Raw genomic sequence first — 57,069 nt, 5'->3', positions numbered from 1 at the left:
CCGAGAAGTGCAGTGCCCGCACCGTGACGGGCAGGTCCTCGTAGAGCACGCCCTCGGGGAAGCGCAAGCCGTGCTCGAGGAGGAAGGACCGCCGGTAGACCTTGTTCCACGCGGTCGTGTCGAAGATGAGGGACGGGTCGTCGACCAGCACCACGTGGTCGCCGACGTCCTGCAGGGCCCGGGCGTGCAGGCTGCTCGGCCAGTCGCGCTCGCCGTCGGTGCGGTTGACGGCACCGGTCGCGACGTGGACCCCGTCGACGACGGCACGACGGACCAGGTCGGCATAGGCCGGCAGCAGCACGTCGTCGCCGTCCACGAAGCCGACGTACTCCCCCGTCGCGAGGTCGATGCCGACGTTGCGGGCGGCGCCGAGCCCGGCGTTCGCCTGGTGCACGACCCGCCAGCTGGGTCGTCCGGCGGCGATCTCGTCGCAGATGGCGGGGCTGGAGTCGGTGGACCCGTCGTCGATGACGATGACCTCGGTGTCGCGCGGGACGACCTGCGCCACCGACTCGAGGCACTCACGGACCCAGCGCTCGACGTCGTAGACGGCCAAGACGACGCTGAGGAGGGGCGTCCGGCCCGGGAGCGCGGTCACCGAACGCGGTAGAGGGTCAGGTTGCGTGCGTCGGACTCGAAGACGGGTTCCCAGGTGGACGGCGGCCCCGAGGGGTTCCGGATCGTCCACGGGTACAGCGCGGTGAGGCAGAAGCCGCAGGTGCGCGAGCCGGGCTGGAACAGCAGGACGTAGTCACCGCTGACCGGCTTGGCCCCCTTGCCGGTGATCGACTCGGGCTTGCCCTGCCAGACCTTGTCTCCGCCGAAGAAGTCCCGCTGGTAGGCCGGCAGGATGCGCGCGGTCTCCCAGTCGGTCCAGACCTTCGGGGTGCTGAAGTCCTCCGCGTCGAGGTGGTCGCGCAGCTCCTCGAGGGCGTCGCCGCCCTTGACCGCGAAGGCCGTGCTGGCCACGCCCGTCGTGGCGTAGCGCGCCCCCTGGAAGACCGGGACGGCCACGACGAGGACGGCCACGAGCGCGGGCAGGGCCGCGGCGACCACGGGCCGCGCCCCGGCCGACGAGAGCCGCCGGACGACCCAGGCGGTCGCGAGGGCGGCCATCCCGGCCACCACCAGGGACTCTGCGGGAGCGAACGGGATCCAGTAGCGGGCGATGTCGAGCCGGCCACGCGGGTGGGCCGGGTCGAGCCCACCGGCAGCCAGCACGGTGAGCAGGTAGACGCCCAGGAACCACCAGGCCATCAGCCGGATGCCGCCGTTGCGCACGAACACCCCGAGCGCGGCGACCACCCCGATGATCACCATGGCGGGACCACCCGCCATCGCCCAGGCCATCTTGGGGATGAAGGTGAAGTAGGTGAGGCGGGGCTGGTTGACGAGGTTGCCGTTGGCCAGCTCGCCGGTCGCCGTCTTGGTCGCGCTGATGTCGGTGCCGCTGAGGACGTGCAGCTTGAGCAGCGGGTCGCCGTACGCCACGGCGCTGATGCCGATGTCGACCGCGGCCCAGAAGGCCAGCGGGAGCAGCAGGAAGAGCGCCGTGCGGACCAAACGCCCACGCCGCCAGAGGATCACGGCGATCAGCGGCCAGGCCAGCATCGAGGTCTCGCGGGTCTCGAACCCCCAGCCGAGCAGGAAGCCCACGACGAGGACCAGGCCGACGGTCCACCGGTCCCAGGACGCCCGGTCGCGGGCGACGAGGGCGACCACGATGGCGAGGGTGAAGATGGCCATCGACATGATGTCGGGGTAGCCCCGCGAGAGGTTGTAGAAGACGACCGTGTTGGAGACGAAGAGCAGCACCGCGACCAGTCCGGCCAGCCGCCCCCACCACCGGCGACCCAGCAGGAAGATCGCGCCCGAGAGCACCCCGGCCGACAGCAGCGGCCAGAAGTAGTAGGTCACCTGGGCGTTGCCGAACACGTAGGCCGGGGCCATCGACGCCAGGATGATGCCGTAACGCGTGTAGCCGAGCGGGACCCAGTCGTCCGACGGGAACTCGAGGGCGGACCGGACGTAGTGCCACGGGTCGGTGGGCACGACGATCGACCGGAACACGTAGGCCAGCACCATCACGGCCACCCCGACGAGCACCGCGATGAGGAGGTCGACGCGCGACCACGGCGTCCCGGCGAGCCAGTCGCGCCGCCGCTCCGTCGTCTCCTTGGTGCCGGTCGGCCCGGTCGGCTCCGTCCGCTCGGGGTCGTCGACCACGTCTCGGGACGCCAGGGCGCGCTCGCGCCCCGGGTTCTCGATGTGGGTCAAGGGTTCCTCCGGAAGGTCGCGCGGGGTGGGGGCAAGGGTATCGGCTGGGTCTGCCTGGTCGGTCACGCCACTCAGCCGAGCACCCGTTCGATGAACCGCGCCGCGGCCCGGCCGTCCTCCAGCCCGGTGAACCGCTCGCGGAACGCCTCGTACCGCGCGGCATACTCCGTCGTCACGTCGTCGAGGCGCCCGAGGGCGTCGATGACGGCCGAGGACTCGGTGAGCAGTGGTCCCGGCGCGTCCTGCTCGAAGTCGAAGTAGAACCCGCGCAGGTTGTCGCGGTAGTCGGCGAGGTCCCAGGTGAAGAAGAGGATCGGCCGACCGGTGTTGACGAAGTCGAACATCACCGACGAGTAGTCGGTGATGAGGACGTCCGACACCAGGTACAGGTCGCGGATGTCGGGGTAGCTCGACACGTTGCGGACGAAGCCCCCGAACATGGCGGCGTCGATCTCCGACGACACCAGCTGGTGGCCGCGGATCAGCAGGACGCTGTCGTGACCGTAGGCGCGGTAGAGCGCCTCGAGGTCGAGCTTCATCGTGAACTGGTAGCGACCGCTGGCGTTGTAGTCGTTGTCGCGCCACGTGGGGGCGTAGAGGATGACGCGCTTGCCCTCGGGGAGGTCGAGCCGTCGTCGGGTGGCCTCGGTCTGCTCCTGCGCGAGCTCCGGCCGGTGGAAGATGTCGTTGCGCGGGTAGCCGATCTCGAGGACCTCCCCCGGGTACTGGAAGGCCTTGCTCAGGATGGCGGTCGAGAACTCGTTGGGTGAGACCAGCGCGTCCCACTTCGCCACGTCGCGGGCGAACTGGGTGAGGTAGTTCTTGTTGGACATCTGGATCGACTCGATGTCGAACCCGATCCGCTTGAGCGGGGTGCCGTGCCAGGTCTGGGCGTACGTGCTGCCCTCGCGCTTGACGTAGTGCACCGGCATCGAGTCGTTGCTCACGACCCAGCGGGCAGTGCCGAGGCGGCGGTAGTAGTCCCGGCTGCCGGTGATCACCCGGGTGACGCCGTCGGGCACCTCGACCGCGTGGTCCTGCACGGCCCACACGCAGGAGCGCGGGTCGCCCTGGCGCTGCAGCTCCTCGAAGATGGCCCGCGGGTTGTCGGAGTACTGCCGGCCCTTCCAGGCCTCGAAGAAGATGGTGTCCTCGAGCGGCCGGCGGCGCTGCAGCCGGTAGTAGTACTTGCGGTTGCGCATGCGGTGCAGCGCGCCGCGGTCCTTGTAGTCGCCGGAGGCGTCGACCATGAGGGACAGCTCGTGGGCGGAGTCCGAGCGCAGCTGGTAGGTCAGGCCGTCGACCACCCCGGTGCTGCCGAGCAGTGCCTCTGCAGTGCTGGCCGTCCGCACACTGCGTTCGCGCTGGCCGTCGTCCTCGGTCGTCAGGTTGACGAACCAGCGACCGTCCTCGAGCCACCGCAGCACCGCGGAGCCGGGTTCGCCGCGGGCCGGGATGGTGGCCCGCCAGCGGGTGCCTTCGGCAGTCACCGGGATCTGGTGGCTGGCGCCGCTGCCGGTGGTCAGGGAGAGCGCGTCGACCCGTGACCCACTCGCGTCGCCCTCGAGGTGCAGCCCCTCGTCGTCCCAGGAGAACGACGTCAGGACCGGGCCGGGGCGCGCGTCCCAGAGGCGCGCGCCGCCGTCGGCGCCCTCGCGCACGACGACCGAGCGGCTGCGGACGGTGACGAAGGCGTCCTCCATCTCCGGCGCCAGGTGCAGGAGGGTGCGCGGCGGCGCGTCGAGCGGCTGGTCCGGGTCGGCGAGGCCGAGGACCCACTCGCGCGCGGCGAAGGACGCCGCCCGCACCTCGAGCTGGTCGGCACTGACCACGGCGGTGGCGGTGCGGCCCTCGACGGTCAGGGGGATGCTGAGCCCCCGGAGGGCATCGGTGCGGCGCAGGTAGAGCGCCGCGTCGTCCCAGTCGCCGACGGTCCGGCGCAGGGTGAAGCGGAGGTTGTCCCCCTCGGCGGACACCGACTCCAGGAGGGCCTCGGTCCGGTAGACCGTGACGGTCAGCTTGCGCGCGTCGTAGCCCGGCACCGCGAGCTGGTCGGGGGCGATCAGCCGGCGTCGGGGGTGGCGGCCCGCCCCGAGCTCGGGGTTGCCCACGCTGGAGCCGCGGCGCGCGGCGGGGGTGGCGAGCTGCACCAGCAGCTCGTAGCTGGCCTCCTGCTGGCCGGGGGCCAGGTGGAGCCGGCTGCTCGGGATGCGGGCGCTGAAGCCACCCGCGTCGTAGGACACCGCCGTGCCGGTGGTGTTGGCGGTCAGGTCGGGACGGCGCACCCGGCGGGCGCGGACGGACGTGCGCTCGCCGGCTGGGGCGCCCACGCGGCGCAGCTGGAAGCGGCGCACCGAGGAGACCGAGGTGGCCTCCGGGACCCGGTGGATGAAGGCGTGGCCCTCGACGACGAGGGAGTCGCCGTCCCACTGCACGTCGCGGACACCGGTGCGCAGCGGCTGGGAGCGGGTCGTCTCGTAGACCGAGGCCGGGATCCCCTTGCTGGAGTCGGTGCGGAAGGGCAGGTCGGCGTAGAGCCGCACGCCCGACCGGACGAAGTTGCCGCGGTTCGCGGGCACGCGGTAGTAGTCCTGCACCTCGAGCAGCTCGGGCAGCATGCCCTTCGAGATCAGGTGGTACTGCAGGCGCCGGATCGGCGGGAGCTTCGCGACGGCGGAGGCCGGGATGCGCTCGAGGTAGCTGCCGACCAGCTCCACGACCCGCTGGCGGAACTCGTCGTTGCCCTCGTGGAGGACGTCGATGAACAGCGGGATGTCGATCGACAGCACCTTGGCGTCGTGGATCGCCTTGCCCTGCTTGTCATCTCGCGCGACGAGGAAGTCGTCGACGGCGGCCACGGCCGCGAGGCGGTCCACGAGGTTCTTGGTCTCGGCCCGACGCTGGGTGATCGACTGCACGGCGGTCTGCCGCTCGCGCCACAGGTAGACGGGGTCGACCAGCACGTCGACCGACCGGGCCAGGAAGTGCGCCGGGAGGGTGAGCGGGATGTCCTCGTAGTAGACGCCCTCGGGGAACCGCAGGTCGTGCTCCGCGAGGAAGGCCCGCCGGTAGACCTTGTTCCAGGCTGTGGTGTCGAAGATCAGCGACGGCGTCTCACGGATGTGGGTGCGCATCTGGTTGCGCTTGATCGCCCTGCGGTGCAGCGGGGAGTTGAAGGTCTTGGCGCCGTCGAAGCGCAGCACGCCACCGCAGACGATGTCGGAGCCGCTCTCGGAGACGGCGTGCAGCATCAGCTCGTAGGCGTCGCGCGGGATGAGGTCGTCGGAGTCGACGAAGGCGACGAACTCGGAGCTCGAGTGGTCCATGCCGATGTTGCGGGCCCGGCCGAGGCCGCCGTTCTCGACGTGGAGGACCTGCCAGTGCGGGCGGTCCTTGGCGAAGGCGTCGGCCAGCTCGCCGGAGCCGTCCGTCGAGCCGTCGTCCACGAGGATGACCTCGAGGTCCTCCAGCGTCTGGGCCACCAGGGAGTCCAGGCACGCCACGAGGTAGTCGCTCACGTTGTAGATGGGCACGACGACGCTCAGCGAAGGCATGGAGAAGTGGGTCTCTCTCTGTGGGGTCGGTCCGCAGGCGGTCTGCAGGGTCTGTCGGTCGGGGTCAGGCCATGCTAAACGCAGGTGGCACTCCCCACCCCAATCGGCGGCGGGCCGTACAGGGCGGCCTCAGGTGACGCCGCGGACGGGTCAGGCCTGCTCGATGCGCACGCGGCTGGTGAGGAACCCCCAGCCCCACGCCAGGTGCATCGTGGGCAAGATCACGGGCAGCCAGGTCCGGTCGCGCGGCTCCAGCCGCGGGTCGCGGACGCTGAGTCCGCCCGCAGTGGTGAGCACGAGGTATGCCGCGGGCACCAGCCACAGGGGCCACCACAGCACGCCGCCGACGAGGCCGGCGACCACGCCCACCAGCGCGACCGGCGGGGCGAGGTAGCGCGCGTTGATGGTGCCCGAGTGGGTGCGGGCCACGACCCGGCGCCAGCGCCCGTAGTCGCGGTACTGCCGCGCCAGCGCGGCCAGGGTCGGCCGGGGGCGGTAGGCGACGCGGAGCCGGGGTGAGAACCAGACCAGCCCACCGGCCTCGCGGATCCGGTGGTTGAGCTCCCAGTCCTGCGCCCGGACGAACCGCGGGTCGTAGCCCCCCAGCCGGGTGAGCCACTCCCGCCGGAAGACCCCGAGGTACACGGTGTCGGCGGGTCCGGCCTCACCACCGGTGTGGAAGCGCGAGGCCCCGACGCCCAGCCGTGAGGTCATCGCCGCCGCGACCGCACGCTCGAAGGAGGTGACCCCCTCGGCGTCCATCAGGCCGCCGACGTTGGCCGCCCCGGTCTCGTCGAGCAGCTCCACCGCCGTGCGCACGTAATCGGGGTCCAGCACCCCGTGCCCGTCGACGCGGACGACCACGTCGGTGTCCCCCAGGGCGGCGATGGCGGCGTTGAGCGCCTCCGGGGTACGCCCCGACGGGTTGGTGACGCTGCGGACGGCAGGGTGCTCGGCGCAGAGCTGCGCGGCGATCTGGTCGGTGCCGTCGGAGCTGGGCCCGAGGGCGAGCACGAGGTGCAGGTCGCCCGCGTAGTCCTGGCCGAGCACGGCGTCGACCGCCTCGCGCAGGTGCCGCTCCTCGTTGAGGATCGGCATGACCACGCCGACGGCCGGCGGCGTGCTGCGGTCCGCGGCAGAGGGCGCCGTCTCGGCTGGCTGAGGGGTTTCGTCGTGGTGCTGGGTCGTCATGAGGCTGCTGAGCATACGGAGGAGAGGTCGTTCTCCGCCGCGTTGCCTGCTGCCTTGTTCGGGTCCTGCACCGCCGTGCCGGGCTGGGCGGCCGGCTTCTTCTTCCTGACCTTGGGCTTGGCGCTGGCGGTCTTGCTGGCGCTCGAGGTCTTGCCCTTGGCCGCCGCAGCCTGCTCGGACGCCTTGATGGTGTTCTGGACCGTCGACGTGACCAGGGTGGCGTCGTAGTCCCAGGGCTTCATCAGGGGCGGGACGAAGTTGACGCCACGGATGGGGTGCTGTCGCGTCTTCATGGCCAGGTCCGCGAACCGGCCGAGCTCCGACTGCGGCAGGTCGGTCTGGATCAGCCCGGAGCTGGCGCCGGCGATCTTCTGGAACCGGACCAACACGGTCTGCGGGTCGAGCTGGTCGGCCATCGCGGTCATCACACAGCGCTGTCGCGCCATCCGCTCGTAGTTGGTGGACCCCTGTCGGGACCGGGCGTACCAGAGCGCGTGGAAGCCGTCGAGGTGCTGCTCCCCCGGCTCGATCCAGCCGACGATGGGCGAGGTCCCGCCACCGATCGGCGTGCGGTACTTGACGTTGATGTCCAGCCCGCCGACCGCGTCGACCATCTTCTTGAAGCCGCGCAGGTCGATCATCACGTAGTACTGGATGTCGAGGCCGCTGAGCGCCTCGACCGCCTCGCGGGTGGCGAGCACCCCCGGGTTGGCGGTGCCGGGCGGGAACTTGGCGGCGTTGTCCTGGGCCCAGGTGTAGAGGCCGTTGAGCAGGCACTCGTCGCCGCAGTTCCAGCCCTCGGGCATCAGCCGCGCCATCGTGGAGCCCGGCCGGAAGTTGATGTTCTCGGTGTCGCGGGAGAAGCCGAAGGTCACGGCGCTGCCCGTGTCGGCGTCGATGCTGACCAGCTGGATGCTGTCGGGTCGGGTGCCGACCCGGTCCCGACCGGAGTCCGCCCCGAGCATCAGGATGTTGTAGCGGCCCTTGACCGCCCCCACTGCCTCGTTGCCCTGGAAGAGCGCGTTCATCGCGTCGCGTCCGGCACCCACCGAGCTCGCGGCATACACGAGGCCACCGGAGGTCACGACGAGCAGCGCCGCGGTCACGCCGGTGAGCCAGCGCCGGGTCGTGAGCAGGAGGGTCCCCGGGCGACCCAGTCGCCACGCGTCGACGAACAGGACCGCCCACAGGACGGCGAAGCCGGCCAGCAGCCACTGCAGCACGGTGAGCACCCACCCGCGCCCGAGCATGCCGATCGCCAGTGACTGGCTGAGCATGAACACGACCGCGACCAGCACGGCGAGCGTCGCCAGCGAGGCCCAGACGCGCAGGGCGAACCGGCCGAGCCCGCGGCGACCGGCCACGAGCTGGGCGCTGCCGGGGACGAGGAGGGTCAGGAGGACCAGCGTGAAGGCGCGCCGACGGCGCATCCGTGGCGTCAGCGAGTCGGCGTCGCCGAGCCCACCGCCCGACCGCCGGGACAGGTAGACCCCGGCGTCAGCGCTCGCGGGCGCGGCATGGGAGGGCCTCATGGTGGACCAGTATCAGGCAGCACCAGTGTGATTCCTGTGACGCGTGGGATTTCCCGAGTGTCGCCCCATCCGTGCGCCGGGGGCTGGTTGGTCCCGTTCTGCGTGCTTTGCGTGGCTCGCGCGCCATCCCGCCGAGTCCGTGCGGCGTTTTGCCAGTCCACAGCAGTGCACTGGACACTGGACGACATGACTGGACGCCGCAGCGGCCCCGACGACGCCCGAGCCATCCCCCAGAGAGGGTCCGGCGACGACGCGTCGCGCCCGGGCGATGGCCCCGGCGGCGACTCGGACGGCGAGGGCGTCTACACCGTCGACGTCCGGGGCCGGCGTCGGCCGCGCTCCGGTGACGGCTCGGGAGCGACGCGGGCGATGCCCGTCACCGCGGCCCCTCCCGCCGCCTCCGACCGCCCGCGTCGCGCCACCCCGCCGCCGGTCGACCACGGCGGCTACGGCGACGGCTACGGCGACGAGCCCCGCCGCCGGCGCCGGTTCCCCGTGGTGCGCATCGTGCTGCTGGTCGTGGTCGCGTGGGTGGCCTTCATGGTCTTCACGCCGCTGCACGCCTGGAACTCGGTGACCAAGGTCGACACCACTCCGGCCGGCACCCGCCCGGCGGACTCCAAGGGCTACAACTACCTGCTGGTCGGCTCCGACAGCCGGGCGGGGCTCACCAAGGAGCAGCGCAAGAAGTACGCCACCGGGAACGCAGCCGGCCGGCGCACCGACTCGATCATCCTGGTCCACGTCCCGGCCAGCGGTGGCAAGCCCGCGCTCATCTCCCTGCCCCGCGACTCCTACGTGCCGATCCCGGGGCACGGCAGCAACAAGATCAACGCGGCATTCGCCTTCGGTGGCCCCAACCTCCTCGTGCAGACGGTCGAGCAGGTGACCGACCTGCACATCGACGGCTACGTCGAGATCGGGTTCGCCGGCTTCGCCTCGGTCGTCGACAGCGTCGGTGGCGTCACCATCTGCGTCCCGTTCACGATGAACGACAAGAAGGCCGGGATCAACCTCAAGAAGGGCTGCCAGGTCCTCGACGGGGCGAACGCCTTGGGCTACGTCCGCGCCCGGTACTCCGACCCGCGCGGCGACATCGGTCGCGCCGAGCGCCAGCGCCAGTTCCTCGCCGCGATCATGAAGAAGGCCCTGACCCCCTCGACGGTGCTGATCCCCACGCGCTACTGGTCGTTCAGCCACGCGGCGGCCCAGGGCCTCATCGTCGGTGAGGACACCTCGATGCGCGACGCCAGCCGCGTGCTGCTCGCCATGCGGGCCGTGTCCAACGACGAGGGCCTCAGCCTGGTCGTGCCGCTGTCGAGCCTCAACTACCAGACCAGCGCCGGCAGCTCGGTCAAGTGGGACACCGCCCGCGCCAAGGCGCTGTTCACCTTGCTGCGCAAAGACACCCCGCTCGAGGCGCCCCCCGAGGGCACCGACGGCAAGCCCTCCGGCAACTGACCCCTCTCGCGCGGCCTCCCTTCCCCGCCCCCAGACCCCGGCCCCAGCTTTATCGGGTCTGGCAACAACATTGACCTTCGCACCGGTTCACAACCCGTGCGAAGGTCAACGTTCCCCCTTGACCCGATAAAGCTGGGGAGGGGGTATGCCGCGTGGCTGGCTACCGGCCGGCCAGCAGGTGGCGGCCCATCACCATGCGCTGAATCTGGTTGGTGCCTTCGTAGATCTGGGTGATCTTGGCGTCGCGCATCATCCGCTCGACCGGGAAGTCGCGCACGTAGCCCGCACCACCGAGCAGCTGCACGGCGTCGGTCGTGACCTGCATCGCCACGTCCGAGGCGTAGCACTTGGCCGCCGCGCCGAAGAACGGCAGATCCTTGTCGCCGCGCTCGGACTTGGCCGCCGCGACGTAGACCATCTGCCGCGCCGCCTCGACCGCCATCGCCATGTCCGCGAGCATGAACTGCACGCCCTGGAACTCCGCCACAGCCTTGCCGAACTGCTTGCGCTCCTTGACGTACGACACCGCGAAGTCCAGCGCACCCTGGGCGATCCCGACGGCCTGGGCGCCGATCGTCACCCGGGTGTGGTCGAGGGTGCGCAGCGCGATCTTCAGGCCGTCACCGACCTCGCCGACGACCCGGTCGCCGGGGATCCGCACGTTGTCGAAGTGCAGCTCGCGGGTCGGTGACCCCTTGATGCCGAGCTTGCGCTCCTTCTCCCCGAACGTGAAGCCCGCGTCGGACTTCTCGAGCACGAACGCGGTGACGTTGCTGCCCCGCTTGCCGTCCGGGTCGGTCACCGCCAGGACGGTGTAGTACTCCGAGACGCCGGCGTTGGTGATCCACGACTTCTGGCCGTTCACGACCCAGTCGTCCCCGTCGCGCCGGGCCCGCGTCCTCATGGCCGCGGTGTCCGACCCGGCCTCACGCTCGGACAGCCCGTAGGAGAACGTCGTCCGCCCCTCCGCCAGCGGCGTGAGGTAGCGCTTCTTCACGTCCTCGTTCGCAGCGAGGATCAGCGGCATCGTGCCGAGCTTGTTGACCGCCGGGATCAGCGACGCGGAGGCGTCGACCCGCGCCACCTCCTCGATGACGATGCACGTCGCGAGCGCGTCCGCGCCCACCCCGCCGTACTCCTCGGCGATGTGCGGGGCAAAGAAGTCCGAGGCGACCAGGGCGTCGTGCGCCTCCTGGGGGTAGCGCGCCTCCTCGTCCACGGCCGCGGCATACGGGGCGATCTTGTCCTCGGCGACGGCTCGGACGGCCTCGCGCAGGGCCTCGTGGTCCTCGGAGATCTTGAACAGGTCGAAGGCGGGGTTACCAGTGCTCACAGTCCCTCAGGTTACCCGCTGGTATGCCGCGTGCGAACGGCTCCGCGTGTGGGTTTGCCGACACTGCGGGTCACCGACAAATCGGACACGGTTCACAGCGTTGCTCCCCCATGGTCGCCGCGAACTGGTATGAAACTCCCGACCCATGCTCCTGGCCTCGTCAGCCACTTCCTCGGGGGGACCCCACCCATGACCAGCCCTGCCCGCCTCCGCGCGGGACTCACCCTTGCCCTGACCACGGCCCTGGCCGTCAGCGCCGTGCCGGCGACCCAGGCCGCCGGCCCGTCGACCACGCACGACGGCGAGGCCTTCAAGGTCCGCGCCGTCAACGCGATGGTCCACGCCGCCTCCGCTCGTCGCGCCACGGCGTCCGGCGACTCCAGCCGGCTGGTCGCCTCCTCGGCGGCCCGCAAGGCCGCCGCCACGGACCAGGCGCCGGACCCCGAGCTGCCGGCCACGCGCACCCTGGCAGCGCCGGACGAGGTGGCCGCCGCGGCCACCTGCGACGACCTCGAGCTCGACTGGACCCCGACCAACGACCGGGTCTGGATCCACTGGAAGGACCTCGGCCTGTCCGGCTACACCATCTCGCGGCAGCGCGACGGGGGCGTCTGGAAGCAGATCGGGTCCGTGGGGGCGGGCAAGAGCTCGTTCGTGGACCGCAACGTCAACCCGCGCGGGCTGTCGACGTATCGGCTCGACGCGGACAACCTCAGCTGCCAGCTCGGCGCCTGGGTGACCATGGCGACCAACGACGGCTGGGGTGTGCCCGATGCCGCCTTCGGCACCGCGGGCGCGGGCGACGGCACCGGCGCCCTCCTCATGCAGGACACGTACTCCTACGCCATGCCCAGCACGCTGACCGGCATGGACCCGGCCTACTCGCCCGACGGCCGGCTGCTGGCCGCCGCGGACAGCGGCGACGGCACCACCTGGAACCTCCAGATCAGCGAGGTCAGGCCGAGGGGGATCGAAGGCGGGTACCGCAGCAGCAACCAGCCCGCGGGCACCCTCGCCGCCGAGCCCAGCTTCTCGCCCGACGGCCGACGCCTCGTCTACACGCGATACACCGTCGACGCCGTCACCGGCGACGTGACCGGCTCCGCGCTGCGGATGATCGACGTGGTCACCGGGGTCGACACCGCGGTGAGCGGGTCGACCGGGCTCGTGCAGGCCGACTGGCGGTCCGCCACCACCCTCATCGCGGCCGGCGGCGCGGAGGGCGAGGGCCTGTTCACCCTCGCCGCGGCCGGCGGTACGAAGGCGCCCGTTGCGGGGACCTCCAACGCCGGGTTCCCGGAGGTCGCGCCCAACGGCAAGACCTACTTCACGACCGGCGACGGCACCAACTTCGCCCTCAACGTGCTCTCCACGACCGGCGCCATCACTCCCCTGCAGACCAGCACCAGCCACTACTTCGAGCGCCCGCGGGTCTCGCCCGACGGCACGCTGTTCTACGTGGACGTGGACCTGATGGTCCTGAGCGACCCGACCGACAACGAGTTCACGGTGATGTCGTCGACGAACGGGACCGGCACCCCGGAGCCGACCGCCATCGGCGCGCGCCGCGCGGATGGCCCGGACGGGTTCTACGGCTACGACGTGCGTCAGCCGAAGTCCAAGGGCACCTCCGACTTCGTCGGCAACGCCGGCCCGGACATCCTGGCCCGCGACGCCAGTGGCAACCTCTACGCCTACCCGAGCACCCCGGACAAGATCGCCGGCACGCGGGTCAAGATCGGCAGCGGTTGGAACATCTACAACGCGTTCCTGGCCGCCGGTGACTTCAACGGCGACAACCGGGCCGACATCCTGGCGCGGGACACCAGCGGCAAGCTGTGGCGCTACGACGGCAAGGGCGGCGGCAAGGTGGCCGCCCGGGTCCAGGTCGGCGCGGGCTGGGGCGGCTACCTGCCCCTCGCGCCGGGCGACTTCAACGGCGACGGCCGGGCCGACCTCATCGCCCGCTCGTCCACCGGGGAGCTCTGGCTCTACCCGGGCACCGGGCTCGGCACCTTCGCGACCCGGACCCGGCTCGGCACCGGCTGGCAGGGCATGAACAGCATCGTCGGCGTCGGCGACTTCGACCTCGACAACGACGCGGACATCGTGGCCCGCGAGGCCTCGACGTCCAGGCTGTGGCTCTACCCGGGCAACGGCACGGGTGGCTTCAGCGCCCGCCGCCTGGTGGGCAGTGGCTGGAACACCTTCAAGGGGATCGCCGGTCCGGAGCTCCTGGGCACGAACCCGTTCGTCTACGCCAAGACCGGCGACGGCAAGCTCCTCGCCTACCTCGTGGTCGGTGACGGCCGGTTCGACGGCAACGAGGTCTACCTGGTCGGCACCGGCTGGGGACNCGTACTCCTTCACCTCCTGACCCCGGGACACCGAGCCCCGGGACACCGGCAACCGAGACACCGACGGGCGGTGTGCAGCGTGGTCACCACGCTGCNACACCGCCCGTCCTCGTGCCGCCTGCGTCAGCGGCGACGCGGCAGGTGCCAGAGGTGGCCGTGCTCCTCGCGGTCGAGGAGCTCGGGCATCACGTCGCGCTCGAACAGCGCCATGCCCGTGGTGTCGTAGGCGCCCTCGGGGAAGTTGAGGATCGCGTAGGTCATGCCGAGCCCCTCGAGGGCCTTGAGCTTCTCGACCACCTGCTCGGGGGTGCCCACCGTGGCCTGCTTGCGGTAGTCGGCGAACAGCTGGTCGACCCGCGCCTCGGGAGAGCCCACCGACAGCAGCCGGTCGCGCAGGGTGGCGAAGCGGTCCTCGACCTCCCGCTCGGTGCTGCCGATGAAGACGTTGAGGTTGCTGCTGCGCACGATCTCACCGAAGTCGCGACCCACGTCGTCGCAGTGGCCCTTGAGGATCTCGCTCTTGGCCGCGAACACCTCGGGGGTCGGGTCGAAGTTGGTGTAGTCGGCGTACTTCGCGGCGATCCGCAGCGTCTTCTTCTCGCCACCGCCGGCGATCCACATCGGTATGCCGTTGTGCTTGGACCCGGGGACCGCCGTGCCCTGCAGGGGCTGCGGGTAGCACCGGGCGCCGTCGACCTGGAAGTGCTTGCCGGCCAAGGTTGCCGAGCCGGTGGTCCACATCTGGCGGAAGATCTGCACGCCCTCGTCGAGCGCACGGAGCCGCTCCCCCGCCCGGGGGAAGCCGTAGCCGTAGGCCCGCCACTCGTGCTCGTACCAGCCGGCGCCGATGCCCATCTCCACCCGACCCTCGGAGATGATGTCGACCGTAGCGGCGACCTTCGCGAGGTAGGCCGGGTTGCGGTAGGCCATGCAGGTGCACATCTGACCCAGCCGCACGCGCCCCGTCACTGCGGCGAAGGCAGCCATCAGCGTCCACGCCTCGTGGGTCGCCTCCTCGCTGGGGACCGGCACGGTGTGGAAGTGGTCGAACACCCAGATCGAGGACCAGTCCTCGTTGGCGTCGGCGCGTCGCGCCAGACCAGCCATCACCCCCCAGTGCTGGCTGGGGTCGATGCCGACGAGGTCCATGCGCCAGCCCTGTGGCACGAAGAGTCCGAACTTCATGCCGCCGACGTTACTGCCTCTCCCCAGTGCCCCTCCCCAAGGCAGCTGCTCCGTGTGATGCTGAGGCCATGAGCTTTCGCCACCAGAACGACCCCGACCTCATTCGCGAGCTCCTCATCGACCCGGGCATCTGGGTCGTCGTCGGACTCTCGAACAACCAGGAGCGAGAGGCGTTCGGCGTCTCCCGATGGCTCAAGGTCGAGCTCGGCAAGGGCCTGATTCCCGTGCACCCCAAGGCCGAGACGGTGCACGGTGAGCAGGGTTACGCGACGCTCTCGGACATCCCCGACGGCACCGACATCAAGGTCGTCGACTGCTTCGTCAACTCCGAGCACGTCGGCGCGGTCGTGGACGACGCGATCGCCAACAAGGACCGGCTGCTGATCGACGCCATCTGGATGCAGCTCGGCGTGGTCGACGAGGCCGCCGCCGACCGGGCCCGCAAGGTCGGGCTCGACGTCGTGATGGACACCTGCCCCCGCATCGAGTGGCGTGGGGTCCGCTCGGCGGGCATGGCCCGCTAGGAGCCAGGCCCGGCGCCGCGTCGGTCGCGCAGCGCCGCGCCCTTGGCGTGGGCCTGGTCCCTCAGGTCCGCCTGGAAGGCGATCATCCGCTCACGCAGCCCCGCGGCATACCCACCCTCGCCCGCGGCGAGGATGCGGGCGGCGAGCAGGCCGGCGTTCCTGGCCCCGCCGATCGAGACGGTCGCCACCGGCACCCCGGCCGGCATCTGGACGATCGAGAGCAGCGAGTCCATGCCGTCGAGGTACTTCAGCGGCACGGGCACCCCGATGACGGGCAAGGGCGTCACCGACGCGAGCATGCCGGGCAGGTGCGCGGCACCGCCGGCGCCGGCGATGACCACGCGCAGTCCGCGCCCCGCAGCGTTCTGCCCGTAGGCGATCATCTCCTCGGGCATCCGGTGGGCGGAGACGACGTCCGCCTCGTAGGGGACACCGAACTCGTCGAGGGCCTGCGCGGCGAGCTCCATCACGGGCCAGTCGCTGTCGCTGCCCATCACGAGCCCGACGAGGGGTTGCTGGTCGCTCATTCGGTGATCACTCCTGCAAGGTAGTCGGCGGCGTGACCGGCGCGCTCCCGCAGCTGCGCGAGGTCGGAGCCGGAGACGTTGACGTGGCCGATCTTGCGGCCGGGGCGGACACCCTTGCCGTAGAGGTGCACCTTGAGACCGGGGTCGCGTGCCATCACGTGGCGGTAGGCGGGGTAGAGCTCGGGGTAGTCACCGCCGAGGACGTTGGCCATCACGGTGTGCGGCTCGCGGGGCGTGGGGGCGCCCAGCGGTAGGTCGAGCACCGCCCGCAGGTGCTGCTCGAACTGGCCCGTCACCGCGCCGTCCATCGACCAGTGCCCACTGTTGTGCGGGCGCATGGCCAGTTCGTTGACGACGTATGCCGCGGCACCGGTCCCCGGGTCGCGCACCTCGAACATCTCGACCGCGAACACCCCGGTGACGCCCAGCTGCTCGGCGATCCGCAGCCCGGCCTCGGTGGCGACGGCCGCGAGGGTGGGGTCGAGGTCCGGGGCGGGCGCGAGGACTTCGGTGCAGATGCTGTCGGTCTGGACGGTCTCGACCACCGGCCAGGCCGCCGCCTGGTTGGACGGGCTGCGCGCGATCAGGACGGCGAGCTCGCGGACGAACTCGACCTTCTCCTCGACCAGGACCCCGTCGGCCAGGGCGCCATCGCTGCCCACGGCCTCGAGCCAGTCGCGCACCTCGTCGGTCGAGTGGATGACGCGGACCCCCTTGCCGTCGTAGCCGCCGCGGGGCGTCTTGGCCACGACCGGCCAGCCGACCCGTGCCGCGAAGGCCTCGACGTCGTCGGCCGTGCGAGCCCTCGCCCACGCGGGACAGGCCACCCCGATCTCGGTGAGCCGTTCGCGCATCGCCAGCTTGTCCTGCGCGAACCTCAGGGCCTCGGGGGTTGGGTGCAGCGGGATGCCTTCTGCCACAAGGGCTTCCAGCACGTTCGCAGGCACGTGCTCGTGGTCGAAGGTGACGACGTCACAGTCCCGGGCGAAGGCCAGCACGGCCTCGACGTCGGCGTGGTGGCCCACTGGCGACGAAGGGATGACCTGGGCCGCAGCGGCATCCGGCGCCTCGGCCAGCACACTCAGCGTGATGGCGAGCTCGGCCGCCGGGGCGGCACACATCCGGGCGAGCTGTCCGCCCCCGATGATGCCGACGACCGGGAAGCCTCCGGGGGCGCGCTGCGGTGACGTCACGCGGCGAGGATATCGGCCAGGCCACCGGACCGGTCCCGCGCGTCCGCCGGACCGCGCCCGCACCGCCTCCGCCGGACCGCGCCCGCACAGCCAACGCACCGCGCCCGCACCACGCCCGCACAGCCAACGCACCGCGCCCACACCGTGTCCGCACCGTGTCGCTACGCGCCGGTTCGCACGCGTCACCCGGCAGCCGCGGCTAGGCTCCTCGCGTGTCCGAGAGCCCCTCCCTCGTCGCCCGCCTGCGTGGCACCGTCGACGTCCTCTACCGCGAGATGATCAAGTTCGGCATCGTCGGCGCGGTCGCCTTCGTCATCGACCTCGGCCTGTTCAACATCCTGCGGGCCACGGTGCTGGCGGGGTACGGCAACGGCCTCCTGTCGCGCGCGGTCATCGCGACGATCATCTCCGCGGCCGTGGCCACCTGCGTGGCGTGGGTCGGCAACCGGGCGTGGACCTTCCGGCACCGGCGCAACCGTCCGGTGCACCACGAGGCACTGCTGTTCGCCCTGACCAACGGGGTCGCCCTGCTCATCCAGGCCGGCTGCGTCGGGTTCGCGCACCACTTCCTCGGCCAGGAGAGCCTCGTGGTCGAGAACGTCGCCAAGCTCGTCGGCATCGCCCTCGGCACGTTGTTCCGGTTCTGGGCCTACCGCAGGTTCGTGTTCAGCCACGAGCCGCTGACCGACACCTCGCCGCTGGCCGAGACCAAGGGCTGAGCGCCAACACCTTCTCCAGCACGGGCAGCCTCACCCCGGAAAGGTCGGCTTCACCCCGGAACGGTCTCGGGGTGAAGCCGACCTTTATCGGGTCACCCGATAAAGGTGTGACCGGTGGGGCGAGCGGCACGGCGTGGGGCGAGCGGCACCGAGCGGCACACGGCGTCAGACGCCGTCGGACTCGCTGAGGAAGAGCGCGAAGATCGCCGGCTGGGCCTGGATCAGCTCGAGCCGCCCACCGTTGGACTCGGCCAGGTCGCGGGCCAGGGCGAGCCCGAGCCCGGTGCCGGTCGTGGTCACCGACCGCTCGAAGATGTGCGGGGCGATGGTGGCGGGGACGCCCTCCCCCTGGTCGCTGACCTCGACGACCACGGAGGGGCCGCTGCGTCGGGCGTGGACGTCGACCGTGCCACGGCCGTGCGCGAGGGCGTTCTCGAGGAGGGTCGAGAGCACCTGGGAGAGGTCGACCGGCTTGGCCTGGACGACGAGTCCCCGCTCGCCGTGGACCCGGACGCTGCGCCGGGCCTGCTCGAAGGCCGGCTGCCACTCGCGCTGCAGGGCGGCGATCACCGAGTCGAGCGACACGGTCGCCTTCGACTCGTCGCCACCCCGGCGGGTGCGGGACATCAGGTCGTCGACCACCCGGGTCAGCCGCTCGACCTGGTCCATGGCGATGCTGGCCTCCTCCTGCGCGACCTCGAGGTCGTCGGTCGCGGCGATCTCCTCGAGCCGCATCAGCAGGGCGGTCAGCGGGGTGCGCAGCTGGTGGGAGGCGTCGGCCGCGAAGTCGCGCTCGGAGGCGAGTGACTTGGTCAGCCGCTGGGCGCTGCGCGCCAGCACCTCCGACACCTGGTCGACCTCGGAGATGCCGGAGTGCAGCGGCTGGATCCGGGACTCACCCGCACCGAGGCGCTCGGCCCGGTCGGCGAGCAGCGTCATCGGCAGGGCCATCCGCCGTGCCTGCCGGGTCGCCACGAAGACCCCCGCAGCGAGCGCCAGCACGGCCAGGCCGACCACGATGAGGAACAACCGGACGGTCGTGGCGGTCGGCGTGCCCTCGTCGAGCCACTCGGACACGGCACCGCGGCCGTTGACGCTGGAGTTCCAGATGGCGATCACCACCGGCGCCATCGTGATGAGGATGGCCAGACCCACCGCGAGCACGGTGGAGCGAATCAGCTGTTGCCGCATGGTCAGCGGTCAGATCTCGTCGCCGCGCTCGAACCGGAAGCCGACCCCACGGACGGTGGCGATGTAGCGCGGCTGTGCGGCGTCGTCGCCGAGCTTCCGGCGCAGCACGGAGATGTGCATGTCGAGCGTCTTGGTCGACCCGAACCACGCGGTCTCCCAGATCTCGCGCATGAGCTGTTCGCGCGAGACGACCTTGCCCTGCTCACGCACCAGGACGCGCAGCAGGTCGAACTCCTTGGCGGTGAGCTGGAGCTCCTCCTCCTTGAACCACGCGCGACGCCCCTCGGGGTCGATGCGCACGAGCTCGTGGGCGGAGGGGGCGTCCGTGGGGTTGCGCCGCAGGAGCGCCCGCACCCGCGCCAGCAGCTCGGCCAGCCGGAACGGCTTCGTGACGTAGTCGTCCGCGCCGGCGTCGAGGCCGACGACGGTGTCGACCTCGTCGGCGCGGGCGGTGAGGATCAGCACGGGCACCGTGCGGCCCTCGGCACGGATCCGGCGGCACACCTCGAGCCCGTCGACGTAGGGAAGACCGAGGTCGAGGACGACCAGGTCGGGGTTCTCCGCAGACGCCTCGAGGGCCGCCCGCCCGTCGGCGCGCACGTCGACGTCGTACCCCTCACGCCGCAGTGCGCGGGCAAGCGGCTCGGAGATGGCAGGGTCGTCCTCAGCGAGGAGCACACGGGTCATGGGGGTGATCGTATGTAAAACGGACCCCCACTAGCGACCGGGCCACACCGGTCGGCGTTTTTCATTGAAAGCGGCGACTCCCTCGGCGCGGTCCGCCGAGAAGGCGGTGGCGGCCCAGTGGTCGTCCTCGATGCGCAGGCCGGAGGCCAGATCGGTGTCGAAACCCTGCCGCATCGCGGCCTTCGCATTGCGCACTCCCACGGGCGAGTGACCGGCGATCGTGGTCGCCAGCTCGAGCGCACGAGCACGCGCGGACCCGGCCGGCACCACCTCGTCGACCGCACCGAGCCGGCAGGCGTCCTGCGCGGTGTAGCGCTGGGCGGTGAAGATCATCTGGGCCGCCCGCGACCAGCCCACCCGCCGGGTCAGCAGCTGGGTGCCACCGCCGCCGGGGATGACGCCCACACTCACCTCGGGGAGCCCGACCAGCGCGTCCTCGCCGCAGACCACCAGGTCGCACGACAGCGCGATCTCGAAGCCACCGCCCAGCGCGAAGCCGTCGACGGCAGCGATGGCGGGCACCGGGAGGTCCAGGACGCCCCGGTATGCCGCCTGCGCCAGCGGGCGCTGGGCGCGCAGGTCGTCGTCGGTGAAGGAGTTGCGCTCCTTGAGGTCGGCCCCGACGCAGAACGCCTTCGGGTGGCTGGAGGTCACCAGCACGGCCCGGACGCTGGGGTCCTGCGCGAGCTCGGTCGTCGCGGCGGCCAGGGCCCGCGCCATGGCGGTCGAGACCGCGTTCATGGCCTCGGGCCGGTCGAGGACCAGCTCGGCGACGTGCCCGCCCTCCCCGTGGCGCTCGATCCGGACGAGGTCGGTCATGGGGAGGCCTTTCGGTCTGGGGTGGTCTTGCGGCCGCCGGCGGAGCGGCGCAGCTCGCTGGGCGTGACCTGGCCGATGCCCCGCAGGGTGCGGCGGCGCAGGGCGGTCGTCTCGAAGCCGGACAACGCCGCCAGTGACGTGGCGAGGGCATCGTCGACGAGCACCCCTCCAGCCGGCGCGACGCTGGTCAGCCGCGAGGCCCGGTTGACCGTCGTGCCGAACACGTCACCGAGCCGCGACAGCACCGGACCGACGGCCATGCCGACCCGCACGTCGGGGAGCAGGTCGTCCTCGGCCATCGTCTCGACGAGGTCGAGGGCCACGGCAGCGGCGGGCGCGGCCCCGATGGTGACGAAGAGGATCTCGTCGCCCACCGTCTTGATCACCCGGCCGCCGTGGGCCGTGACGATGTCGGTCGCGAGCGCCTCGAACCGCTGCACCATGACGGCGAGCTGCCGCTCGGTCATCCGGCGCACGAGCGAGGTGAAGTTGACCAGGTCGGCGAACCCGACGACCCGGCGCACGCCCTGGTCGGACTGCTCCGGGTCGGCATCCGCGAGCATGCGCGAGATCGCGGCGGTGAGGTGGCGGCGCCAGGCGTAGATGAGGAGCGGCTCGAGCTCGTCGGCCATGTCGGTCAGCTTGCGGGCGGCGGCCTCTGCGGCGGCGAGGTCGGGGACCGCCCTGGCGTCCGCCTCGTCGAGCGCGGCCTCCAGCCCGGGCGCCGCGAGCGCCTCGGCCATCAGCTGGGTCTGCCAGACCGCCAGGCGGTCGGTGGTGCGGGCGAACGCGCGGGTCATCGCCAGCGCCGTCGTCTCGTCGAGCTCCTGCTCGCGGACGAGCCGGGCGACGGCCATCAGCGCCATCTGGTCGGCCTCGGTGAACATCGCGTCGTCGTCCTCGACGTTCGGGAAACCCAGGGCATGCCAGAACTTGCGGGCCGACAGCAGCGAGACCTCGGCGCCGCGGGAGACGTCGCGCCGAGCCATCGTGGCCGGCTTGCCGAGCAGGCGGGCCTCGAGGTCGTCCGGGCGCAGCGCCGCGAAGTCCTCCGGGCGCACCACCCGGTGCCGGCCAACCTCGGTCATGCGGTCAGACTAGGGCGTGCCGCTGCGCACGTGGACCACGTCGCCGGCGGCCACGGCATACTCCGTGCCCGCGCTGGCGACCACGAGCCGGCCCTCGTCGTCCACGCCGACGGCGCGCGCCCTGCGCACGTCCCCACCGGCCAGGTGCAGCTCCACCTCGCGTCCGATGGTCAGGCAGGCCTTCCGGTATGCCGCGTGCACGCCTGCGCGCTCGTGCGCGGTGCCGCTGAGGGCGCCGTGCCAGCGCGCGAGGTGGGTGAGGACCGACACCACCAGGCTCTGCCGGCTCACCTCCGTGGCACCGGCCAGCCGCAGCGAGGTGGCCGTGTCGACGGGCAGCTCCGCGCGGTCCTGGTCGACGTTGATCCCGAGCCCGACCACGATCCCGGCCGGCTGCAGCTCGCAGAGGATCCCGCACACCTTGCGCTCCTCGTCGGCCGGCAGCAGCACGTCGTTGGGCCACTTGAGCCCGCCCACGACGCCGGCGACCTCGGCCAGCGCGTCACGCACCGCGAGCCCGGTCGCGAGGGGCACCCAGCCCCGGCCCTGCTCCGGTGCCGGCAGCAGCACCGAGAGCGTGACCGAGGTGCGGGCCGGCGTGTCCCAGGCCCGACCGAGCCGGCCCCGCCCGGCCACCTGGTGGTCGGTCACGACCACCCGCCACGGTTCGGCGAGGCGGGCTGCCTCGAGGTTGGTGGAGCCGAGCTCCGGGTGGACGTCGACTCCCGTCCACGGCTGACCCGGCGTGACCAACGCCTCGTGCAATGCCTCACGGTCGAGCGATTCGCGCATGCAGGCAAGGCTAGGCTCGCCGACATGGCGCAGACCACCGATTCCGTCGCTGATCCGCTCTCCGTGGGTGGCACCGACGTCCCCGACCCCCAGTCGGGCATCGACATCCACTCCACCGCGGGCAAGCTGGCCGACCTCAAGCGTCGGGTGGCCGAGGTCGCGCACGCCGGGTCCGAGCGCGCCATCGAGAAGCAGCACGCCCGGGGCAAGAAGACGGCCCGTGAGCGCCTGGAGATGCTGCTCGACGAGGGTTCGTTCATCGAGATGGACAAGTACGCCCGGCACCGGTCGGTCGCGTTCGGCCAGGAGGCCAACCGCCCCTACGGCGACGGGGTCGTCACCGGCTACGGCACGGTCGACGGGCGCACCGTGGCGGTGTTCGCGCAGGACTTCACCGTCTTCGGCGGGTCCCTGGGCGAGGTCTTCGGCGAGAAGATCTGCAAGGTGATGGACTTCGCGATGAAGGTCGGCTGCCCGGTCGTGGGGCTCAACGACTCCGGTGGCGCCCGCATCCAGGAGGGCGTCGTCTCGCTCGGGCTCTACGGCGAGATCTTCCGCCGCAACGTGCACGCGTCCGGGGTCATCCCGCAGATCTCCCTGATCATGGGGCCGTGCGCCGGCGGAGCGGTCTACTCCCCCGCGGTCACCGACTTCACCGTGATGGTCGACCAGACCTCCCACATGTTCATCACCGGTCCCGAGGTCATCAAGACCGTGACCGGTGAGGACGTCTCGTTCGAGGACCTCGGCGGCGCGCGGGCGCACAACACCAAGTCCGGGGTCGCGCACTACATGGGCACCGACGAGCAGGACGCGATCGACTACGTCAAGGAGCTGCTGTCCTACCTGCCCTCGAACAACCTCGAGGAGCCGCCCTCGTTCGCCGACGACGGTGAGCTGCCGTCGCTCGAGGTGACCGACGAGGACCGCGAGCTCGACACCCTGATCCCGGACAGCGCGAACCAGCCCTACGACATGAAGACCGTCATCGAGCACGTGCTGGATGACGGCGAGTTCCTCGAGGTCCAGCCGCTGTTCGCCCCGAACATCCTCGTCGGCTACGGGCGGATCGAGGGCCGGTCGGTCGGTGTCGTGGCCAACCAGCCGATGCAGTTCGCCGGCACCCTCGACATCGACGCCTCCGAGAAGGCGGCGCGCTTCGTGCGGACCTGCGACGCGTTCAACATCCCGGTGGTCACCTTCGTCGACGTGCCCGGCTTCCTGCCCGGCACCGACCAGGAGTGGGACGGCATCATCCGCCGCGGCGCCAAGCTGATCTACGCGTATGCCGAGGCGACCGTGCCGCTCGTCACGGTGATCACCCGCAAGGCGTACGGCGGCGCCTACGACGTGATGGGCTCCAAGCACCTCGGCGCCGACATCAACCTCGCCTGGCCCACCGCGCAGATCGCCGTGATGGGCGCCCAGGGCGCGGTCAACATCCTCTACCGCAAGCAGCTCGCCGCAGCAGCCGAGGCAGGGGAGAACGTCGACGAGGCCCGCGCCCGGTTCATCGCCGAGTACGAGGACACCCTCGCCAACCCCTACATCGCGGCCGAGCGGGGTTACATCGACACGGTCATCACGCCGTCGAACACGCGGATGAACGTCACCAAGGCGCTGCGGGCCTTGCGCACCAAACGCGAGACCCTGCCGCCCAAGAAGCACGGCAACATCCCCCTATGAGCCCCGAGCAGCGCGAGTCCCCAGCGACGGAGCGGCCGCTGCGGCTGGTCCGCGGCGACGCGACGCCCGAGGAGGTCGCCGCCGTCATGGCGGTGCTGTCCGCGGTGTCCGGGCCGGCACCCGAGCCGGCCCCGCGGCATACCTCGCAGTGGGCCGCGCGCGCGCCCGCGCTGCGGCGGACGCTGTCCCCCGGACCGGGCGCCTGGCGCGCCTCCGCCTGGCCCCGCTGACCCTTCAGTCGAGCTCGGCGCCGGAGCTGCGGCGACGCGCGACCGTCTCGCGCAGCTCGGCCGCCTCGACCTCGACCAGGCAGTCAGCCGCCAGCACCCGCTCCGCCAGGTCGAGATCACCCATGAACGCGCGGAGCGTGTCGGGCACGGTGATGTCGTGGGCGGGCCGGGCGACCACCTCGATCGCGTCACCGGGTCGCACGGTGCCGCTGGTCACGACGGACAGGTAGGCGCCGGTGCGCCCCACGTCGCTGAACCGCTTGACCCAGCCGCGCTCCCCCATCCGGGCCGCGAAGGTGGCGCACGGGATGCGTGGGCCGCAGACCTCGAGCACCACCTCGTCGCCGACCGCCCAGCGCTCCCCGACCAACGCCGCGTCGACGTCGAGACCGCTGGTCGTGAGGTTCTCCCCGAACATCCCGTGCGGCAGCTCGCGACCCAGCTGGTCGCCCCACCAGTCGAGCTCCTCGCGGGCGAACGCGTAGACCGCCTGGTAGTCGCCGCCGTGGTGGCGGGTGTCGCCGAGGAAGTCGCCCTCGACCCCGCTGCCGAGGCCCCCGTGCTTGGGCCCCGGAGCCCGCAGCACGGCCGAGGCCACCGGACGCTTGGCGATGCCGGTCACCCCGACGTTCTTCGCGGTGCTGGGCTCGGAGCGGCCGACGTTGAGGGACAGCAGGTGGGCAGCCATGGGACCAGCGTAGGGACGCCGGCAACGCAGGGCCGGGGGATATTGCGGGGACGCCGTCAGGACGCTGGGGTACGTTCGCTCGGGTGAGCACCGACACGACTTCCGCGGCGCGCCCCGCGACAGACATCGACCGCATCGCCGACGACTACCTCGCCCGGGAGGTGCAGCTCAGCCCCATCACGGCGACCTACCTCGGCATCACCGGTCACGACGAGGAGCTCGACGACTACTCCCCCGCTGGTCACGAGGCCCAGGCCGCCTTGCGGGCCGAGGTCCTCGACCAGCTCGACCGGGCCACCCCCGTCGACGACATCGACCGGGTGACCCTCGCCGCGATGCGCGAGCGCCTCGGGCTGGCCGAGGAGATCCACCGGGCCGGGATCGACGAGATGGCCCTCAACGTCCTCGCCTCGCCCCTGCAGTCGATCCGGGGCTGCTTCGACCTCATGCCCACCGCGACCGACGAGGACTGGGGCGTCATCAGCCGCCGCCTCGAGGCCGTGCCCGAGGCCCTCACCGGATGGCAGGTGAGCCTGCTCAGCGCGTCGGCGAAGGGCAACATCACTCCGCGCCGGCAGGTGGAGGCGTGCATCCAGCAGTGTGCCGACCTGGTCGCCGCCGACGGCTACTTCGCCACCCTGGTGACGCACGCCCGCCTGAGCGAGGACACCGGCCCCGGCGAGCTGGCCGACTCCACCAAGGAGGCGCTGACCAGCGCTGCCGAGAGCGCGTCGGCGGCCTACGCCGAGCTGGGCACCTGGCTCAAGGACCACCTGCTCGACGACGCGCCGCTCGAGGACGCCTGCGGCGAGGAGCGCTACGCCCTGCTGTCCCGCTACTTCCTGGGCGCGAAGGTCGACCTCGCCGAGACCTACGCCTGGGGCCAGCAGGAGGTCGACCGGATCACGGCCGAGATGGAGCAGGTCGCCGAGCAGATCAAGCCCGGGAGCACGGTCAAGGAGGCCATCGCGGCCCTCGACGCCGACCCGACCTACCAGCTGCACGGCACCGACGAGCTGCGGGCCTGGATGCAGAAGCGCGCCGACGAGGCGATCGCCGAGCTGGCCGGCACCCACTTCGACATCCCCGACCCGGTGCGCACCATCGAGTGCCTCATCGCCCCGACCCAGACCGGCGGCATCTACTACACCGGCCCGTCGGAGGACTTCTCCCGGCCGGGTCGGATGTGGTGGTCGGTCCCCAAGGGGGTGACCGAGTTCGGCACCTGGAAGGAGCTCACCACCGTCTACCACGAGGGCGTTCCCGGGCATCACCTCCAGGTCGCGCAGACCGTGTTCCGGTCCGAGCGGCTCAACAAGTGGCGTCGGATGGCGGCCTGGACCTCCGGTCACGGGGAGGGCTGGGCGCTGTATGCCGAGCGGCTGATGGACGAGCTCGGCTTCATGGACGACCCGGGCAACAAGATGGGCCTGCTCGACAGCCAGTCCCTGCGGGCCGCCCGCGTCGTCATCGACATCGGGGTGCACTGCGGGTTCGAGGCGCCGGCGGAGGTCGGTGGCGGCGAGTGGACCTACGACAAGGCGTGGCAGTACCTCAACGACCACGCCAACCAGGGCGAGGCCTGGCTCCGGTTCGAGCTCGACCGCTACCTCGGCTGGCCGGGGCAGGCGCCGTCCTACAAGATCGGCGAGCGGCTCTGGATGCAGCTGCGTGACCAGGTCGCCGAGCGCGAGGGAGACTCCTTCTCGCTCAAGGACTTCCACCGCCGCACGCTCGACCTCGGTGGCGTGGGGCTCGACACCCTGCGCGCGGCGGTGCTGGGCGAGCTGACCTGACCGTGCTGACCTGACCGTGCTGACCTGACCACGTGCCTGCAAGGATGAGCCGGTGAGAACCGCCGGCGCGATCGTCGCCATCATCGGGACCGTCATCCTCGTCGCGGGGTTCGCCCAGCGGTTGCGGGTGGCCGCACCCCTCGTGCTGCTGGTCGTGGGGGTGGCGGTCAGCTACGTGCCGTTCATCCCCGAGCCCGAGCTGAGCTCGGAGGTCGTCCTCGTCGGCCTCCTCCCGCCCCTGCTGTATGCCGCCGCGATCCGCACGTCGCTCGTGGACTTCCGGGCCAACTGGTTCCCGATCCTCGGCCTGTCCGTGGGGCTGGTGCTGTTCACCGCCGGCGGCGTCGGCCTGGTCACCTACTGGCTCCTGGGTATGCCCTTCGCGGTGGCATTCGCGCTGGGCGCGATCGTGGCGCCCCCGGACGCCGTCGCGGCCACCGCGGTCGCGAGACGCATCGGCCTGCCCCGGCGGATCGTGACGATCCTCGAGGGCGAGTCGCTGGTCAACGACGCCACCGCCCTGGTGTCCCTGCGCACCGCGATCGCGGCGTTCCCCCTGGCTGCCGCTGCCGCAGGTGGTCACGCCTCCGACGTGACGCTGGGGTCGGTGGCCCTCGACTTCACCCGGGCCGTCGTGCTGGGCGTGGGCTTCGGGGTGCTGGTCGGGGTCGTCATCGCCTACGTCCGGCGCAAGGTCACCGAGTCGGCCATCGACACCTCGATCTCGTTCATCGTCCCCTACCTCGCCTACCTGCCGGCAGAGCACTACCACGGGTCCGGGGTGCTCGCCGTGGTCGTCGCGGGGCTGCTCCTCGGCCACAAGTCCCCGATCGTCCAGAACGCGTCGTCGCGGGTCAGCGAGCGGATCAACTGGTCCACGATCCAGTTCATCCTCGAGAACGTCGTCTTCCTCATGCTCGGCATGCAGATGCGCCGCCTGGTCTCCGACGCCAACGAGACCGGTCCCGGGTGGGGCACCATCGTCTGGACCTGCCTGGCGGTGCTGGCGACCGTCATCATCCTGCGGCCGATCTGGGTCTTCCCGTTCAAGTGGCTGCAGCACAGGTTCATGGAGGGCGAGGGGAAGTTCCACCCCAAGGCCGCCGCCGTCATCTCATGGGCGGGGATGCGCGGCGTGGTCACCCTGGCCGCCGCGTTCGCCCTGCCACCCAACACGCCACAGCGCTCGACGCTGGTGCTGGCGGCCATGGCCGTCACGGTCTCGACCCTGCTCCTGCAGGGACTCTCCCTTCCCTGGCTGGCCAAGACCCTCGGGGTGCGTGGCCCCGACCCCCGCGAGGACGCCCTCCAGGAGGCCACGATCCTGCAGTCGTCGGTGGCCGCCGGTCTCAAGGCCCTGGAGGACCACGACGACGTCGAGGGCGACATCATCGAGACGCTCCGCAGACGCGCCGAGAACCGCACCAACATCGTCTGGGAGCGGCTCGGACAGGGGCGGGCCGACGCGGTGGAGACGCCGAGCGCGACCTATCGCCGGGTGCGCATGATCATGCTCGACGCCGAGCGCGCGGAGCTCCTGCGGATCCGGGACGCCGGCACGGTCGACCAGGAGGTGCTGGGCCACGTCTTCGCCCAGCTCGACATCGAGGAGTCCATGCTCGACCGGATCGAGGAGCGCTCCGACGAGCTGCGCGAGGACCCGCTGCTTCCGCCGGAGCGGGGCGAGGACGAGTGCGAGCACCTGGCCGCCCACCACGACCGCTTCGTCGCACCCACCAGCCCGCACGGCTGCGAGGAGTGCCTGCGCGACGGCACGACCTGGGTGCACCTGCGGCTGTGCCTCGACTGCGGGCACGTCGGCTGCTGCGACTCCTCACCCCACAAGCACGCGTCCGCCCACTTCCGGGAGGACGGCCACCCGGTCATGCGCAGCTTCGAGCCCGGGGAGTCCTGGCGCTGGTGCTTCGTCGACGAGCAGCTCGGCTGAGCGCCCGCTGCCGGGTGGGTAGCCTCACCTCGTGACCACCCTCGTCCTCGCGTCCGCCTCCCCTGCCCGCCGCAAGCTGCTCGCCGCAGCCGGACTCGAGCCCAGCATCGTGGTGAGCTCGGTGGATGAGGACGCCGTGACGGCGGCGGCCCGGGAGACCTACGGGGAGCTCGTCGCCGAGGACGTCGCCCTGGTGCTCGCGCGGGCCAAGGCCGAGGACGTCGCCGACCAGATCGACGACGCGGTCGTCATCGGGTGCGACTCGGTGCTCGACCTCGACGGCGAGATCCACGGCAAGCCGTCGTCCCCCGCGGTGGCCATCGCGCGCTGGCGCCAGATGCGGGGCCGCTCGGGCATCCTGCACACGGGGCACTGGGTGGTCGACACCCGCGCCGAGGCCGACGGCGGCACCGGGGCCACCCTCGGCGCGACCGCCTCGACCACCGTGCACTTCGCCAAGCTCACCGACGACGAGATCGACGCGTACGTCGCCACCGGTGAGCCGCTCCGGGTCGCCGGGGGGTTCACGCTCGACGGGCTCGGCAGTCCGTTCGTCACCGGTATCGAGGGCGATCCCAGCAACGTCGTGGGGCTGTCCTTGCCGCTGCTGCGTGAGCTCCTGCTCGAGCTCGGGCTCCCGTGGCACGAGCTGCTCAGCTCGGCCCACCGCGGCGCCCAGGGCGAGCGCCACTGAGCGACAGAGCGACAGAGCGACTGAGCGACCCCCGAGACCCCGCTGGTCAGACCGGCGGGATGTCGCGGCGCTTGGTCGCGAAGTGGCGCTCGCGGGTCTTGGCGTAGCGCAGCCGGAGCAGCAGCTCGGCCCGCAGCGCGTCGGCCTCGATGATCTGGTCGAGCACGAGGTCGGCCGCGAGCCGCTCGAGGTCGACGTCCTCCTCGTACTCGCGCCGCATGTCCTGCACGAACTGCTCGCGCTCGCCCGCGTCCTCGATCGCCGCGATCTTGTTGGCGTACACCGCGTTGACGGCGGCCTCCGGCCCCATCACCGCGATCCGGGCGGTCGGTAGCGCGATCGTCGCATCGGGCCCGAAGCCCGGCCCACCCATCGCGTAGAGCCCGGCGCCGTAGGCCTTGCGCACGATCACGCAGAACTGCGGCACGGTGGCCGAGGAGACGGCCGAGACCATCTTGGCGCCGTGCCGGATGATGCCCCCGCGCTCGACCTCGGAGCCGATCATGAAGCCCGGCACGTCGGCGAGGTAGATCAGCGGGATCGAGTAGGCGTCGCACAGCCAGATGAAGCGGGCGGCCTTGTCGGCGCTGTCGGTGAAGAGCACGCCACCCTTGACCATCGAGTTGTTGGCGACGATGCCGACCGTCTCTCCGGACATCCGCCCGAACCCGATGACCAGCTCGGGGGCGAACAGCGGCTTGATCTCGAAGAACGACTCGTCGTCGACCAGCCCGTCGATGACCTCGTGGATGTCGAACGGCTGGCTCTCCCGCTCGGGCACGGTGTGGCGGGTCAGCGGCACCGACGGCTCCTCCGGCGCGTAGCTCGGCAGGTCCGTGCGCCAGCTGGAGGGCAGGTAGGAGAAGTAGAGCCGCGCCATCTCGATGGCCTCGGTGTCGTCTCCGACGAGCAGGTCACCCACACCCGACACGGTGCAGTGCATCCGCGCGCCGCCCATGTCCTCGAGCGAGACCTTCTCGCCCACCACCATCTCCGCCATGCGCGGGCTGCCGAGGTACATCGAGGCGTTGCCCTCGACCATGATGATCAGGTCGGTGAACGACGGGATGTAGGCCCCACCGGCAGCGCTCGGCCCGAACAGGCAGCAGATCTGCGGGACCTTGCCCGACAGCGCGACCTGGTTGTGGAAGATCCGCCCCGCGCCGCGTCGGCCCGGGAACATCTCGACCTGGTCGGTGATCCGGGCCCCCGCGGAGTCGACGAACCAGAAGACCGGCAGCTCCTCGCGCAGCGCCATCTCGGTGGCCCGGACGATCTTCTCGACCGTGCGCGCACCCCACGAGCCAGCCTTGACGGTGGGGTCGTTGGCGATCACGATCGCCGGTCGGCCGTCGACCGTGCCCCGCCCGGTGACGACACCGTCGGCCGGCAGCCCCGTGGCCGTGGCGTTGGCGTAGCGCGCGTCCTCGACGAAGCTCCCCTCGTCGAACAGCAGCGCGATCCGCTCGCGGACATAGAGCTTGCCCTGGTCGTCGAGCTTCGCCTGCGCCTTGGCCGGCGCGGTCGCAGAGGCCTGGTATGCCGCGGCGAGCCGCTCGCGGACGTCCGTCACCTTGGGGTCGGACCCGCTGTCGCCGCCCACGGCGAACGGAGGCTGGCCCGAGGGATCTGACGTGGACGCGGAGCTACCCGCCCCGTGCTTGCCTGACGACGTGGTGGAGGTCACCGGCATACCCTCTCGCACTCCCGCGCTCACGCGGTCGGCAGGCCGAGGTGGCGGGCGATGACCATGCGCTGCACCTCGGAGGTGCCCTCGCCGATCTCGAGGATCTTGGCATCGCGGTAGAACCGGGCCACGGGGTACTCCTCCATGAAGCCGTTGCCGCCGAAGACCTGGGTGGCGATGCGGGTCGCGGTGACGGCGGCCTCGGTCGAGTAGAGCTTGCAGATCGCGGCGGCCTGCTTGACCTCCTTGACCGAGCGGCGGCCGTGCTCGAGCTCGTCCTTGAGCCAGGCGGCCTTGTAGGTCAGCTGGCGCGACGCCTCGACCATCACGGCCAGGTCGGCGATCTGGAACGAGACGCCCTGGTTCACCCCGATCGGCTTGCCGAACGCCTTGCGGGTCTTGGCGTACTCGGTGGTCTCCTCGAGCATCCGCTGGCTCATGCCGACGGCGAGCGCCGAGATCGCGATGCGGCCGTCGTCGAGGGTCTTGAGGAACTGCTTGAAGCCCTCGCCCTCGTGGCCGAGGAGGTTCCCGGCCGGGACGCGGCAGTCCTCGAAGGTCAGCCCGTGGGTGTCGGAGGCGTGCCAGCCGAGCTTGTCGTAGGCCGGCTCGACGGTGAATCCCGGTGTGCCGGAAGGGATCATGATCGCGCTGAGCTGGGCCGAACCGTCGTCGTTCGTGCCGGTGCGGGCGGTGACCGTGACCACGGAGGTGATGTCAGTGCCCGAGTTGGTGATGAACGCCTTGGAGCCGTTGACGACCCACTCGTCGCCATCGCGGACCGCCTTGGTGCGGGTGGCGCCGGCGTCGGAGCCGGCGTCGGGCTCGGTCAGGCCGAACCCGGCGAGCGCGCGACCGGCCACCAGGTCGGGCAGGAAGCGCTCCTTCTGCTCCTGCGAGCCGTAGGTGAGGATCGGGTTGATGCCCAGGCCCACTCCGGCGGACAGGGTGATGCCGATGGACTGGTCGACGCGACCGAGCTCCTCGATGGCGACACAGAGCGAGGTGAAGTCGCCGTCGTCACCCATCCCGCCGAACTCCTCGGGCACGACGAGGCCGAAGAGCCCCAGATCACCCATCTTGGGCACCAGGTCGCTCGGGAAGTGGTGGTCCTTGTCCCACTTGGCGATGTGCGGCTCGACCTCGGCCTCGGCGAACTCCCGGACGACCTTGCGGAAGTCCTCGTGCTCCTTGCTCAGCTCGAACATCGCTTCTCCTTCGTGGTGCGCGCCCGGGGGTCGCCCGGCCACGCGGCATACCGTGGGGGTGGGGTGTTGCTTGACGTTGACGTAAACGTAAAGCAATACTCACGGGTATGCCAGCCCCCGCCGCCACCGAGGTCGACCGGCCTGCCGACCGGACCGCAGACCGGACCGCAGACGAGGCGGTCGCCCGGACGTGGACGATCCGGGAGATCGCGGACGAGTTCGGGGTGACCCACCGGACGGTGCGGCACTACGAGGAGCTCGGGCTGATCACCCCCGAACGGCGTGGCACCACCCGCATCTACCACCGCCGCGACCGCACCCGCCTGGCCCTGATCCTGCGGGGCAAGCGCCTCGGGTTCCCGCTCGAGGAGATCCGCACGATCATCGACCTGTACGACCGGCCGCGGGGCAAGGCGAGCCAGCTCGAGTACGTGCTCGGGCAGATCGACGAACGCCGCACCGACCTCGAGCAGCGCCGTCGCGACCTCGAGGACGCGCTGACCGAGCTGGCCGAGTTCGAGCGCCGCTGCCGGACCGACCTCGACCGGCTGGGCTGACCCGCACGACGACACCTCCGGGGCGTCAGCGCAGCAGGAGCTGGGCGAGCAGGCGGTTCCACCAGGCCTCGACGGCCTCGGGGCGCCAGCCGCGTTCGCGCACCGCGATGTCGTAGGCCTCGAGCGAGACCACCATCGCGTAGGTGTCCAGGGCGGTCTGCACGTCGACGCCCTTGGCCCACGCCTTGGCCGGCCACGACTCGAACAGCCGGCGCCGCTGGGTCTCACCGCGCCCGCGGCCTTCCTCGTAGGCCGCCGCGAGATCGGGCTCCTGGCGGCGGGCCTCCGCGAGCACCCGCAGGACGTCGCCACCACGCTCGAACAGGCGCCGGTCGAACCCGACGAAGGCCCGCAGCTGCGCGGCGGGATCGCCCACGAACGAGGCCAGCTCCGCGATCACGCGGGCGACGTCGGCGCTCTCCTCGGCCGCATCGATCAGCGACGCCGCCAGCCCGGCCTTGCTGCCGTAGACGTGGTAGATGGTCGCCTCCGAGACCCCGGCCCCGGTGGCCACGGAGCGCACGCTCGTGCCCGACCACCCCTTCTCGAGGAAGCGCTCGCGGGCCGAGCGGGCGATCAGCAGGCGGGTGCGTTGGGCCTGCTGGTCGCGCAGCTCGGAGCGGTAGGTGCGGGAACTGGTCACGGAAACCACTGTACAGGTTGACTTAGCGGGTCTATATTCACTGAGCAATGCTTGAATGAATAGGCAGACACTCAACGAAAGGATCGATCGTCATGACCACCATCGCCACCACCACCACCACCACCGCCACCAGCGCCGCCGCCACCATCGCCACCGAGGTGCTGAGCCGCCTCGAGGGCGCCTGGAACCGCGCCGACGGCGCCGCCTTCGGCGCGGTCTACCAGCCCGGTGCCTCCTTCGTCACGGTCCAGGGCCAGCACGCCCAGGACGCGGAGGCGATCGGGGCCGGGCACGCCGGGATCTTCGCCACCATCTACGCCCGGAGCGTCAACACGATGGAGCTGGTCTCCGCCCGCGAGCTCGCCGACGGTGTCGTCCTCGCGGTCTCGCGCAACACCCTCCAGGTCCCGGCCGGACCGCTCGCGGGCACCCACCAGGCGATGTCCACCAGCATCCTGGTCCGCGACCCCGATGGTGGCTGGAGCGTCGCGGCCACCCACAACACCCTGATCGGGCGCTGACATGGCTACCGCGACCGCCCGGTCCGCCGCGACGGCAGCCCCGTCCGGCGCCGCGACACCCTCCGTCCCCGCCCATCGGGCCCCGTGGCGCACGGCCGCCCTGCTCGGCACCGCAGGTGTGCTGCTCGGCGCGGGTGGCAACCTGCACCCGCACGGCCACGGCGAGACCGTCGAGGACTACCTGGCCTCCATGCTCGGCGCGCCGACCTGGCCGATCGCCCACCTGCTGCTGCTCGCCGGCACGGTGCTCGCCGCGGCGGCGTTCACGGTGCTGTCCCGCACCGCGGTCTCCGGCGCGGTCCGCCGGTGGGCCCGGGTCGCCGCCGTCGGGTGGGTCCTGGGTGGTCTGGAGGGCATCCCGCACCTGCTCGCCGACCGCGACCTCGACGGGCTCACCCACCACCACGAGACGCCGATGCTCGACCTGCACGCCATGCTCCAGGTCGGCGCGACGCCCCTGCTCGGGCTGACCGGCGCTGCCCTCGCGGTGGCCGCAGCCCGTGCGGTCCGGACCCGGTCCGGCTGGGTGCTCGCCATCCCCGCGGTGGTGGGCGGCCTCGGGTATGCCGTCGCCGGACCGTTGGTCAACCTCACGCACGACGTCGGCGTGGCCGGGTTGTTCCCCCTGCAGGCCGGTCTCGCCCTGTGGCTCATCGGGGCAGCCGCGCTCACCGCTCGTGGCCGGCTCACGACCTCGACGACCACCGCCTGACCCGCCGACCCCGCCGCCGCGTCCTGGGGCGTGACCTGGACGCGAGCGGCGAGCCGGTGGTCAGCGGCCTAGGCTCGCGACATGGCCAGTCACAGCGTCCTGTTCATCGGTGGCACCGGCGTGATCAGCTCGGCCTGCGTCGCCGAGTCGGTCGCCCAGGGCTGGGACGTCACGATCCTCAACCGTGGCACCAGCACCACGCACCCGGCCCACCCCGACGCCGAGGCGCTGACGGCCGACGTGCGTGATGCAGCAGCCGTCAGCGACGCCGTCGGCGAGCGCGAGTTCGACGTGGTGGTGGACTTCCTGTCGTTCACTCCCGACCAGGTGCAGCAACAGCTCGACCAGTTCGCCACCCGCACCGGGCAGTACGTGTTCATCAGCTCGGCCTCGGCCTACCAGACTCCCCCGGCCCGCCTGCCGATCACCGAGTCGACGCCCCTGCGGAACCCGTTCTGGCAGTACTCCCGCGACAAGATCGCCTGCGAGGACCTGCTCGTCGCGGCCTACCGGGACGACGAGCTCCCGATGACCATCCTGCGACCTTCGCACACCTACGACCACACCCTGCCGCCCTTCGAGGGGCGCTGGACCACCATCGAGCGGATGCGGCAGGGCAAGGAGGTGCTGGTCCACGGTGACGGCACCTCGCTGTGGACGATCACCCACCACACCGACTTCGCGCGGGCCTTCGTCGGCCTGCTCGGGCGTCGTGAGGCGATCGGCGAGGCGTTCCACATCACCGGCGACGAGGCACCCAGCTGGAACCGCATCTACCGCGACATCGCCGAGGCCGCGGGCGTCGAGCCCCGGCTCGTGCACGTGCCGTCGGACGCGGTCGCCGCGGTCGACGAGGAGTTCGGGGCGAGCCTGCTCGGCGACAAGGCGCACACGATGGTCTTCGACAACAGCAAGATCAAGGGTCTGGTCCGCGGCTGGCAGGCCGTCGTGCCGTTCCGCCAGGGAGCGCAGGAGATCGTCGACTGGCACGACGCCGACCCGGCCCGACGCGTCGTCGACGCCGACCTCGACGCGCTCTACGACCGGCTCGTCGCCGCACACCGGGTCTGACCGCCCCTCGGGCCTCAGCGAGCCGTTCATGCAGGTCACAGTGATGTCGGCTAGGTTCGCCGCCGTGGACTGGGACGAGCTGCACACCCGGATCGTCACCACCTCCGGCGAGGTGGCGATGGGCGCGCCTGCCCTGACGGTGGCGGTGGTCGCCGCGCTCCTCGTGGTCGGGGTGCCACCGGTCTGGCAGGTGCTGCGGCTCGTCGTGACCCTCGTCCACGAGCTCGGGCATGCGCTCGTGGGCCTGGCCGTGGGTCGCCGCTTCACCGGGTTCGTGCTCCGTGGCGACATGTCGGGCCACGCGGTCACCGTGGGTCCCGCCCGCGGCCTCGGGCGGGTCGTCTCCACGTGGGCCGGCTACCCGGCCCCTGCGGTCGTCGGCGCCGCACTGGTCTGGGCGGCCGGGAGGGGATGGGCCGCACCGGTCCTCACCATGCTGCTCGGCGTCTGGCTGCTCGCCCTGGTGCGGGTGCGCTCGCTGCTCACCGCTGCGGTCATCCTGGTGGCCCTCGCGGCGACCGGCGCGCTGTGGTGGTGGCGCGACGACGGTCTGCAGCCGCAGGTGCTGGTCGCGACCGGGATCGTGCTCCTCGTCGGGGGTTGGCGGCACCTCGGCGCGGTCATGGCGTCGCGCACCGCGGGCAGCGACCCAGGCGTGCTGGCCTCGCTCACGCACGTGCCACCGGTGGTCTGGAACGCCTCCTTCGTCCTCGTCTGCGCCGCTGCCACCGTCCTTGCCGCCCTCCAGCTCGCCGTCGCCTGGGGCTAGCCGCGCTGCCGGGCGAGGCCCTGCTGGTCCAGGCCGTGTTGGTCGAGAAGCGTGTCGATCTCGGCCGCCGTGGGTGCCGTCGCCGGGCCACGCCTGGTCACCTTGATGGCGCCGGCTGCGTTGGCCCGCCGCGCAGCGGTCTCCCAGTCGGCACCCGCAGCGCGGCAGGCCACGAGCACCCCGGTGTGGGTGTCGCCGGCCCCATTGGTGTCGACGGCGTCCTGCGGGAACCCGGGCAGGTAGGTCGGCTCGCCCACGATGTCCACCTCACGGACCCAGCAGCCCTTCGGACCGTCCCGGACGATGGCCACCGCACCGGCCGGCAGCCGGTCGGCCACCGCCCCGGTGGCTGCGACCGGGTCGGACAGCCCGGTCAGCTGGGCCGCCTCGTCGGCGTTGCTGGTCCACACCGTGGTGCGGGCCAGCGCCCGCTCCCGGAGGTCGTCCGTGAGGTCGGCGAACGCCGCGCCAGGATCGAGGACCACCACCACCCCGTGGTCCAGGCCGTCGAGCCAGGCCAACAACGGGTCACGGGTCAGCCCGACGAGCGAGAAGCCACTGACGCACACGAGGTCACCGTCCACCGGAGCCGCGGTCCCGAGCGACTCCACCGTGATCCGTCGTTCGGCACCCTGGGTCGTCACGAAGGTGCGCTCGGCGCTGGGCTCGATCATCACGAAGCAGATCCCGGTGTCGAGGTCCGGCACCGGGGGGCTGCTCACGGCCACGCCCTCGGCGGCCAGGGCCGCACGAACCAGGTCGCCGTTCGCGCCGGTGCCGACCGCCCCGGCGAGGACCGCGTCCGCGCCCGACCGGGCAGCGGCGACGAGGATGTTCACGGCGCCGCCGGCGTACCGCGCGTAGGACAGCGCGACGGCATTGCCACCACGCACCGGCAGCGCGTCGACCTCCACCACCTCGTCGACCAGGGCCTGCGCCGTGTGGATGACTCGGGGTCCGCGCCGCTGCCCCTCGTGCGTGGTCATGCTGAGGGAGTATGCCGCGTGGTCACCGACCATGCTCTCCGCCCGCCCCGGGCTCCCCCGCGTCGTACAGGTGCCCGTGGAATGCTGCGAGACATGGCGACCCCTCCCGAGACCACCCTGCTGATCCTCGGCGCCGGCGGTGACCTGACCCACCGGCTCCTCCTGCCCGGGCTGGCCAGCCTGCTGGCCGTCGAGCCGGAACGCGCGGTCCGCGTCGTCGGCGCCGACCGGGTCGACATCTCGGCCGCGGACTGGAAGGCCCGGGTCAAGGACTCGTTCGCCGCAGCCAAGCCCGCAGCCCGGGTGACCGCCGCGATCACGAAGCACACGGCATACATCCGCACGGACCTGCTCGACAAAGGCGCCCTGCGCGCGCTCGTCGAGGGGTGCGGCGACGGGCCGCTGGTCATCTTCTTCGCCCTGCCGCCGCAGGTGACCATGAAGGTCTGCGGACTGCTCCAGCACGTCGACCTGCCGGACACCACGCGGCTGGCGCTCGAGAAGCCGTTCGGCACCGACCACGCGTCGGCGGTGGCGTTCAACGCCCTCCTGCACAAGGTGGTGGCTGAGGAGGACATCTTCCGGATCGACCACTTCCTCGGCGTGGCAACGGTTTTCAACCTCGTGGGACTTCGTTTCGCCAATCGCATGCTGGCCCCGATCTGGAGCGCTGAGCACATCGAGCGCGTGGAGATCGTCTACGACGAGGACCTCGCGCTGGAGGGACGGACGGGCTACTACGACGGGGCCGGCGCGCTGAAGGACATGTTGCAGAGCCACCTGCTCCAGGTGCTCGCGCTGTTCGCGATGGAGTCGATCGCGACCCTCGACGCCCGGGAGCTGCAGGACCAGAAGGCGCAGGTGCTGCGGGCGACGAAGGTCTGGGGCGGCTCCCCCAAGCGCTCGTCGCGGCGGGCCCGCTACACCGCCGGCACGATCGGTCGGCGGAAGGTGCCGGACTACGCGAAGGAGGTGGGCGTCGACCCGAAGCGGTCCACCGAGACGCTCGCGCAGGTGACCCTCGAGGTCGCGAACAGCCGCTGGGCAGGGGTGCCGTTCGTCGTCCGGAGCGGCAAGGCCCTGGGTGCGCCGCGCAAGCAGATCGTGGCCCACTTCCGCGACGTCCCGCACCTGCCGACCGGCTTCGTGGGCGGGTCCGACGGCGACCGGCTCACCATCGACCTCAAGCCGGGCGCCGTCTCCCTCACCCTGACGATGAACGCCGAGGGCGACCCCGTCGACCTGGAGCAGAAGACCCTCACGGCCAGGTTGGCCGCGCCCCGGATGCAGCCCTACGGCGAGGTGCTGGCGCAGATCTTCGACGGCAGCCAGCTGCTCACCGTGCGGGGCGACGCCGCCGAGGAGTGCTGGCGGGTGATGGAGCCGGTGATCAAGGCCTGGGCCGACGGGCGGGTGCCGTTGGAGACGTATGCCGCCGGCTCCGACGGCCCCGAGGGCTGGCTCGTGCCCTAGCGAGGCGCGTCAGACGCGGGTGCGCACCGTGTAGAGCTCGGGGAAGAAGGTCAGGTCGAGGGCGCGGCGCAGGAAGTCGACGCCGGACGAGCCGCCGGTCCCCTTCTTGTGGCCGATCGTGCGGGTGACGACCTGCAGGTGGCGGAACCGCCACTGCTGGAAGTTGTCCTCGAGGTCGACGAGCTCCTCACAGGTCTCGTAGACGCCCCAGTGCTCGGTCGGGCGGGCGTAGACGGCGGCGAAGGTGTCGACCAGGGCGTCGTTCTCCCCGTACGGCTGGGTGACGTCACGCTCGAGCAGCTCGGCCGGGATGGCGTAGCCGCGGCGGGCGAGGTAGCGCAGGAACTCGTCGTAGAGGCTGGGCTCACCGAGCAGCTCCGCGAGCATCGAGCGCGCGGCCTCGTCGTGCTCGAAGACCTTGACCATGTCGGCGTTCTTGTTGCCGAGCAGGAACTCCACGGCGCGGTACTGCCACGACTGGAACCCCGAGCTGGTCGCCAGGAACGGGCGGATCTCGGCGTACTCGCTCGGCGTGAGGGTCGCCAGCACCGACCACTGGTCGGTGAGGATCTCCTGGATCCGCTTGACCCGCGCCAGCCGCTTGAGCGCCGGGGCCAGCTCGTCGGCCCTGAGCAGCGCGCGGGCCGACCGAAGCTCGTGCAGCATCAGCTTGAGCCAGAGCTCGGAGGTCTGGTGCTGGATGATGAACAGCAGCTCGTCGTGCTGCTCGGGCTGGCTGCGTGGGTGCTGTGCCGACAGGAGCTGGTCCAGCCCCAGGTAGTCGCCGTAGGACATCGCCGCGGAGAAGTCCCGCTGCACGCCCTCTTCGATCTCACGCACCGACCGCGCATCGTCACTGCTCATGCCGCCACCCTAGGGCCGCCCCCCGCGTCACATCTTTATCGGGTCTAGGGACAAGGTTGACCTTCACACGACTTCGCTTCCGGTGTGAGGGTCAACGTTCCTGCTAGACCCGATAAAGCTGGGTCTGGTGGGGTGCGCAGGTGTCAGCCAGGCCACACCGGCTGGGTGGGGGTGACGTCACGGAAACGGGCTAGGCTCCGGCGCATGGCGCCCATCTCCGAGACGACGACGAAGCCGATCTCCAAGGTCCTCATTGCCAACCGCGGCGAGATCGCCGTCCGCATCGCGCGCGCGTGCGCCGACAGCGGCATCGGCTCCGTTGCCGTGTATGCCGATCCGGACCGGGACGCGCTGCACGTCAAGGTCGCCGACGAGGCCTACGCGCTCGGTGGCGCGACCCCCGGCGACTCCTACCTCGTGCAGGAGAAGCTGCTCGAGGTCGCCCGCAAGTCCGGGGCCGACGCGGTCCACCCCGGCTACGGCTTCCTCGCCGAGAACGCCTCCTTCGCCCAGGCCGTGATGGACGCCGGGCTGAGGTGGATCGGCCCCTCCCCCGAGGCCATCGACTCCCTCGGCGACAAGGTCAAGGCCCGCCACATCGCCGCCCGCGCGAACGCCCCCCTGGTGCCCGGCACCGCCGACCCGGTCGCCGACGCCGACGAGGTCGTCGCGTTCGCCAAGGAGCACGGACTGCCGGTCGCGATCAAGGCGGCCTTCGGTGGCGGCGGTCGCGGCCTCAAGGTCGCGCGCACCATCGAGGAGATCCCCGAGCTGTTCGACTCGGCCACCCGCGAGGCCGTCGCCGCGTTCGGTCGTGGCGAGTGCTTCGTCGAGCGCTACCTCGACCAGCCCCGCCACGTCGAGACCCAGTGCCTGGCCGACACCCACGGCAACGTCGTCGTCGTCTCCACCCGGGACTGCTCGCTGCAGCGTCGCCACCAGAAGCTCGTCGAGGAGGCCCCGGCGCCGTTCCTGTCCGACGAGCAGAACGCCGAGCTGCGCCGTGCCTCCAAGGCCATCCTCACCGAGGCCGGCTACACCGGCGCCGGCACCTGCGAGTTCCTCGTCGGCCAGGACGGCACCATCTCCTTCCTCGAGGTCAACACCCGCCTCCAGGTCGAGCACCCGGTGACCGAGGAGGTCACCGGCATCGACCTGGTCCGCGAGCAGTTCCGCATCGCCAACGGTGAGCCGCTCGGCTACGACGACCCCGCCCCGATCGGCCACTCCTTCGAGTTCCGGATCAACGGCGAGGACGCGGGCCGCGGCTTCCTCCCGGCCCCCGGCGTCGTCGCCGTGTTCGAGCCGCCGTCCGGCCCGGGCGTGCGCCTCGACTCCGGCGTCGTCGCCGGCGACGTCATCGGTGGCGCGTTCGACTCGATGCTGGCCAAGCTGATCGTCACCGGCCACGACCGCCACCAGGCGCTCGAACGGTCCCGCCGCGCGCTCGCGGAGTTCGTCGTCGACGGCATGCCGACCGTCCTGCCGTTCCACCGCGTCATCGTGTCCGACCCCGCGTTCGCCCCCGAGGGCGACAAGCCGTTCACGGTGCACACCCGCTGGATCGAGACCGAGTTCGACAACCAGATCCCGCCCTACTCCGGGGTCGTGGCGGAGGCCCCCGAGGAGACCGGCGAGCGCCAGAGCGTGGTCGTCGAGGTCGGCGGCAAGCGCCTCGAGGTGGTGCTCCCCGGCGGGCTCTCCCTCGGCGGTGGCTCCAGCGCCGCGAAGAAGAAGGCGCCCCGACGCTCCGGCGGCTCCAAGGCCGGTGCCGCCGCCTCGGGCGACTCCCTCACTGCGCCCATGCAGGGCACCATCGTCAAGATCGCCGTCGAGGAGGGCCAGGAGGTCGCCGCCGGTGAGCTGGTGGTCGTCCTCGAGGCGATGAAGATGGAGCAGCCGATCAACGCCCACAAGGCCGGCACCATCACCGGACTCGTCGCCGAGGTCGGCCAGACCGTGACCAACGGCGCCGTCATCGCCGAGATCAAGGACTGACGTCAGCCGAGGAACTCGAGGACGTCCTCGCAGAAGTCCCGCTCACCGAAGGTGCGCGTGCCGTGGTCCCTGGTGATCGTCTCGCTGAGGACGGTGTCGTCCTCCGGATCCTCGGGGTCGCCGAGGTCGATGACCAAGGTGCCCGCAACGGTGCCTGCGTCGAGGCCGACCAGCTTGCCGTCGCTCCCGAACAGCTTGGACGAGAACCGGTCCATGAACTCGACCGTCAAGGTGCCGTCGGGGTTCAGGGTCAGCGTCTGGTCACGACCGCTGAAGGAATCCACGGACCGGAACGAGGCCCCGGTCTCCACGTTGGTGTAGGTGTCCTCCACCGAGACGTGGAACGAGAAGTACTCCAGCTCCCCACCTCCCCGGGCGATGCCCGTCTCGGTGACGACGCCCCTGCCCTCCCAGCGGACGAGGAAGGGAACGTCCGGGCAGAACCCGGGGCCGTGCTCCTCCTGCTCGATGTGGCTGTCCTTGAAGGTCTCGTGAGACCGGAAGACCACGTTGCCGGAGGCTGCTGCGACCGGCGCGAGCGCGACGGTCATGACCCCTGCACACAGTGCGGCGAGCAGGGGACGGACGCCGGTGTGGATGGACGTGATGGTGTGGAACATGGGACCTCCCAGGTGCGGCTGGTGTGTGTGATCCCTGCTGACCCCATCGTGGCAACGACCCGGGTCGCCGCCCACCGGCAAAGTGCCTACGTCGCCGGGCGGCCCTGCTCACGACCTCGCCCACGACGGCGGCGCCGCCTCCCAGCCGGGAGACCGCGCCGCTGTCGTATGCCGTGTGCCTGGCCTCAGCGACCGAACGGCGGGAGCTCCTTGGTGCCTTCCTCGCCGGTGTCCGGACCCGGCTCGGGGACGGTGCTGGATCCCGGCTCGTCGGTCGGGATCTGTGCCGGGCCGCCGGTGTCCTCGCCGGACTCCGCGTCGGGGCGCAGGGCCGGGTCGAGCGGGCCGCCGGGCTGTCCGGGTTGCTGCGGCTCACCCGGGATGAGCGGCCCGTCGGAGGAGCCCGGCTGGGGGTCACCGGTGGACGGAGACGGGTTCGGGGCCGGCGTGGTGGGCGCCGGCTCGTCCCAGCTCGGGCGGTCGGGGGCCGGCTCGGACGGCACGGGGTCACCGGGCGCGGGGAACGGCTCGGGGGTGGGCGCGGGCCCGGGTTCCGGTGACGGCAGCGGCTCAGGGGCGGGCGCCGGAGCTGGCTCAGGAGCGGGCGCCGGAGCCGGCTCAGGAGCGGGCGCTGGAGCCGGCTCGGGTGCGGGTGAGGGGGCAGGCTCGGGAGCCGGCTCGGGTGCCGGGGCCGGCTGCTCCTCGGGCAGGCCCAGCTTGTCGCGCAAGGCATCGCTGCCCTGGTCGATCTGGTCCGAGTACTTGCCCCCGGTCTGCTTGTCGATCACGTCCTCGACCTTGTCGAGAGCCGAGTCCGCTTGCTGCGGGTTGCCCTTGACGTAGTTCTTCACCTTGTCCAGCCAGGAGCCAGCCATTGATTCGCCCTTCCTAGGGAGCCGTCTCGGAAGTCTCCGAGTCCGCGCGCCACAGCACGCTCAGTGGGGACATTACCCACCAACCCGGGGGAAATGCCGCCGGAGCGCCCGACTGGTCAGTCGCGCTGGTGGAGCTGGCGGGCGGCCTCGGCCACCGAGCCGGAGAGCGAGGGGTAGACCGTGAAGGTCCCGGCCAGCTGGTCGACGGTGAGCCCGTGCTGCACCGCCAGGGTCACCGGGTAGATCAGCTCGGAGGCCCGCGGCGCCACGACGACGCCGCCGACGACGGTGCCGCCACCCTTGCGGGCGAACAGCTTCACGAACCCGTCGGTGATGCCCTGCATCTTGGCGCGGGGGTTGGTCGAGAGCGGCAGCATCACCGAGGTCGCGTCGACGGTGCCCTCGTCGAGGTCCTTCTGGGAGAACCCGACCGTGGCGATCTCGGGGTCGGTGAAGATGTTGGCCGAGACGGCCCGCAGGTTGAGCGGAGCGACCGCGTCACCGAGGGAGTGCGCCATCGCGATGCGTCCCTGCATGGCGGCCACGGACGCCAGGGGAAGGACGCCGGTGCAGTCGCCCGCGGCATACACACCGCGCACGGAGGTGCGCGAGACCTTGTCGACCACGATGTGGCCGGACTCGCTCACGGCCACCCCGACGTCCTCGAGGCCGATGCCGGAGGTCTGCGGGACGGATCCGACGGCCAGGAGCGCGTGGCTGCCCTCGACCTCGCGACCGTCCACGAGCCGGACCACCACGCCCGACTCCGTGCGCGACACCGAGGCCATCCGCGAGCGCCCGAGCACGTCCATGCCGCGCTTGCGGAAGACGTCCTCGATCACGGTGGCGGCGTCGGCGTCCTCGCCGGGGAGCACCCGGTCCCGCGACGACACGAGCGTCACGCGCGAGCCGAGACCGAGGTAGGCCTGCGCGAGCTCGGCACCGGTGACACCAGAGCCGACGACGACCAGGTGCTCGGGGAGCTCGGCGAGGGAGTAGATCTGCTGCCAGGTGAGGATCCGCTCGCCGTCGGGCTGGGCAGAGGGCACGACCCGGGGCGTGGCGCCGGTGGCGACGAGGACGACGTCAGCGCTGAGGGTCTGGGTCGTCCCGTCGGCGAGAGTGGCCTCGACCGACCCCGCCTCGAGCAGCCGACCCGTGCCGGCCAGCACCTGCACGCCGTCGGCTGCGAGCCGGGCGCCGATGTCGCGGGACTGCGCAGCAGCGAGGGCCAGGATGCGGCGGTTCACCGCGGTGAGTTCGGCGACCGAGTCGGAGACCTCGTCGCCCTCGTGGTCCTCGAGGTGCACGCCGAGGTCGGAGGCGGTCTCGAACTGGCTCATGAAGTCGGCCGTCGAGATCAGCGTCTTGGACGGCACGCAGTCGGTGAGCACCGCTGCGCCACCGACGCCGTCACGGTCGACGACCGTCACGCGGGCACCCAGGTGGGCCGCCACGAGGGCGGCCTCGTAGCCCCCGGGACCACCGCCGAGGATCACCACTGAGGACTGGGGCGCGTTCACGCGACCATCCAACCACCCCGGCAGAGGCGAACGGTCTGGCGTCCGTGCCGGAACCCGTCCACTCCGTCGCCGTCGCCGCCCGGTCCGGGCCTCGGTAGTCTTCGGGAGTGAGCGAGCAGAGCAGCCCGTCCCCGGGCGTCCCCGACCTGTCCGACCCCGCGGCCGACCCGTTCGAGGTGGCCAAGGCGGCCGCCGCGGTGATCGCCGAGCGCAGCGGCACCGACCGGCACGACGTGGCCCTGGTCCTCGGCTCCGGGTGGGGCCAGACCGGTGACCTCATCGGCGAGACGCTGGCCACGATCGACAACGCGGACGTCCCCGGCTTCGCGAAGGCCGCGGTCGCGGGGCACAGCGGCACGATGCGCTCGGTGGCGATCGCCGACACCGGCCGTCGGGCGCTCGTCTACGGCACCCGCACCCACTTCTACGAGGGCAAGGGCGTTCGAGCCGTCGTGCACGCCGTCCGCACGGCAGCAGCGGCCGGGTGCCGGGCCATCGTGCTCACCAACGGCTGCGGCGGCCTCAACCCCGCGTGGGGTCCCGGCACCCCGGTACTGATCAGCGACCACCTCAACCTCACGGCCGCCTCCCCCATCGAGGGCGCCAACTTCGTCGACCTCACCGACCTGTACTCACCGCGGCTGCGCGACCTGGCCCGTGCGGTCGACCCCAGTCTCGACGAAGGGGTCTACGTGCAGTTCCGTGGCCCCCACTACGAGACCCCCGCCGAGGTGCGGATGGCCAAGGTGCTCGGAGGTGACCTGGTCGGCATGTCGACCACGTTGGAGGCCATCGCGGCCCGCCAGGCCGGGCTCGAGGTCCTGGGCATCTCGCTCGTGACCAACCTCGCCGCGGGGATCAGCGACCAGCCGCTGTCCCACGAGGAGGTCATGGAGACCGGCCAGGCTTCCGCCGAGCGGTGCGGGAAGCTCCTGGCCGCGGTCGTCGCCACCATCTGAGAGGAGCCCAGCCATGACGTATGCCGCGCGGCACGGCCGCGGAGCCGACTCACCTGCGAGCATCGAGGCACGGGCCGCCCAACACGCCCAGGAGCTCATCGACGCCGCCCAGGCGTGGGTGGACGACGACCCCGACCACGAGACCCGGGTCAAGCTCGGCGACCTCCTCGCGCAGGCCAAGACCGGCGACCAGGCTGCCCTCGACGACCTCGGCGACCGGTTCTCCGGGATGCTCGAGTTCGGCACCGCAGGGCTCCGCGGCGCCATCGGCGCCGGTCCCAACCGGATGAACCGCTCCGTCGTGATCCGCGCGGCCGCCGGCCTCACGGCATACCTGCAGGCGAGCAAGCCCGAGCCGTTCGTGGTGGTGGGCTTCGACGCGCGCCGCAACTCCGACGTGTTCGCCCGGGACACCGCCGCGGTCGTCGTGGGCGCTGGCGGTCGCGCGGCGATCCTGCCGTCACCATTGCCGACTCCCGTGCTGGCGTACGCGATCCGCTACCTCGGCGCCGACGCGGGCGTGATGGTGACGGCGAGCCACAACCCGCCCGAGGACAACGGCTACAAGGTCTACCTCGGCGACGGCTCGCAGATCGTGCCGCCCTCCGACGCCGACATCGCGACCCAGATCGCGCGGGTCGCCGCCGTGGCTGACGTGCCACTCGCCGACGACGGCTGGGAGACGCTGGGCGACGACGTGCTCGAGGCGTACCTCGACGACGCCGTCACCGTCGTGGCGAAGGACACCCCCCGCGAGGTCACCGTGGTCCACACCGCCCTGCACGGGGTCGGCTCCGAGACCGTGGCCAAGGCCTTCGTCCGGGCCGGGTACGCCGCGCCGATCCCGGTTGAGAGCCAGGCCCAGCCCGACCCGGCGTTCCCGACGGTGCACTTCCCCAACCCCGAGGAGCCGGGGGCCATGGATGCGGCCCTCGAGCTGGCCGAGCAGACCGGACCCGACGTGGTCATCGCCAACGACCCCGATGCCGACCGCTGCGCCGTCGCGGTGCCCGGCCCCGGTGGGTGGCGGATGCTCCGCGGCGACGAGGTGGGTGCCCTGTTGGGCGCGCACATCCTCGCCCGCGGCGTGGGCAACGGTGACGTCTTCGCCAACTCGATCGTGTCGTCCCGCTTGCTGGCGGCGATGGCGAAGGCCGCCGGCGTCCCGCACGAGGAGACGCTGACCGGCTTCAAGTGGATCTCGCGCGTGAAGGGTCTGCGGTACGGGTACGAGGAGGCGCTGGGCTACTGCGTCGACCCACCGCACGTGCGCGACAAGGACGGCGTCAGCGCCGCCCTGGTGGTGGCGGAGATGACGGCCAGCCTGAAGGCCGAGGGACGTTCACTCACCGACCTGCTCGACGACCTCGCCGTCGAACACGGTGTGCACGCGACCGACGCGCTGTCCGTGCGGGTGGCCGACCTGGCGCTGATCGGGAAGGTGATGGCGCGACTTCGCCAGGACCCGCCCCAGGACGTGGCCGGCACCGCTGTCGTGCGCACCGACGACCTGGCCGAGGGAAGCGAGGCACTGCCGCCCACCGACGGGCTGCGCTACTTCCTCGCCGACGACTCGCGGATCATCGTGCGACCGTCCGGCACCGAGCCCAAGCTCAAGGTCTACCTCGAGGTGATCGAGCCGGTCTCCTCCGACCTGAAGACGGCGCGGCAGACCGCCGCCACGAGGTTGGCCGGCATCCGCGCCGCCATGGAAGGCCTCGTCCAGGTCTGAGGTGCGTCCTCGTCCGTCGTCCCTCGTACCGGCCTACTTCTTCCAGAAGCGCTTCTTGGTGGTCGGGGTCTCGGTCTCCACGGGAACCTCGCTCGGGGAGCTGGACCTGCCCTCGAAGTCCTGTGGCGCGCCCTCGACGGCGATCAGCTGCAGGCTGAGGTAGTAGCCGGAGTCCTGGTCCCCGGTGGCGGCCTCGAACTCGACGTGGCCGTCCTCCACGAGGAAGTTGAACACGTCGAGACCGTCCAGGCGCAGCTCGGTGATCCACACCGCTTCGAGGAAGCTGGCCACCTGACGCTCCGGGGTGCCCGGCCGGAACCGGACCATGGCGATCAGCAGGCGCTCGGGGTCGTCCGTCGCCTCGACCTCGACCTCGGCGAACATGACGCTGGACACCAGTCGTCGCCGGAGCTTGGCGGCGGCGTCAGCGGTCTGTGCGCCGGAGGCCGGCGGCAGGTTGACCGTCATCGCCTCCCTGAGTTGCACGAATTCGACGCGGTCCATGCGGGTGAGACTGTCCCACGCGAGTCGAATCGGCAATCCGGGCCTGCGTCGTGAGGCTGGGCCCCACCCGCGCGTGGGCTCGTCGTCAGAGTCTTCGCGCCGTAGGGTGCGGGTGAAGCGTGCGGCAGATCACCCGCCGCCGCGACGGTCCGCTCAGGAGGGATCCCCGATGAAGGTTCTCGTGGTCGAGGACGACCTCGACATCCAGGACCTCGTGGTCGCCCTGCTGAGTCGGGCCGGTTACGACGTCGTCGTCCGGGACAACGGCGACGCCGGACTGGCCGCCGCGACGACTCACGTACCTGACCTGGTGGTCCTCGACTGGATGATGCCGGGCCTGAGCGGGGTCGAGGTGTGCCGGGCCATCCGGGCCGACCCTCGGACCAAGGGCGTCGCGGTCCTGATGCTCACGTCCAAGGCCCAGGAGGGCGACATCGACCAGGCCTTCACCGCCGGAGCCGATGACTACATGGTCAAGCCGTTTCGGGGGCGCGAGCTGGTCAGTCGTGTCCAGTCCCTGACCGTCAAGGGCGCCAGGTCGCAGTAGTCGCTGCCGCTGCAGTCGGCCGGCGGTCTGCTGGTCTGCCGTTCTGCTGGTCTGCCGTTCTGCTGGTCTGCCGTTCTGCTGGTCTGCGGGCGGGCATGCCTGGGGGCCCGCCGGATCTGGCGGGCTGTGGGGCGGGGTCATGGTCGCCAGGGCGGGGTGGGTGGTGGCCCCGGGGCGGTGGTTTCGAGCTGGTCCCACACGTCGTAGGTCCTGATGGCAGGAGGGTCTGGGGCTGCGGCTGCCCGCTCGCCGGCTGTGGTGTGGCGGTGGGTGAGCCAGTGGTCGTAGGCGCCGGGGGTCAGGTCCCAGTGCACCCCGTCGTGGGTGAGCTGGGCGTGGTAGCCGTGCTTGTGGACGATGGTGTGGTGTCGCCCGCAGAGNGGTGTGCGTCGCACCAGGTCGCGGGGACCGAACAGTCGGGGAAGGTGCAGCCGCGGTCGCGTAGCCACAAGGCCCGGGCCTGGGCGGTGAAGAGCCGGAACCGTCGGCCGAGGTCCAGGACCTGCCCGGCCTTGCTGAGCACGACCGGGAGGATCCCGGCGTCGCGGGCGATCTTGCGGGCGGTCTGCGGCGGCAGCAGGGTCCCGGCCTCACCGGACCCGACCACGGTGGCGGCGTGGGTGCGGCCGGTCAGGTCCTCGAGGGTGATGGTCACGTACAGCTGCGCCTTGTCGGTGGTGGCGACACCGTCGGCGGACGCGACGCCGCGGCGGACGACCTCGAGCAGGACGTCCATCCGGCGTTGCCCGGACGGGCGCCGGTCTGGCTCCCCCTGCGCGGGGCGGGGCGCGGACAAGCCTTGGACGGCGGCCTCGATCACGGTCTTGGCTTCGGTGTCGACGACCATCGTGTACTCGAACAGCCCGGTCCCGTCGGCGAACGGCTGCGACAACGACCGCCGCTCACCCGCCCGGTCGTGCTCGGCCTGCAGCTCCCCGGCCGCGCCGTGCTTGGCGACCAGCCGTTCCCGCAGCCCGCGGACGTCCTTGGGCCGGCCCCACGACGCGACGTCGACCAGCCCGTCCAGGACCGGGCCGTGCGCCCCGGGGGCCAGCCGCGGGGCGAGCCGGTCGAACTCGTCTGCCACCACGACCGCGGTCACCAGCGGCACCCGCGCCTCACGCACCGCCGCCACGAGGGCGGCATACCGGTCGTCGGTGGCGGCTTCGGCGACCCGGACGACCCGCGCGGACCCGCCCGCCCGCAGGGCCGGGCAGTGGTCCAGCAGCCACGCGGACCCGCCGGACCGGCCCGCCCCGGTCTCACCCCGGTCGGTGGCCTCGCGGAGCACGTCCACCCGGGCCGCGTCGGCCCGCACCGCGAGCTGGTCGAGCAGCCCCGCGAACTCGCCCAGCCCGGCACCGTCGGCGGACCACAGCTCGGCGTCGATCCCGGTCAGCGCGGCGCAGGCGTCCTGGACAGCCGTGCGGCGCTGTTCGAATGTCATCCCCCGATCCATGCCACCGAACCTACCGGCCGGGTCTGACAACCCACCGGCTACGAAACCTGTTGGTACACAACCCGATTCGCACGCCGAGACGGCCACCAGATCCGGCGCCGATTCGGAGGCGCGCTGTCCACAGGGCGAGGCGCGCGACTCCGATGTCCACAGGATCCGGCCCGGCCGACTGAGCAGGCCGGCCCGGCCGACTGAGCAGGCCAGCCCGGCCGACTGAGCAGGCCAGCCCGCCCGACTGAGGACGCCGAAGCCCCTCCGACCAGGGGAACATCCGGGGACTCCCCCCACCCGGGCACACGGATAGGATTGGTCGGTGAGCACCCCCACAGCTGCGGCCCCCTCCGTCGACGCGACGGCCAGGGCGCGCGATCTCCTCGGCGTCTCCCGCCTCACCAACGCGGCCCTCACCAGCTGGTTGCACGGGCTCCCGGGCGTCGACCAAGTCGGCTGCGAGGCGCGTGCTGCCGGGCTGGGCACGCGGTCGATCAAGACGACCTCGAAGGCGTGGGGCATCGACCTGGCGATCTCGATGATCGACCTCACGACGCTCGAGGGCGCCGACACCCCCGGCAAGGTGCGCGGCCTGTGCGCGAAGGCGATCACTCCGGACCCCACCGACCTGGCCACTCCTCGACCCGCCGCGATCTGCGTCTACGGCGACATGGTCCCCACCGCCAAGGAGGCCCTGGGGCAGAGCGGCGTCAAGGTCGCTGCCGTGGCCACCGCCTTCCCGAGCGGTCGGGCACTCATGCCGGTCAAGCTGGCCGACACCCGCGACGCCGTGTCGGCCGGGGCCGACGAGATCGACATGGTCATCGACCGTGGTGCGTTCCTCTCCGGCGACTACCTCACGGTGTTCCGCGAGATCGCCGAGGTCGCCGAGGCCTGCGTTCGCACGGACGGCACCCGCGCCCGGCTGAAGGTCATCATGGAGACCGGCGAGCTGGTCACCTACGACAACGTCCGTCGGGCGTCCTGGCTCTCGATGCTGGCGGGCGGCGACTTCATCAAGACCTCCACCGGCAAGGTCTCCCCTGCGGCCACCCTGCCGGTCACGCTGATCATGCTCGAGGCGGTCCGCGACTGGCGCGACCTCACCGGCGAGATGGTGGGCGTCAAGCCGGCCGGTGGCATCCGCACGAGCAAGGACGCGCTCAAGTTCCTCGTCACGGTCAGCGAGATCGCCGGCGACGACTGGCTCGACCCGCACTGGTTCCGGTTCGGCGCCTCCAGCCTGCTCAACGACCTCCTCCTGCAACGCCAGCGGATGGCGATCGGCGCCTACTCCGGCGCCGACTACGTCACCGACGACTCGCCCAGCCTGTACTGACCGTGCGAGCCCCCAGCAGCCCCCCGCAGCCCCCCGCACCCGACGGATCCTGAGGAACCCCAAGCCATGGCCAAGTTCGAGTACGCACCGGCGCCGGAGTCCCGCGCCGTCGTCGACATCAAGCCCTCCTACGGGTTGTTCATCAACGGTGAGTTCACCGAGTCGCAGGGTGGTTCCGCCTTCAAGACGATCAGCCCCGCCACCGAGGAGGTCCTCGCCGAGGTGACCTCGGCCAGCGAGGCAGACGTCGACCGCGCCGTGGCCGCGGCCCGCCGCGCCTACAACGGCGCCTGGGGTCGGATGTCCGGTGCCGACCGCGGCAAGTACCTCTTCCGCATCGCCCGCATCCTCCAGGAGCGCGCCCGCGAGTTCGCCGTCCTGGAGAGCCTCGACAACGGCAAGCCGATCAAGGAGAGCCGCGACGTCGACGTGCCGCTGGCCGCGGCGCACTTCTTCTACCACGCCGGCTGGGCCGACAAGCTCGACTACGCGGGCTTGGGCACCAACCCCCGGCCCCACGGGGTCGTGGGCCAGGTCATCCCCTGGAACTTCCCGATCCTCATGCTGGCCTGGAAGATCGCGCCCGCCCTGGCCACCGGCAACACCGTGGTCATCAAGCCGGCCGAGACCACGCCGCTGACCGCGCTCCTCTTCGCCGAGGTCGTGCAGCAGGCCGACCTACCGCCCGGCGTCGTCAACATCATCACCGGCGCCGGCGCCACGGGACAGGCGATCGTCGACCACCCCGACATCGACAAGCTGGCCTTCACCGGCTCGACCGGCGTCGGCAAGATGATCGCCCGCTCCATCGCCGGCACCCGCAAGAAGGCCACCCTCGAGCTCGGTGGCAAGGCCGCCAACATCGTGTTCGACGACGCACCGCTCGACCAGGCCGTCGAGGGCATCGTCAACGGCATCTTCTTCAACCAGGGCCACGTCTGCTGTGCCGGGTCACGCCTCCTGGTCCAGGAGAACATCGCGGACGACGTCGAGAAGCGGCTCAAGCGCCGCCTCGAGACGCTGCGCGTCGGCGACCCGCTGGACAAGAACACCGACGTGGGAGCGATCAACTCCAAGGCCCAGCTGCAGCGGATCGTCGACCTCACCGCTGCCGGCGAGGCCGAGGGTGCCGAGCGCTGGGACAACGGCTGCGCGCTGCCGAGCAAGGGCTTCTGGTTCCGGCCGACGGTCTTCACCGGCGTCAGCCAGACCCACCGGATCGCGCAGGAGGAGATCTTCGGGCCGGTCCTGTCGGTCCTCACCTTCCGCACCCCGCACGAGGCCGTCGCCAAGGCCAACAACACGCCCTACGGCCTGTCCGCCGGCATCTGGACCGAGAAGGGTTCGCGCATCCTCTGGATGGCCGACCAGCTCCGCGCCGGTGTCGTCTGGGCCAACACCTTCAACAAGTTCGACCCGACCAGCCCCTTCGGTGGCTACAAGGAGTCCGGCTACGGCCGCGAGGGTGGCCGGCACGGCCTGGCCGCCTACGTCACGACGGGAGACAGCAAGTGAGCCCCACCGCCACGCGGTCGACAGGCACTGACGCACGCGTCGACGTGCGCAAGACCTACAAGCTCTACATCGGCGGCAAGTTCCCCCGCTCCGAGTCCGGCCGCTCCTACGAGGTCGTCGACGGCCGCGGCAAGTTCCTCGCGAACGCCGCCCAGGGCTCACGCAAGGACGCCCGCGACGCGGTCGTCGCCGCCCGGGGTGCCTTCGCCGGCTGGGCCGGCGCCACGGCATACAACCGCGGTCAGGTGCTCTATCGCGTGGCCGAGGTGATGGAGGGCCGTCGGGCCCAGTTCGTCGCCGAGGTGCGCGCCAGTGAGGGCGTGGCCGAGCGACGGGCCGAGACGATCGTCTCGCAGGCCATCGACCGCTGGGTCTGGTATGCCGGGTGGACCGACAAGCTCGCGCAGGTCCTGGGTGGGTTGAACCCCGTCGCAGGCCCGTACTTCGACATCTCCGCGCCCGAGCCGACCGGTGTCGTCGCCGTCCTGGCCCCCCAGCGCTCCTCCCTGCTCGGCCTCGTCTCGGTGCTGGCCCCGGTGGTCTGCTCCGGGAACACCGCGGTCGTCCTCACCAGCGAGCTGCGACCGCTGCCGGCCATCACGCTGTCCGAGGCGCTGGCCACCTCCGACGTCCCGGGTGGGGTCATCAACCTCATCACCGGGCGCACCGCCGAGGTGGCCCCGTGGCTGGCGTCGCACCGCGATGTCAACGCCATCGACCTCACCGGTGCCGCCGACGCCGACGGCGTGAGCTGGGGCGACCTCGAGCTGGCCGCCGCGGAGAACCTCAAGCGCGTCGTCCGACCCGCAGGTGAGGGTTCCGGCGCGGTCGAGCCCGACTGGTCGACCACTCCGGACCTCGGCCGGATCACGTCGTTCCTCGAGACCAAGACGGTCTGGCACCCCAAGGGTCGCTGACCCTTGACCCCAGGCACTCCGTCCGTTCGATGTGAACGCGCCGGCAGACTCCGGCGCGTTCACATCGAACCGGCGACGAGAGGGGCGGCATGACCACCACCACCGCCCGGGTGGTCGTCCTGGCCGGTCCCAGCGGCGCCGGGAAGTCCCGGCTGGCGGCCCGGCTCCAGGGCGCGCACGGCTGGCCGATCGTGCGGCTGGACGACTTCTACCGGGACGAGGACGACCCGGCGATGCCGCGCAGCGAGGAGCTCGGCATCGTCGACTGGGACCACCCCGACTCCTGGAACCGGCAGGCCGCGGTCGACGCGCTGAGCACCCTCGTGGCGACGGGGGAGGTCCGGACCCCGGTCTACGACATCTCCCTGAGCCGGGCGGTCGACACCACGACCGTGCGGGCGGACCCCCACGACCTGGTCCTCGCCGAGGGCATCTTCGCGGCCGAGATCATCGCCGACCTGCGCGAGCGCGGCCTGCTCGCGGGCGCCTACTGCGTCCACCACCACCGGGTGGTCACCTTCGTCTGGCGCCTGCTGCGTGACCTGTCCGAGCACCGCAAGCCGCCCTGGACCCTGGTGCGCCGCGGCCTGGCGCTGATGCGCGACGAGCCGCGGGTCGTGGCCCGTCAGGAGTCCCTGGGCGCCGTCTCCGCGCGGGCCAAGGACCTCGAGCCGCTGCTGTCCGCCCTGGCCCGCTGACCCGCCGGCCGGGCGACCACCACGCCCCGGTATGCCGCGTGGCCACCGGCCGTCCGAGCCTCGCCCAATCTCGCGGCTCGGCACCCGGACGACACCTCCGTCGGTTAGGGTTCCAGCACGTCAGCGAGGGGGAGACTACGCACATGACCGACCCACAGTGGGTGGCTCCGGGCACCGGTGGCCCCGCGGAGCCGCAGGGCACCACGCCGGGTGTGCACCCGGCACACCAGGCGGTGCCTACGGCACAGCCCATGACCGCGCCCCAGCCGCCCCCTGGACCAGGGATGGCGACGCACGGGCAGCAGCCGTGGGGCGGGCACCCCGCGATGGAGTTCCGGCCCGGGATCATCCCGCTGCGCCCGCTCAACCTGGGCGACCTCTACGGAGCCGTCATCAAGGCGATCCGGGGCAACGTCGCCGCCACCATGGGACTGGCCTTCGTCACGACGTTGATCTTCCTCGTGCCGACCACCGCGCTCGGTGCCTGGGTGGCCTCGAAGGACTCCCTCGACATAGAGCTCGACCCGTCGTCGGCCTCCGACCCGGTGCCGCTGGCCGGCGCGCTCGGCTCCCTGGTCCCGTCCCTCGGCACGTCGGCCTCCGCCGTCCTGCTGACGGGGTTCGTCGCGTTCGTCATCAGCCAGGCCGTGATGGGGCGCAAGGTCACCGCCGGCCAGACCTGGGAGGGCACCCGAGCTCGGCTGCTGCCGCTCGTGGGGGCCACCCTCGTCACCGGCCTGGCCATCCTGCTGGCCCTCGCCGTCATCCTCGTGCTGCCGGTGATCGCGGTGGTCAGCGCGGCCACCTCCTACGACAACTCGGGGCTCGTCGGGGCGATCCTCTTCGCGGTCCTGGCCGGCCTCGTGGCCGTCCTGCTCGTGCTGTTCCTGTCCACCCGGCTGGCCTTCGTCGGGGTCGCCGTGGTCCTCGAGAAGGTCGGCGTGGGACAGGGTGTCGCGCGGTCGTGGCGACTCACCTCTGGGAGCCAGTTCTGGCGGGTCTTCGGCATCCGGCTGCTCACCAGCTTCATCGTGGGCCTCGCAGCCCAGATCGTCGCCTTCCCGCTGGGCCTGATCGGCGGGGTGGGCGCCGTCGCGACGGGAGACCCGGAGAACCTCTACGTCTTCCAGGCCATCGTGGCGGGCCTTACCGGGCTGCTCACCGGCGCCCTCACCACGCCGTTCACCGCCGGCGTCGACGCCCTGCTCTACGTCGACCAGCGGATCCGCCGGGAAGGTTTCGACGTCCAGCTGATCACCGCAGCCCAGGCTGACGCCGCCGGTCAGGCGCCGGGAGCCACCGCCGCGAGATGACCCCATCCTCCGTGTTCGCCGGGCCACCGCTCGACCCGAGCTCGCCCGAGGCCCGGCAGTGGGTGCTCGACGAGCTGGCCAAAGGGCGGTACACGACCGAGCCCTCGGTCTGGCAGCGGTTCGTCGAGTGGCTGCAGCACCTCCTCACCGGCCAGCCGGGGGCGGGGCTGATCCCCGCCTGGGGCGCCGCCCTCGTCGTGGTGGTGCTCCTCGCCGTCGTCGCGCTCGTGGTGGCCCGCCTGCTCAGGGCCGAGCCGTCGACCCGAGGCGGCCGCGCAGGCAAGGCGGTGCTCGACGACGAAGGGCTCAGCGCCGCCGACTACCGGGCCCGCGCCGCCGCGGCGAGGACCCGGGGCGACTGGGACGCCGTCCTGCTCGACAGCTACCGCGCCCTGGCCGCCTCCGCCGTGGAGCGCACCCTGCTGACCGACCTGCCCGGACGCACCGCCCACGAGGTCGCCCTCGCGCTCGAGCTGGTCTTTCCCGCCCACGCCGAGTCGCTGGCCGCGAGCGCGACGGAGTTCGACGCGGTCCGCTACGGTCACCGGCGCACCACGCAGGCCCGGGCCGTGGCCGCCGCCGACCTCGACACCGCCCTGCTCGCGTCCCGCCCGACCCTCGGCCAGCTGGTCGGCCCGTGACCGACTCCGGCCCCGCCGCCTCCTCGACGGCACCGACGGACGCGGTGACCGACCTGCCGGCCCGCGCCGGCCTCGCCACGCGGGTGCGCCGCCGGGTGGTGTGGGCCCTCGTGGTCGCGATCGGGGTGGCGGCCCTGGCAGCCATGGCCCTGTCCACCAGTGCTCCCGACCAGGTCCTCGACCCTGACGAGGCCGGACCCCAGGGCGGCAGGGTCCTCGTCCAGGTGCTGCGCGACCACGGGGTGGAGGTCGAGGTGGTCCGCTCCGTCGACGAGCTCCTCGACGTCGACCCCGGGGCGGGCACGACGGTGGTCGTGGGCAATCCCGCCTACCTCGGCAGCGACAGCACCGAGCTCCTGGGGGAAGCGACGTCCGAGGCCGACCGGCTCGTCCTGGTCGCGCCGACGGCGGAGCAGCTGGCCACGCTCGACCTGCCCCTCACCTCCAGCGACCTCGGCGCGCAGGTGACGGTCAC

General features: G+C 71.6%; 49 protein-coding genes and 1 pseudogene (2 of these 50 only partly in view). 26 read left to right on the top strand and 24 right to left on the bottom strand.

What is annotated here, in order from left to right:
* The 5 genes from ASG95_RS21195 to ASG95_RS05840 form a co-directional block, all read right to left on the bottom strand.
* Positions 1–598: the beginning of a glycosyltransferase gene (locus ASG95_RS21195; RefSeq protein WP_057376872.1), read on the bottom strand. 605 nt of this gene lie to the left of the window's left edge; the window shows 598 of its 1,203 coding nt (coding positions 1–598); it begins with the start codon at positions 596–598; its stop codon lies beyond the left edge, outside the window.
* Positions 595–2,277, bottom strand: coding sequence for a glycosyltransferase family 39 protein (locus ASG95_RS05855; protein WP_057376871.1), 1,683 nt, complete (start codon positions 2,275–2,277; stop codon positions 595–597). The genes ASG95_RS21195 and ASG95_RS05855 overlap by 4 nt, the downstream gene beginning before the upstream one ends.
* A gap of 71 nt (positions 2,278–2,348) precedes the next feature.
* Positions 2,349–5,831, bottom strand: a complete 3,483-nt coding sequence (locus ASG95_RS05850) for a bifunctional glycosyltransferase/CDP-glycerol:glycerophosphate glycerophosphotransferase (protein WP_057376870.1) — start codon at positions 5,829–5,831, stop codon at positions 2,349–2,351.
* Positions 5,832–5,981: 150 nt separating this feature from the next.
* Positions 5,982–7,022 carry a glycosyltransferase family 2 protein gene (locus ASG95_RS05845; protein WP_057378755.1) on the bottom strand — a complete coding sequence of 347 codons (1,041 nt, stop codon included), beginning with the start codon at positions 7,020–7,022 and terminating at the stop codon, positions 5,982–5,984.
* Positions 7,019–8,554 carry an LCP family protein gene (locus ASG95_RS05840; protein ID WP_057376869.1) on the bottom strand — a complete coding sequence of 512 codons (1,536 nt, stop codon included), beginning with the start codon at positions 8,552–8,554 and terminating at the stop codon, positions 7,019–7,021. Before ASG95_RS05840 ends, ASG95_RS05845 begins: the two co-directional genes overlap by 4 nt.
* A 186-nt stretch (positions 8,555–8,740) precedes the next feature.
* On the opposite strand from ASG95_RS05840, the gene ASG95_RS05835 reads away from it, so the two are divergent.
* Positions 8,741–10,015, top strand: coding sequence for an LCP family protein (locus ASG95_RS05835; protein WP_082592365.1), 1,275 nt, complete (start codon positions 8,741–8,743; stop codon positions 10,013–10,015).
* Positions 10,016–10,175: 160 nt separating this feature from the next.
* On the opposite strand, the gene ASG95_RS05830 is transcribed toward ASG95_RS05835, so the two are convergent.
* Positions 10,176–11,348 carry an acyl-CoA dehydrogenase family protein gene (locus ASG95_RS05830; protein WP_057376868.1) on the bottom strand — a complete coding sequence of 391 codons (1,173 nt, stop codon included), beginning with the start codon at positions 11,346–11,348 and terminating at the stop codon, positions 10,176–10,178.
* A 129-nt stretch (positions 11,349–11,477) separates the two neighbouring features.
* On the opposite strand from ASG95_RS05830, the pseudogene ASG95_RS22325 reads away from it, so the two are divergent.
* Positions 11,478–13,704 (top strand): annotated as a pseudogene (locus ASG95_RS22325) (FG-GAP-like repeat-containing protein); the annotation flags it as partial.
* Positions 13,705–13,828: 124 nt separating this feature from the next.
* Here ASG95_RS22325 and ASG95_RS05820 read toward each other — a convergent pair.
* Positions 13,829–14,890, bottom strand: a complete 1,062-nt coding sequence (locus ASG95_RS05820; RefSeq protein ID WP_057376866.1) for an LLM class F420-dependent oxidoreductase — start codon at positions 14,888–14,890, stop codon at positions 13,829–13,831.
* Between the two features lie 68 nt (positions 14,891–14,958).
* On the opposite strand from ASG95_RS05820, the gene ASG95_RS05815 reads away from it, so the two are divergent.
* Positions 14,959–15,414, top strand: a complete 456-nt coding sequence (locus ASG95_RS05815; RefSeq protein WP_057376865.1) for a CoA-binding protein — start codon at positions 14,959–14,961, stop codon at positions 15,412–15,414.
* Here the strand turns inward: ASG95_RS05815 and purE are convergent.
* Together purE and ASG95_RS05805 are read right to left on the bottom strand one after the other, a co-directional pair.
* Complete coding sequence (gene purE, locus ASG95_RS05810; RefSeq protein ID WP_057376864.1) at positions 15,411–15,941, bottom strand: 5-(carboxyamino)imidazole ribonucleotide mutase; 531 nt, start codon at positions 15,939–15,941, stop codon at positions 15,411–15,413. The two genes, ASG95_RS05815 and purE, sit on opposite strands and share 4 nt — an antisense overlap.
* A complete protein-coding gene (locus ASG95_RS05805) occupies positions 15,938–17,134 on the bottom strand; it encodes a 5-(carboxyamino)imidazole ribonucleotide synthase (RefSeq protein ID WP_057376863.1) in 1,197 nt (398 codons plus the stop codon). The genes purE and ASG95_RS05805 overlap by 4 nt, the downstream gene beginning before the upstream one ends.
* Before the next feature lie 212 nt (positions 17,135–17,346).
* Here ASG95_RS05805 and ASG95_RS05800 point away from each other — a divergent pair, with 212 nt between their 5' ends.
* Entirely contained in the window at positions 17,347–17,853 is a 507-nt protein-coding gene (locus tag ASG95_RS05800; protein WP_057376862.1) for a GtrA family protein, read from the top strand.
* Positions 17,854–18,018: 165 nt separating this feature from the next.
* Here the strand turns inward: ASG95_RS05800 and ASG95_RS05795 are convergent, their stop codons facing one another.
* Genes ASG95_RS05795 through ASG95_RS05775 form a run of 5 tightly spaced genes read right to left on the bottom strand, consistent with a single transcriptional unit; the run spans position 18,019 to position 22,430 of the window.
* On the bottom strand, positions 18,019–19,044 hold the full coding sequence (locus ASG95_RS05795) for a sensor histidine kinase KdpD (protein ID WP_057376861.1): 1,026 nt from the start codon (positions 19,042–19,044) through the stop codon (positions 18,019–18,021).
* 9 nt (positions 19,045–19,053) lie between these two features.
* On the bottom strand, positions 19,054–19,731 hold the full coding sequence (locus ASG95_RS05790) for a response regulator transcription factor (protein WP_056922896.1): 678 nt from the start codon (positions 19,729–19,731) through the stop codon (positions 19,054–19,056).
* Positions 19,732–19,761: 30 nt separating this feature from the next.
* The gene (locus ASG95_RS05785; protein WP_057376860.1) at positions 19,762–20,550 is read right to left on the bottom strand and encodes an enoyl-CoA hydratase/isomerase family protein; all 789 of its coding nucleotides are present in this window, start codon (positions 20,548–20,550) and stop codon (positions 19,762–19,764) included.
* Positions 20,547–21,638: an adenylate/guanylate cyclase domain-containing protein gene (locus ASG95_RS05780; protein WP_056922898.1), complete on the bottom strand. Its 1,092-nt coding sequence runs from the start codon at positions 21,636–21,638 to the stop codon at positions 20,547–20,549. Before ASG95_RS05780 ends, ASG95_RS05785 begins: the two co-directional genes overlap by 4 nt.
* A 9-nt stretch (positions 21,639–21,647) precedes the next feature.
* Positions 21,648–22,430, bottom strand: coding sequence for a biotin--[acetyl-CoA-carboxylase] ligase (locus ASG95_RS05775; RefSeq protein ID WP_082592364.1), 783 nt, complete (start codon positions 22,428–22,430; stop codon positions 21,648–21,650).
* A 24-nt stretch (positions 22,431–22,454) separates the two neighbouring features.
* Between ASG95_RS05775 and ASG95_RS05770 the strand changes: the two genes are divergently transcribed.
* Together ASG95_RS05770 and ASG95_RS05765 are read left to right on the top strand one after the other, a co-directional pair.
* A complete protein-coding gene (locus ASG95_RS05770) occupies positions 22,455–24,116 on the top strand; it encodes an acyl-CoA carboxylase subunit beta (RefSeq protein ID WP_082592363.1) in 1,662 nt (553 codons plus the stop codon).
* The gene (locus ASG95_RS05765) at positions 24,113–24,346 is read left to right on the top strand and encodes an acyl-CoA carboxylase subunit epsilon (RefSeq protein WP_057376859.1); all 234 of its coding nucleotides are present in this window, start codon (positions 24,113–24,115) and stop codon (positions 24,344–24,346) included. Before ASG95_RS05770 ends, ASG95_RS05765 begins: the two co-directional genes overlap by 4 nt.
* Positions 24,347–24,350: 4 nt before the next feature.
* Here ASG95_RS05765 and ASG95_RS05760 read toward each other — a convergent pair whose 3' ends face one another.
* Positions 24,351–25,034: an MOSC domain-containing protein gene (locus ASG95_RS05760; RefSeq protein WP_057376858.1), complete on the bottom strand. Its 684-nt coding sequence runs from the start codon at positions 25,032–25,034 to the stop codon at positions 24,351–24,353.
* A gap of 83 nt (positions 25,035–25,117) precedes the next feature.
* Between ASG95_RS05760 and ASG95_RS05755 the strand changes: the two genes are divergently transcribed.
* The 3 genes from ASG95_RS05755 to ASG95_RS05745 are packed head-to-tail and all read left to right on the top strand — an operon-like array spanning position 25,118 to position 29,472.
* Positions 25,118–26,830, top strand: coding sequence for a DUF885 domain-containing protein (locus tag ASG95_RS05755; protein ID WP_057376857.1), 1,713 nt, complete (start codon positions 25,118–25,120; stop codon positions 26,828–26,830).
* Between the two features lie 52 nt (positions 26,831–26,882).
* Positions 26,883–28,778 carry a Na+/H+ antiporter gene (locus ASG95_RS05750; protein ID WP_082592362.1) on the top strand — a complete coding sequence of 632 codons (1,896 nt, stop codon included), beginning with the start codon at positions 26,883–26,885 and terminating at the stop codon, positions 28,776–28,778.
* Positions 28,779–28,809: 31 nt separating this feature from the next.
* Positions 28,810–29,472 (top strand): nucleoside triphosphate pyrophosphatase, encoded by a 663-nt coding sequence (locus tag ASG95_RS05745; RefSeq protein WP_057376856.1) that lies wholly within the window; start codon positions 28,810–28,812, stop codon positions 29,470–29,472.
* Between the two features lie 46 nt (positions 29,473–29,518).
* Here ASG95_RS05745 and ASG95_RS05740 read toward each other — a convergent pair whose 3' ends face one another.
* Both ASG95_RS05740 and ASG95_RS05735 read right to left on the bottom strand, forming a co-directional pair.
* Positions 29,519–31,165 (bottom strand): acyl-CoA carboxylase subunit beta, encoded by a 1,647-nt coding sequence (locus ASG95_RS05740; RefSeq protein WP_082592361.1) that lies wholly within the window; start codon positions 31,163–31,165, stop codon positions 29,519–29,521.
* 20 nt (positions 31,166–31,185) lie between these two features.
* Entirely contained in the window at positions 31,186–32,367 is a 1,182-nt protein-coding gene (locus ASG95_RS05735; protein ID WP_057376854.1) for an acyl-CoA dehydrogenase family protein, read from the bottom strand.
* A 107-nt stretch (positions 32,368–32,474) separates the two neighbouring features.
* On the opposite strand from ASG95_RS05735, the gene ASG95_RS05730 reads away from it, so the two are divergent.
* Positions 32,475–32,924, top strand: a complete 450-nt coding sequence (locus ASG95_RS05730; RefSeq protein WP_082592360.1) for a MerR family DNA-binding transcriptional regulator — start codon at positions 32,475–32,477, stop codon at positions 32,922–32,924.
* Between the two features lie 25 nt (positions 32,925–32,949).
* On the opposite strand, the gene ASG95_RS05725 is transcribed toward ASG95_RS05730, so the two are convergent.
* Positions 32,950–33,567 (bottom strand): TetR/AcrR family transcriptional regulator, encoded by a 618-nt coding sequence (locus ASG95_RS05725; protein WP_235543428.1) that lies wholly within the window; start codon positions 33,565–33,567, stop codon positions 32,950–32,952.
* A 92-nt stretch (positions 33,568–33,659) separates the two neighbouring features.
* Between ASG95_RS05725 and ASG95_RS05720 the strand changes: the two genes are divergently transcribed.
* The 4 genes from ASG95_RS05720 to ASG95_RS05705 all read left to right on the top strand — a co-directional run bounded on the left by ASG95_RS05720 (position 33,660) and on the right by ASG95_RS05705 (position 36,640).
* Positions 33,660–34,088, top strand: a complete 429-nt coding sequence (locus ASG95_RS05720) for an SgcJ/EcaC family oxidoreductase (RefSeq protein WP_057376852.1) — start codon at positions 33,660–33,662, stop codon at positions 34,086–34,088.
* A gap of 1 nt (position 34,089) precedes the next feature.
* Positions 34,090–34,800 carry a hypothetical protein gene (locus ASG95_RS05715; RefSeq protein WP_057376851.1) on the top strand — a complete coding sequence of 237 codons (711 nt, stop codon included), beginning with the start codon at positions 34,090–34,092 and terminating at the stop codon, positions 34,798–34,800.
* Positions 34,801–34,881: 81 nt separating this feature from the next.
* On the top strand, positions 34,882–35,871 hold the full coding sequence (locus tag ASG95_RS05710) for an SDR family oxidoreductase (RefSeq protein ID WP_057376850.1): 990 nt from the start codon (positions 34,882–34,884) through the stop codon (positions 35,869–35,871).
* A gap of 43 nt (positions 35,872–35,914) precedes the next feature.
* Entirely contained in the window at positions 35,915–36,640 is a 726-nt protein-coding gene (locus ASG95_RS05705; protein WP_082592359.1) for a M50 family metallopeptidase, read from the top strand.
* Here ASG95_RS05705 and ASG95_RS05700 read toward each other — a convergent pair.
* On the bottom strand, positions 36,637–37,626 hold the full coding sequence (locus tag ASG95_RS05700) for a PfkB family carbohydrate kinase (RefSeq protein WP_057378749.1): 990 nt from the start codon (positions 37,624–37,626) through the stop codon (positions 36,637–36,639). The two genes, ASG95_RS05705 and ASG95_RS05700, sit on opposite strands and share 4 nt — an antisense overlap.
* 93 nt (positions 37,627–37,719) lie before the next feature.
* Between ASG95_RS05700 and ASG95_RS05695 the strand changes: the two genes are divergently transcribed.
* Positions 37,720–39,099, top strand: a complete 1,380-nt coding sequence (locus ASG95_RS05695; protein WP_057378748.1) for a glucose-6-phosphate dehydrogenase — start codon at positions 37,720–37,722, stop codon at positions 39,097–39,099.
* Positions 39,100–39,108: 9 nt separating this feature from the next.
* On the opposite strand, the gene kynA is transcribed toward ASG95_RS05695, so the two are convergent.
* On the bottom strand, positions 39,109–39,963 hold the full coding sequence (gene kynA / locus ASG95_RS05690; RefSeq protein ID WP_057376849.1) for a tryptophan 2,3-dioxygenase: 855 nt from the start codon (positions 39,961–39,963) through the stop codon (positions 39,109–39,111).
* Positions 39,964–40,167: 204 nt separating this feature from the next.
* Here kynA and ASG95_RS05685 point away from each other — a divergent pair, with 204 nt between their 5' ends.
* Positions 40,168–41,961: a biotin carboxylase N-terminal domain-containing protein gene (locus ASG95_RS05685; RefSeq protein WP_057376848.1), complete on the top strand. Its 1,794-nt coding sequence runs from the start codon at positions 40,168–40,170 to the stop codon at positions 41,959–41,961.
* Positions 41,962–41,963: 2 nt separating this feature from the next.
* Here ASG95_RS05685 and ASG95_RS05680 read toward each other — a convergent pair whose 3' ends face one another.
* The 3 genes from ASG95_RS05680 to ASG95_RS05670 all read right to left on the bottom strand — a co-directional run bounded on the left by ASG95_RS05680 (position 41,964) and on the right by ASG95_RS05670 (position 44,979).
* Complete coding sequence (locus ASG95_RS05680; RefSeq protein ID WP_057376847.1) at positions 41,964–42,581, bottom strand: hypothetical protein; 618 nt, start codon at positions 42,579–42,581, stop codon at positions 41,964–41,966.
* Between the two features lie 185 nt (positions 42,582–42,766).
* The gene (locus ASG95_RS05675; protein WP_057376846.1) at positions 42,767–43,456 is read right to left on the bottom strand and encodes an antitoxin; all 690 of its coding nucleotides are present in this window, start codon (positions 43,454–43,456) and stop codon (positions 42,767–42,769) included.
* A gap of 116 nt (positions 43,457–43,572) precedes the next feature.
* The gene (locus ASG95_RS05670; protein WP_057376845.1) at positions 43,573–44,979 is read right to left on the bottom strand and encodes an NAD(P)H-quinone dehydrogenase; all 1,407 of its coding nucleotides are present in this window, start codon (positions 44,977–44,979) and stop codon (positions 43,573–43,575) included.
* Positions 44,980–45,086: 107 nt separating this feature from the next.
* Here ASG95_RS05670 and ASG95_RS05665 point away from each other — a divergent pair, with 107 nt between their 5' ends.
* The gene (locus ASG95_RS05665) at positions 45,087–45,938 is read left to right on the top strand and encodes a purine-nucleoside phosphorylase (RefSeq protein WP_057376844.1); all 852 of its coding nucleotides are present in this window, start codon (positions 45,087–45,089) and stop codon (positions 45,936–45,938) included.
* Positions 45,939–45,951: 13 nt separating this feature from the next.
* Positions 45,952–47,670, top strand: coding sequence for a phospho-sugar mutase (locus tag ASG95_RS05660; RefSeq protein ID WP_082592357.1), 1,719 nt, complete (start codon positions 45,952–45,954; stop codon positions 47,668–47,670).
* Positions 47,671–47,703: 33 nt separating this feature from the next.
* On the opposite strand, the gene ASG95_RS05655 is transcribed toward ASG95_RS05660, so the two are convergent.
* Positions 47,704–48,174, bottom strand: coding sequence for a hypothetical protein (locus tag ASG95_RS05655; RefSeq protein WP_157581752.1), 471 nt, complete (start codon positions 48,172–48,174; stop codon positions 47,704–47,706).
* A 169-nt stretch (positions 48,175–48,343) separates the two neighbouring features.
* On the opposite strand from ASG95_RS05655, the gene ASG95_RS05650 reads away from it, so the two are divergent.
* The 8 genes from ASG95_RS05650 to ASG95_RS21190 form a co-directional block, all read left to right on the top strand.
* On the top strand, positions 48,344–48,721 hold the full coding sequence (locus ASG95_RS05650; protein ID WP_057376842.1) for a response regulator transcription factor: 378 nt from the start codon (positions 48,344–48,346) through the stop codon (positions 48,719–48,721).
* Between the two features lie 1,772 nt (positions 48,722–50,493).
* Positions 50,494–51,510, top strand: coding sequence for a deoxyribose-phosphate aldolase (deoC, locus tag ASG95_RS05640; RefSeq protein ID WP_056922921.1), 1,017 nt, complete (start codon positions 50,494–50,496; stop codon positions 51,508–51,510).
* Between the two features lie 66 nt (positions 51,511–51,576).
* Positions 51,577–53,025, top strand: coding sequence for an aldehyde dehydrogenase family protein (locus tag ASG95_RS05635; RefSeq protein WP_056922922.1), 1,449 nt, complete (start codon positions 51,577–51,579; stop codon positions 53,023–53,025).
* The gene (locus ASG95_RS05630; protein WP_200961293.1) at positions 53,022–53,942 is read left to right on the top strand and encodes an aldehyde dehydrogenase family protein; all 921 of its coding nucleotides are present in this window, start codon (positions 53,022–53,024) and stop codon (positions 53,940–53,942) included. The genes ASG95_RS05635 and ASG95_RS05630 overlap by 4 nt, the downstream gene beginning before the upstream one ends.
* Positions 53,943–54,031: 89 nt before the next feature.
* A complete protein-coding gene (locus ASG95_RS05625; RefSeq protein ID WP_056922923.1) occupies positions 54,032–54,640 on the top strand; it encodes a uridine kinase in 609 nt (202 codons plus the stop codon).
* 143 nt (positions 54,641–54,783) lie between these two features.
* Positions 54,784–55,953 carry a hypothetical protein gene (locus ASG95_RS05620; RefSeq protein WP_157581751.1) on the top strand — a complete coding sequence of 390 codons (1,170 nt, stop codon included), beginning with the start codon at positions 54,784–54,786 and terminating at the stop codon, positions 55,951–55,953.
* The gene (locus tag ASG95_RS05615; RefSeq protein ID WP_157581750.1) at positions 55,950–56,594 is read left to right on the top strand and encodes a DUF4129 domain-containing protein; all 645 of its coding nucleotides are present in this window, start codon (positions 55,950–55,952) and stop codon (positions 56,592–56,594) included. The genes ASG95_RS05620 and ASG95_RS05615 overlap by 4 nt, the downstream gene beginning before the upstream one ends.
* On the top strand, positions 56,591–57,069 hold the 5' end (the start) of the coding sequence (locus tag ASG95_RS21190; protein ID WP_057376839.1) for a DUF4350 domain-containing protein. It continues 775 nt past the right edge of the window; 479 of the gene's 1,254 nt are visible here — the first part of the coding sequence; its start codon is at positions 56,591–56,593; its stop codon lies beyond the right edge, outside the window. Before ASG95_RS05615 ends, ASG95_RS21190 begins: the two co-directional genes overlap by 4 nt.

Source organism: Phycicoccus sp. Soil803 (assembly GCF_001429685.1).
In the GTDB taxonomy this organism is placed as follows: Bacteria; Actinomycetota; Actinomycetes; order Actinomycetales; family Dermatophilaceae; genus Pedococcus.
Note: the sequence above shows the minus strand (reverse complement) of the source record. Positions and strands in the feature narration are given on the sequence as shown.

Bases quoted from the DNA above. Each gene is read 5' to 3' on its own strand.
- ASG95_RS05775 (WP_082592364.1), bottom strand. From the start codon at position 22,430: ATGCGCGAATCGCTCGACCGTGAGGCATTGCACGAGGCGTTGGTCACG.
- ASG95_RS05840 (WP_057376869.1), bottom strand. From the start codon at position 8,554: ATGAGGCCCTCCCATGCCGCGCCCGCGAGCGCTGACGCCGGGGTCTAC.
- ASG95_RS05850 (WP_057376870.1), bottom strand. From the start codon at position 5,831: ATGCCTTCGCTGAGCGTCGTCGTGCCCATCTACAACGTGAGCGACTAC.
- ASG95_RS05730 (WP_082592360.1), top strand. From the start codon at position 32,475: ATGCCAGCCCCCGCCGCCACCGAGGTCGACCGGCCTGCCGACCGGACC.
- ASG95_RS05675 (WP_057376846.1), bottom strand. From the start codon at position 43,456: ATGGCTGGCTCCTGGCTGGACAAGGTGAAGAACTACGTCAAGGGCAAC.
- ASG95_RS05845 (WP_057378755.1), bottom strand. From the start codon at position 7,022: ATGACGACCCAGCACCACGACGAAACCCCTCAGCCAGCCGAGACGGCG.
- ASG95_RS05615 (WP_157581750.1), top strand. From the start codon at position 55,950: ATGACCCCATCCTCCGTGTTCGCCGGGCCACCGCTCGACCCGAGCTCG.
- ASG95_RS05760 (WP_057376858.1), bottom strand. From the start codon at position 25,034: ATGGCTGCCCACCTGCTGTCCCTCAACGTCGGCCGCTCCGAGCCCAGC.
- ASG95_RS05740 (WP_082592361.1), bottom strand. From the start codon at position 31,165: ATGCCGGTGACCTCCACCACGTCGTCAGGCAAGCACGGGGCGGGTAGC.
- ASG95_RS05695 (WP_057378748.1), top strand. From the start codon at position 37,720: ATGGCGACCCCTCCCGAGACCACCCTGCTGATCCTCGGCGCCGGCGGT.
- ASG95_RS05620 (WP_157581751.1), top strand. From the start codon at position 54,784: ATGACCGACCCACAGTGGGTGGCTCCGGGCACCGGTGGCCCCGCGGAG.
- ASG95_RS05820 (WP_057376866.1), bottom strand. From the start codon at position 14,890: ATGAAGTTCGGACTCTTCGTGCCACAGGGCTGGCGCATGGACCTCGTC.
- ASG95_RS05735 (WP_057376854.1), bottom strand. From the start codon at position 32,367: ATGTTCGAGCTGAGCAAGGAGCACGAGGACTTCCGCAAGGTCGTCCGG.
- ASG95_RS05785 (WP_057376860.1), bottom strand. From the start codon at position 20,550: ATGACCGACCTCGTCCGGATCGAGCGCCACGGGGAGGGCGGGCACGTC.
- ASG95_RS05625 (WP_056922923.1), top strand. From the start codon at position 54,032: ATGACCACCACCACCGCCCGGGTGGTCGTCCTGGCCGGTCCCAGCGGC.
- ASG95_RS05680 (WP_057376847.1), bottom strand. From the start codon at position 42,581: ATGTTCCACACCATCACGTCCATCCACACCGGCGTCCGTCCCCTGCTC.
- ASG95_RS05655 (WP_157581752.1), bottom strand. From the start codon at position 48,174: ATGGACCGCGTCGAATTCGTGCAACTCAGGGAGGCGATGACGGTCAAC.
- ASG95_RS05685 (WP_057376848.1), top strand. From the start codon at position 40,168: ATGGCGCCCATCTCCGAGACGACGACGAAGCCGATCTCCAAGGTCCTC.
- ASG95_RS05700 (WP_057378749.1), bottom strand. From the start codon at position 37,626: ATGACCACGCACGAGGGGCAGCGGCGCGGACCCCGAGTCATCCACACG.
- ASG95_RS05705 (WP_082592359.1), top strand. From the start codon at position 35,915: ATGTCGGCTAGGTTCGCCGCCGTGGACTGGGACGAGCTGCACACCCGG.
- ASG95_RS05815 (WP_057376865.1), top strand. From the start codon at position 14,959: ATGAGCTTTCGCCACCAGAACGACCCCGACCTCATTCGCGAGCTCCTC.
- ASG95_RS05770 (WP_082592363.1), top strand. From the start codon at position 22,455: ATGGCGCAGACCACCGATTCCGTCGCTGATCCGCTCTCCGTGGGTGGC.
- kynA (WP_057376849.1), bottom strand. From the start codon at position 39,963: ATGAGCAGTGACGATGCGCGGTCGGTGCGTGAGATCGAAGAGGGCGTG.
- ASG95_RS05720 (WP_057376852.1), top strand. From the start codon at position 33,660: ATGACCACCATCGCCACCACCACCACCACCACCGCCACCAGCGCCGCC.
- ASG95_RS05710 (WP_057376850.1), top strand. From the start codon at position 34,882: ATGGCCAGTCACAGCGTCCTGTTCATCGGTGGCACCGGCGTGATCAGC.
- ASG95_RS05795 (WP_057376861.1), bottom strand. From the start codon at position 19,044: ATGCGGCAACAGCTGATTCGCTCCACCGTGCTCGCGGTGGGTCTGGCC.
- ASG95_RS05715 (WP_057376851.1), top strand. From the start codon at position 34,090: ATGGCTACCGCGACCGCCCGGTCCGCCGCGACGGCAGCCCCGTCCGGC.
- ASG95_RS05765 (WP_057376859.1), top strand. From the start codon at position 24,113: ATGAGCCCCGAGCAGCGCGAGTCCCCAGCGACGGAGCGGCCGCTGCGG.
- purE (WP_057376864.1), bottom strand. From the start codon at position 15,941: ATGAGCGACCAGCAACCCCTCGTCGGGCTCGTGATGGGCAGCGACAGC.
- ASG95_RS05635 (WP_056922922.1), top strand. From the start codon at position 51,577: ATGGCCAAGTTCGAGTACGCACCGGCGCCGGAGTCCCGCGCCGTCGTC.
- ASG95_RS05835 (WP_082592365.1), top strand. From the start codon at position 8,741: ATGACTGGACGCCGCAGCGGCCCCGACGACGCCCGAGCCATCCCCCAG.
- ASG95_RS05650 (WP_057376842.1), top strand. From the start codon at position 48,344: ATGAAGGTTCTCGTGGTCGAGGACGACCTCGACATCCAGGACCTCGTG.
- ASG95_RS05660 (WP_082592357.1), top strand. From the start codon at position 45,952: ATGACGTATGCCGCGCGGCACGGCCGCGGAGCCGACTCACCTGCGAGC.
- ASG95_RS05790 (WP_056922896.1), bottom strand. From the start codon at position 19,731: ATGACCCGTGTGCTCCTCGCTGAGGACGACCCTGCCATCTCCGAGCCG.
- ASG95_RS05780 (WP_056922898.1), bottom strand. From the start codon at position 21,638: ATGACCGAGGTTGGCCGGCACCGGGTGGTGCGCCCGGAGGACTTCGCG.